We start from the raw sequence: 56,872 nt of genomic DNA, 5'->3' as shown, positions 1-56,872 counted from the left end.
TCGAAATACTTGACGTTGGCTGGATTGCCGACCTTGTTGCTATAATCCTTGATCGCATGGGCCAGGAACGGGCCGACGTCTCTCAAGAGCAGATTTCCTGATGCATCAAACTCGTCGGGGCATTCATCGAGCCAATGCTGGCCTGCCCCTTCGGCGATCACCACGACGGCATGCTCGCGGGCCTTGAGTCGTCGATCGAGGGCGGCCAGGAGTCCGTGCTCGCCGTGGAGCTGCATCGGCACCTCTGGAATGAGGGCGAAATTCGCCTCGCCGCTGGCCAGGGTGGCCGCTGCGGTGATAAAGCCCGCATGGCGTCCCATGAGTTTTACCAGTCCCACGCCATTGAGAACGGACTTGGCTTCGACATGGGCGCGGTCGATGACTTTTTCTGCTTCGGAAACGGCCGTCGCGAAGCCAAAAGTGCGGTAACAATACTTGATGTCGTTGTCGATGGTCTTAGGAATGCCAATCACAGAGATCGGCAGTTTGCGTCGAGCTATTTCCGAAGCAATCTGGTGAGCACCCCGTTGAGTGCCGTCTCCCCCAACACAAAATAAGATGTTTACACCACGATCAACAAGAAAATCAACGCTCTCTTTGTGTTCTTGAGGTCCCCGAGAAGTACCAAGGATCGTGCCCCCTTTGTGATGAATTTCGTCCACTAACTCTTTGGTGAGTTCGAACGGCGGACGACCGACATTCGGATTCAAGCCATGGTATCCATAGCGAATGCCTAGGACATTGCGGATTCCGTAGTTCATCAGTAGTTCCAATACGAGACTGCGGATCACGTTGTTTAGCCCCGGACAGAGCCCCCCGCAGGTAACAATGGCAGCGGTGGTATCTTGCGGAGTGAAGAAAATCTCGCGGCGGGCACCTGCCAGCTCAAAGCAAAGGTCGCTCGGTTTTTCACCAAGCATTATCCGTGGATTGTAGAGGGCACGCAAATCGTCGTCGACGAAATCGCCAATGTTGTCTCCCGGCGTGGTGGAGAGAGGCAAGGGTGAGACAAGCCGTGCTTCACCAAGGCGGGTGACTACCAATTGCTCTTGCGTAGGTTTGGGATAGGTTGGCATGGGAGTATTCTTGCGGAGTTAGTTTTTTTAATCTTAGCCGTGGGCGACAGGCCTATGGATTCACATCAGTTATCCCTGTGCCTGGCACCCTGGGCTACTAAGTTTTCAGCCACCCTTGTTCACGATACCATGTGGCTGTGTCGGCGAAGCGCTGTTCCAATGGGGCGGCTGGTTTGTAACCTACATCTCGGCGAAGTTTCTCATCGCTGCATTCCCATCCGCTGGCTACTGCTTCGCGGACCTTGTCCCAATTGAAGATACCCGGCTTGCGCCGGATCTGACCAATACCTTCCATGGCACCTCCCACTATCCAAAACATAGCTTTGGGAAGTGGCAGAACGAAGACGCGTTTGCCTAGTCCCGCGGCGGCGAGTCGACCAAAATCACCGTAGCTGATTGTACGACCTGAGCTGATGTAGTACACACCCGCTGAATGGTCGGTGCCCGGCTGCACCCGCGCACCATTTTCTGCAAGTTGCACCAGTGCGGTAGATAAATCGGCTACATGCACGATCGACATGGGCATCGACCGTAGGCCGGGCACTGCGTGGAGCCGAGTCATACAGATGCCTTGAAATAGCTTGAAGCTGTTGTGATCTCCTGGGCCGAAGACTACTGGAGGTCGGATGATTGTGAGCGGGACACGATTTGCTAGCTTGCATGCTTCATTCTCCGCCGCGAGTTTGCTCTCGCCATAGGCGGAGACAGGGTTGTCAGGATCCGTCTCCTGTCGGGGACTTCCAGGTTGGCTCGGACCTCCAGCGGCAAGCGAACTGACCATCACCACGATTGGTGAATTTGGCTCCTTGGCACAGGCCTCCATTACGGTTCGAGTCCCTACGACATTGTCTTCGAAGAACTGTTGTCGGTTGAGTGCTGAGACACGACCTGCAACATGAAACACAGTATCCACGCCAGCAACGGCTTCGGAGAGCTTATCGAGTACTTGGAGCGATCCGGTTACAATTTCGGCATCCAACTCCGCCAGATGAGCGGCCCGCGTTGGATCGCGCACCAGGGTTCGTACCGACCACCCGAGTCTGCGCAGTGCGACCACCAGATTCGAGCCTACAAATCCAGTTGCTCCAGTGACTAGTGCTTTGTGCATCCCATGCCCGCTGCAAGGAGGTTTTTGACCAAGACGTAAAGCTACGTCAAGATAACAGAATTTGCGGTCCTTTGGATGGCCGTCAAGGGGGAGATCGAGGCATCTACGCACAATTCTTTCCTTGACCTGCAGACAGTAGCCGGATTACAGTGGCAGATCTCCCTGACATCTATTGTATCACTCTCACCTCACGCGCGCGAATCGTACGGACATGGCTCACCTGGAAGTGATACCTGTTTCTAACCGGCACGAACGGAAGCTGTTCTTCAATCTTCCGTGGGATCTTTACCGTGATGATCCCAATTGGGTTCCCCCGTTGCGGATGGTGCAGAAGGAACTTCTAAATTATCGATACCATCCCTTCTATGATACGGCAGAGATCCAGACCTTCGTCGCCTTGCGAGACGGCAAGCCTTGCGGACGGATCGCGGCTTTTGTGAATCATGCCCATAATCGTTGGTATGACGAGCAGCGAGGATTCTTTGGATTCTTTGAAACGGTTGAGGAGGAAGAAGTCGCTGGAAGGTTGTTCGACACTGCGCGGGCCTGGCATGCAGAACGCGGCATCGAAGCCATTCGTGGGCCGATGAATCCTTCGTTGAATTATGAATGTGGGCTCTTGATCGACGGCTTCGACGAGGGTCCCTGGTATATGATGACCTACAACAAGCCGTACTATGGCAAGTTTGTCGAAAACTATGGATTCCGCAAGGCACAGGATTCCTATGCCTTTTGGGGGCATGTCGACATGCTCGAAGAGGTTTCCAAACGACTATATTCTCTGAGCCATATCTTGCTCGACCGCTTTGAACTCAAGTGCCGTCGGATGGATACGCGGCGATTTGACAAGGACGTGAACACATTCTTGGAGATCTACAATCAATCTCTCATCTCCACCTGGGGCTTTGTTCCTATGTCGAAGGGCGAAGTTAAGAAGCAAGCCGCCGGGATGAAACAGATGATCGTCCCAGAGCTCACCACGATTGCCGAGATTGATGGCAAACCAGTTGGCACCATGTTTGGCCTGTTGGACTACAACCCGCGAATCAAAGAGATCGACGGCAAGCTGTTTCCCTTTGGATTTTTGAAACTTCTACGTAAACGCAAAGAACTGACTCGTGTGCGACTGATCAGCACGAACGTCCTTCCCGAGTACCAGAGTTGGGGCATCGGAATTGCGCTAGTCGCCCGACTAGTTCCTGATGCACTGGCCTGGGGTATCAAAGAAGCCGAGTTTTCCTGGGTGCTTGAGAGCAATGATCTCTCGTTCAAAACGCTCAAGAAGGGTGGGGCCAAGATTACCAAGCAATACCGCTTCTACGACTATGGCCCGAAAGATACCACGCGCAACGCGAAGTTCATGGAGTAGGAATAATTTGTTGGCCGCACCGCGCCTGCCGAGTCCTGCTCGGCGGAGCGAGTTCGATGTCGTACCCGGAGTTCGCGCTCTTCTCCGCTGGCGCTACGAATCGCGGCTAACGGGATTGCTTTGGCGGCAAAAGATCCTCGGCGGCGGTGGTGAGGGTTATCACTCCCGTGCGGAGGGTTGGTTCGATATCGGGGTAGTATTTTGACGAGTGCAGTGAGGGAACACCTTCTTTGGAATCGTATTCATCGAGCCGCTCTTGGCTGACCGAGCCGATGCTCATCATTTGGATCGGCACCCCGGCGCGGCCGTAACGGCCAAAATCCTCGCCACCCATCGAGGGCTGCTTGACTTCGAGATTCTCTTCACCAAGGGCGTTGCTAAGTACTGGTCGGAGCCGGTCAGACAGTTCGGGGTCGTTGTAGAGTGACGGTGTTCCTTCGGACTGCTCAACGATTGGATCTGGGGCACCCGCGCTCGCTGCGGCAGCGAATGCTTTGCGGCGGATGGCCTCGGCCAGATGAGCACGGGCCTCATCGGAATAACTGCGCACCGTCAATTGCAGCTTGCACTCGTCGCCGATAATGTTGTGTTTGGTGCCGCCGTGAATTGAACCCACGGTGATGACCGCCGGGTCGGTGGGATTTAATTCACGGCTGACAATGGTTTGCAAATCGAGGATCAACTTGGCAGCAATCACAACAGGATCGATAGTTTGATCGGGTTGGGCGCCATGGCCGCCGCGACCTCGAATGGTGATATCGACGCTGTCGACATTGGCTTGCGTGTAGCCGCTGCCGATACCCAGCTTGCCCGCAGGTCGCTCTGAGGAGACGTGCAAGGCGAGAGCGTAATCTGGACGGGAAAACTTCGTGAGCAGTCCATCGGCAATCATCGCCTTGGCCCCCGCACCTCGTTCCTCGGCGGGCTGGAAAATGGCGACCAAAGTCCCTTGCCATGCAGAGCGGTGGCTGGCGAGGTAATCCAGTGTGGCGAGCATCATCGTCATGTGCATGTCGTGTCCACATGCATGCATCACGCCGACGGTCACTCCGCGCTCATCCTTCGTGCGAACTTCTGATGCATAGGGCAAGCCAGTCTCTTCGACCACGGGCAGGGCATCCATGTCGGCCCGCAAGAGGAGCGTGGGGCCGTCGCCATTCTTTAGCACACCGACGACTCCATGTCCGCCAACATGTTCGGTTACCTCAAATCCCATTTCGCGGGTGGCAGCCGCCATCTTGGCAGCGGTTCTTTCTTCCTCGAACGAGAGTTCCGGTGAGGCATGAAGCTCTTTGTACACAGTGACGTACTTTTCAAGATTCTTTTCCAGCCACGTATTGACCGATTGAGTTGACTCTCCAGCCACGTTCGAGCAATGCTGTCCAAAGAAGAACATCATGGTGAGAACCACGGGAAGAAACTTGTTGTTCATGTGTTCAATTCTCTTTCATTCTAAATTCCGCAACCCGAATTCCGCATTCCCCTAGTATCCTGGTTGGGAGGGATTCAAGTTGTGTAGCGCGAGCCCCTCAGGGAGGCCAACTTTTTCTAGCTCGGTGCGCAGCAGCCGCAGCCCTTCCTTGAAGTCACGGACCTCAAATACCAGCAGATGCTCGGTCGCTTCTGCATGCGGATCGACCTGCCGCAGATGGTTGGAATAGATGCCGGCCTTAGTAGTTCGAAGTATCGCCCGCAGGGGATTGATGAACTGTGTGCGGACCTCTTCCGCCGAGAGAGTCGAGCGGAAAGAAACGCCAACTTTGTCCATGACTGCCGAAGTTGCTAGAGGGTCGAGGCTAAAGGTTTGGAAGAAAAAAGGATAGCTGGCAGCTATTTCCTTCGTAACCTACAATGGGCCAGTATATCGGATTTGACTCGTATTTGGCAGTCTGTGTTTTATAAGGAGAATCTTCATGCTCCGTACTTTGTCTCTTTCAATCGTGGCTTTCACTTATCCGTTTTCGATCACTTGGGCTCAGGTAGCCCCAGAGGTTCCGGTCCAGTCGACGCAACTTGAAGAATGTGAACTGGGTAACGCCACACCGGTCCATCGTTTTGGCAAGGTGTATCTTGCTGGTCAGCCGACCGAAGAGGATCTGCCTCAACTCAGGTCCGATGGATTGAAAACGATCATTAATTTGCGTCCAGACAGGGAGTTGTCTTGGGATGAGGGGTCGGCAGTCAAGAAGTCCGGGATGTCATACGTCCATGTTCCATTTCGTGGTGAGGATCAACTTACCAGCAAGGTATTTGACCAAGTGCTGGGTGTGCTGAGTGATAAAGAAAGCGGCCCGACGCTACTGCACTGTGGAGGAGCCGATCGTGTAGGAGCAATCTGGTACGCCCATCGGGTACTCAATGACAAAATCAATCCTGTCGAGGCGGAGCTCGAAGCAAAGAAAGTGGGATCGCGCACCCCGGCGTATCTTGAGAAAGCGAAAGAGTATGTGAAGGCGCAGCAAGCGAAGTAGTCTTGTAGGCAGAACAAGCCGTGCGCAGTTCCGGCAATGCGTAGCTTTCGGTGCCAATATCCCGGAACAGCGCCACCGCCCGATTCGGCCTACAATTGCTGTCCATGTCTTTCCACTCTTAAACGTAATCCTCCCCGTGGGCGGATGGCAGTATGGGCTTCTACTTCGACCGAGCCCTGATTGGCTGCCAATGTCACGTGGAACTTGCGCAGCACGGATGCGACTATGAGTGTCATTTCCAAGAGGGCAAGCTTCTCGCCGATGCAGCGGTGTGGACCCAAACCGAAGGGGTAGTAGGCATGCTGAGGAATCTCTGCGATCCGCTCGGGAGAGAATCGATCAGGGTCAAACTTCAGCGGATCGGCAAACCAGCGCTCGCTACGCTGCGTGACCCAGGGGGCAAGATAGATCCAGCTCTTGCGTGGCACATGGTAGCCCATGAGCTGTGTGGCCACTGTCGCTTGACGTAGCATGATTAACCACGCAGGTGGATAGAGTCGCAATGATTCGTTGATAATGCGACGGATATAGAAAAGTTTGTCGAAGTCCTCGTAGCAAGCCGCGCGATTGCTTAGCACGCGCCGGGTTTCGGCCGTGGCCTTTTCTGCGATTTCTGGATGTTGGGCCAACAGGTACCAGGTCCATGCCAAACCGGATGCAGTCGTGTCGTAGCCGGCGACGAATAGGGTTGTAATTTCGTCACACACCTGTTGGTCGGTCATCTGCCCGCCGTCCCCTTCGGTATCGACAGCAGTGAGTAGCATCGAGAGCATGTCGCCCCGATCTGTGTTGCCACTCTTGCGACGGTTTTCCACCACGCGACGAACCATATCGTGCAACGCTCTCAATGAAGTGCGTTTCTTGCGCTTGGCAGGGAGCGGGAGCCAATCAGGGAGTTGCAGTGGGCTCCCCATCTCCACGACCAGACGCTCTGAGAGGTATTCAACTTGCTCAGCCAATTCACGAGAGTCAGCAGCCATGTCGACTTCAAACATTGTCTCGGCGATTGTTTCGAGCGTAAGGCAGGTCATCTCATCGCATATTTCCAGATCCCCCGAATCGGGCCAGCGCGCGAGCATTTGATTGACTCGTTGCGTGGTTACCTGGGCATAGCCCTCCATACGATCCGCACTAAATCCTTTCTGGACGAGTCGCCGCTGCCGCAGCCAGAAATCGCCTTCAGTGGTGATGATTCCTTTGCCATCGATCTTGCGCACGGCATTGCGGGTTCGCGGTTCCTTGCGAAAAGTGCGACTGCCGGCCACGAGTACTTCATGAATTGCTTTCGGCCCTGCTGCAATGAACGCATGTTGCGGCCCGAACCGCAGATGCACCAGTGGCCCATACTCGCGGACCATCTCGGTGGTGAAGGCGAGCGGATCCCGCGAGAATTGGCGGGCGAGGTTTAACCCCAATATTCCAGCTGGAGGTCCCGGGGCGTTGGGTAATTGGTTCATAGTTGTCACAATTGCTCCCAGCCGGAGGCACACTTGGCTCTGGGTTCATCCCGGACTGCGTGGCAGTCCGGCTAGGGGAGTATTACCTGCAGATAGCGTCCCGTATGACTTGTTTCACACTGGGCCACCTCTTCCGGGGTGCCGACAGCAACTAGTTGGCCACCTCCTTGGCCACCTTCAGGGCCGAGATCGATCACCCAGTCGGCGCATTTGATTACGTCCAAGTTGTGTTCGATTACTATCACGGTGTGTTCCAAGTCGACTAACTTTTGCAGCACGATCAATAAGCGGCGGATGTCGTCGGTGTGGAGGCCAGTGGTAGGTTCGTCGAGGATGTAGAGCGTTTTGCCGGGGGAGGGCTTTCCCAATTCGGCTGCCAGCTTGATCCGCTGAGCTTCGCCGCCAGAGAGGGTCGTCGAGCGCTGGCCGAGGGCCAGATATCCTAGCCCCACTTCAACCAGGCTGGTCAGGATGCGGTGGATGGCAGGATGGTTTTCAAAGAAAACGGCCGCATCGGCAATGCTCATAGCCAAAACATCGGCGATGGACTTCTCTTTGTACCGCACGGCAAGTGTCTGGCGATTGAATTGTCGACCGTGGCAGGTGGGGCAGGTGACAAAGAGATCAGGCAGGAACCGCATCTCGATCCGCTTCACCCCTTGGCCCTGGCACTCTTCGCAGCGGCCCCCTTTGGTGTTGAAGCTGAATCGGCCCAACTTGTAGCCAAGTTGCTTGGCATGCTTGGTGCCAGCAAACACACGGCGAATTTCGTCAAACACACCGGTGTACGTTGCCGGATTCGAGCGCGGAGTGCGACCGATGGGGGATTGGTCGACGTGGATCAATCGTTCTAATTTGCTCGCCCCACGAAGTGCCCGATAAGGTCCCGGTTTGGCAGATGCTCCGTTGAGTTTTCGTGCTAAGGCGTTTGCCAGAGTGTCGACCACCAGGGAACTCTTGCCTGAGCCACTCACACCCGTCACACAGGTGAGAGTTCCCAAGGGAAACTCCACGTCGATGTCCGCGAGATTGTGGACTCTGGCCCCTTCGAGTTGAATTGAGCGAGTCTTGGCAATCTTGCGACGCTCTTTCGGAACATTGATCTGCTTGCGACCGGCCAGATAGTCTCCCGTGAGTGAATCGGTGTCCGCTGCCACTTGATCGGGGGTTCCCTGTGAGACGATGGTTCCGCCTCCTTTGCCGGCGCCAGGTCCAATGTCGATCAACCAGTCTGCGGCGCGCATGACAGCTTCGTCGTGCTCGACAATCAGCACGCTGTTGCCTTGCTGCTGCAATTCTTGGAGCGACTTGATCAGCAAATCGTTGTCCCGCGGATGCAAGCCGATCGAAGGTTCGTCGAGAATGTACAACACGCCGACAAGCCCGGAGCCGATGCCGGTCGCCAGTCGCACGCGCTGCATCTCACCACCGCTCAAGGTATCGGCCGGTCGGTCGAGCGAGAGATACTCGACTCCGACTTGTTTGAGGAACCGCAGCCGCTTGAGAATTTCCGCCACCAGTGGTTCACCAATGGGTTGTTGTTGTGGCGGGAACTGTAGTGCACTGAAATAATCGTGTGCTGCATCAATCGCCAACGCGGTGATTTCGTGAATCGCCAGCCCTGCCAGTCGGCAGGACCGCCCCTCAGGCTGCAGTCGCGCACCTCCACAGTCTTCACAGACCACTTCTGAGCGAAACTGCTCCAGCCGCTGACGGACGCTGTCTCGCTTGGCCTGGGCATAGTCCATTTCCAGGTGAGCCAGGAGCCCAGCCCATTTGGCACCATCTCCATTCAGGAATTGCCGTCGAGTTTCGTCGGGCCACTCTGCCAGTGGAGTTTCATCGTTTACTGTGGCTTTGGCAAGAAACGCGGAGATCAATTCCTGGTGTCGTTTCTTACGGGCACCGGTCACACCACGCCACGGGGCAATAGCACCCCCCGATAGCGACAGGTTCATGTCAGTCAGCACCAGCTCGGGATCAAATCCCTCGCGACTTGCGAGTCCATCGCAAGTGGGGCAAGCACCATAGGGACTATTAAAACTGAACGTGCGCGGCTCGACTTCGGCCAGATTGCGTTTGCAGTCTGGGCAGGCATAAAGTGTGCTGAACACACGTTCTTCCCAGCCCTGGCCATTTTGACCACCATTCCCGTTGGACCCATTTCCGTTGAGCTCTGCCTTTGCCTCAGGGGTCAGATAGGAAATCCGCAGTGCCCCTTCGCCGTGTTTGAGTGCTAGTCGCACCGATTCCGCCAGGCGGTTGTCGAGTCCCTCGCGGATGATTACCCGGTCCACGACCGCGTCAATGTCGTGATGCTTCCCGGACTTCAACTCGGGAAGTTGTTCCAATTCGTAGGTTTGGCCATCAATGCGCACCCGGACGAATCCTTCGCGGCGGATGCGATCGAGTACCTCCGTGTGTTTCCCTTTGCGGCCCCGAACCATGGGGGCGAGAATCATTACCTTGGTCTGCTCGGGCAATACTGCGATTCGTTCGTGGATTTCTGTTGGCGTCTGTTGCGAGATGGCCGTGCCACAGTCGGGACACGCCACCTCGCCGACCCGTGCCATGAGCACGCGCAAGAAGTCATATATCTCGGTCACCGTCGCCACGGTGCTGCGGGGATTGGTGCTAGCGGCCTGTTGATTGATCGCAATTGTTGGCTGCAGTCCCTCGATAACGTCCACGTCAGGCCGTTCGAGCTGGTCGAAGAACTGGCGAGCATAGGTCGAGAGACTTTCCACATACTGCCGCTGCCCCTCAGCAAGCAAAGTATCAAAAGCGAGCGAACTTTTACCCGACCCGCTGAGTCCTGTCATGACCACCAAGCGGTGGTGAGGGATGTCGAGATCGACGTCCGCGAGGTTGTGGGTCCGTGCCCCGCGGATCCGGATCACCTCGTCGGCTCCTAGCGGGAAATCGCTAGTATGGGGGTCAAGGATAGCAGTAATATTTGCCATGCGGATGCGAAGGGTCCAGCGGCTAAGGGCTGCCCCCAGCAAGCGATCGAGCAGGGTGGCAAAACCGTCCAGCCTACCACCGAGGGAGGAAATATCCAATGAGCAATTCCCAATGACCAATCTAGGACTGCAGATTTATGCCAATTGGACATTGAGCCTTGGACATTGGTCCTTCAGCCCGGTCTAGCCGCTTGTCCCGGGGCACCGGGGCGATTATCATCGAAAGTTTCGCACATTTACCGGAGTCGATCACTATGCGTCATGTCTTGAGTGCCCTGGTGCAGAACGTGCCAGGCGTGCTGGCCCACGTAGCCGGCATGTTCTCCTCGCGCGGCTACAACATCGATAGCCTCGCTGTCGGAGAGACCGAAGACCCTCAACTCTCGCGGATGACCTTTGTAGTCGTCGGCGACGACAGCCTGCTAGAGCAAGTGCGCAAGCAGCTAGAGAAAATCGTCACCGTAGTGCGTGTCGACGACATCAGCTCTCAGGAATTCGTCGAACGTGATCTGATGCTATTGAAAGTTCGCGCAGAGGGAGACAAGCGCACCGAGATCGGCGAGCTTTGCCAAATCTTTCGTGGTCGCATCGTAGATGTTGCGCCCGATCAGGTGATGGTGGAGATTTCTGGTCAGGAAAAGAAAATCCAAGCGTTCATCGAGTTGATGCGTCCCTTCGGGATTCTAGAACTTGTACGCAGTGGACGGATCGCCATGGTTCGTGGGCTAAACGAACCACCGAGCGAATCCGGTTCGATTCACATGGTCACCAGCGGGGCAAAGTAGTCGTACTTGCCGCGCTCTCAATTTTTTCCAAGCAAACACACTAGAGAAGAAAAATAGGAATCCTATCCGATGGCCGCTACTATTTATTATGACAAAGATGCCGACCTCAAAGCCTTAGCGGGCAAGACCGTGGCAATCATTGGTTACGGCTCCCAGGGCCACGCCCATGCTCAGAACTTACGCGATAGCGGCGTTAAAGTTGTGGTTGGTCAGCGGCCAGGAGGTCCCAACTACGAACTAGCTGTGAGCCATGGTTTTGAACCCGTCTCCGCCGAAGAAGCGGCCAAGCAGGGTGACGTGGTCAACATTCTGCTTCCCGACGAGGTGCAGGGTGATGTCTACCGCAACTCGATTCGCGACAATCTGTCGCCGGGCAACATCCTCATGTGCTCGCACGGATTCAATGTTCACTTCGGACAGGTGGTTGCCCCTAAGGGGGTCGATCTCTTGCTCGTGGCCCCCAAAGGTCCTGGCCACTTAGTCCGCAGCGAATTCGTGGCAGGTGGTGGCGTTCCCTGCCTGATCGCTCTGGATGACGATGCGAGTGAAGAAACCTTCAAGATCGGTATGGCTTACGCCAAGGGGATCGGCGGCACCCGTGGCGGCGTGATCCGCACCACGTTTGCCGAGGAAACAGAGACTGATCTTTTCGGCGAGCAAGCCGTGCTTTGCGGCGGAGCGGCAGCCCTAGTGAAGGCGGGGTACGAAACGCTCGTTGAAGCGGGCTACCAACCTGAGATGGCCTACTTCGAGTGTATGCACGAATTGAAGCTGATCGTCGACTTGTTTTACCAAGGTGGCTTAAACTACATGCGTTACAGCGTGTCGAACACGGCCGAATTCGGCGACTATACCCGCGGCCCGCGGATCGTCACTGACGAGACGAAGGCCGAAATGAAGAAAATCCTCAGCGAAATCCAAAACGGCGAATTCGCCCGTGAATGGATTCTGGAAAACAAAGCCGGTGCCCCGGCCTTCAAAGCAGTCCGTCGCCGCGAGCGTAATCATCCTGTCGAGCAGGTGGGCAAAGAGTTGCGCAAGATGATGTCGTGGATTGAAGAGAAAGAAGTGTAGCGAGCCGTGCCGTCCTCGGCCACGGTTTCGTGCCGCACAACCCATGAAGCACAACGCCCAGGAATTGCAATCCCTGGGCGTTGGCGTTTGGAAGCTTAAGCGTCTGGAAGATTCGCCAACACGGCATCCCAAGTTGAATTTGTTCGCAGTGCCTCGACAACCACCGGGAGCGGCTCGGCGTAGATTTCTGGCAAATCTCGTTCGCCTTCGATTTGGATCGCAAATGCTAGTTTTTCTTTGGGTGGCGTGAATTGGGCGTCCACATCGGGGCGATTTCCTCGGGCATCTATGCGATACCAACCAAGGTCGGGTAACTCCACCGCATTCAGGCCGTGCAGGCAATAAAGGTGGCCAATGCCATCGAGACTCAATCGCTGGTAACAAAGGCCGGCGGATAATCCGTTGGCTCGGAGGAGGGCCGCCAACAGATGACTCTTCGCGTAACAGTATCCAGTGCCCCCCGCAAGCACTTCCGATGCTGTGCAAGTTACCGGATTCAGCTGATGATCGCTGCTGTGCTTGATTTGGTCACGTACCCACTCGAAACAACGTTGCGCCACGACGACAACGTCGCGATTCTTGTCAGCCAATTCTTCGGCTAGTTGGCGGACTTCTGGCGTTTGCCAATCAATGATCTCCGTTGATCCAAGAAATGGATTCATTGTCATTCCGCAGCTTGGTCTTGTGATGTGAAGCAACAATTCTCTACTTGATGACGAATCTTGAGCGAATCAGGTTCACGGTTTGAGCATCAAGTAGCTATTGTATCCTCGGCTCAACTAAGAGTGATGTCTAGAAAGCTTAGACTTGCCTTTCATGAATAATGAATCTCGATCCAGTACTTGCCGAACTGTGCAGATTGCGAGAAGAATTTGCCTCTCATTTCAAGGGAGGCGTTGCACCTATGATGGCTGATATTCGACGACGTGAACAAGAATCGAGCCGAAGAATGGTTTTCTTGGAACGAAAGTTTGTCTTTCAAGCCGGCCGACTAGAGCACGTGAGACTCACTTAACTTGCATTGCAAATCTACCAACGCCAACGCCAAGGGATTGGCTCTATTGTCAATAAAGCACCCTTGGCGCGTACGTATTACGCTCGGTGTGTGTCTAAAGAATATCGTCAGTCTCGTCATCCTCAGGACTCTCCGGAGCAATTCGAGTTCTGCCTCGGGGTTTATCTTTACGATCAATTTCGCTGGCGATTTTTCTTTCTAGTTTTGAGATCGCTCCATCTAATGCGCGATCGACCGAGTCAGCGCTTGCCGTCACTGAGAATGGTTGACGACCCGACAAACGGGCTTCCATCACGCACCGCTTGTCGTTGGTCCCCGACTTCTCTCCGCTGTTCTGGTCCGTGAGATGGACTTCTACTCTTGTTATTCGCTTCGCGAAGCGATCAAGCGTAGATTCGACAAGTGAATCGACATAGCCTTTAAGCTTCGCGTTGCCTTCAATATGGCTGTCGGTGTTGAGTTTGATTTGCATGTACCCTCCCCGTGAATAAGTCGTCTAAAGTAGCGCCTAATCGCCCAATGAGCTATCATTGGTTACTACGGTTAAGCAGTCGCCATGGTTCTGAAGATTAGCCAAACCTACGTTTAAGATGCGAGTAGAAGCATTTGGTCGCAATTCTAGAGGACGCGAGACTCTTGTTCCAGTCTTATTGGTCAGGCCCGAGGGAAGCCCCCCGGTGCAGGTTCCCAGGTTGTACTTCTGTTTGTTATAACAAGGTCTTCAGCAGCCGACTTCATTGCTGATTTCCCTGCCTCCAACCTCCCACCTCGCCATGCTTCCCATTCCTCCTGACACCGCAGCCCTGTTGTTCGACTGCGACGGTACCCTTGCCGACACGATGACACTCCACTACGAGGCCTGGCACGAAACACTGCTGCCGCATGGGGTGGACTGCCCGCGGTCGCTTATCGACGACAATGCCGGGGTTCCCACCACGACAATTGTAAGCGAGGTGAATCGCCTCTACGACAAGTTACTCGACGCCCAGCTCATCACGGACGAAAAGGAGGCGCGCTTCCACGAGCGAATTCATCTGGCAAAGCCCGTGGAAGAAGTGCTTGCTACGGCACACGCTTATTATGGCAAGTTGCCGATGGCAGTCGTGTCGGGAGGAACGCGTGACATGGTGCATGCAATTCTTAAGTGCATCGACGCGACAGCCCTGTTTCCTGTGGTCATCACGGCGGATGATCCAGTGGCTCCTAAACCGTCGCCTGACGTGTTTGTCGCCGCCGCAGAGAGACTCGGTGTGCCGAGTGAGAAGTGCCATGTGTTTGAGGACGGCGATCCGGGGATCGTCGCAGCTCGGGCGGCTGGGATGACGTTTACTGATGTGCGTGTGGTGCTCGCCATGAGATAGCCTTGATTCGACGAATTGCAGGGGCCCCGGCGACGCGTTGCGTCGCGGCTAGGTTGGCAGCTCACTCCGGCGGAACACGTAGTTCCGTCGCTTCTTGGATGCCTGTGGCGATCTCGGGCAGGATTCCCTTGCGGCGATAGATTGGCCGAATCTCCTCGCGTAGTTTTGGCAGCAAACGTAGAAACCAGAGGCCGCCCAGGACGCACCCCACGCCTCCCATCATCAGCGTCAGGGGGGCACCCCACCGCTCGGCGATGGAACCGGCTAGCAAACTGCCGAATGGGGCTGTCCCCATGAAGGCCATCACGTAGTAGCTCATGACCCGGCCGCGCTTGTCTTCATCAACGATCGTTTGCAAGAGCGTGTTACTGACTGCCAATTGCAAGATGAATCCAAGTCCCGTGATGACCAACAGCGGCACAGAGAACCAGAGCGAACGGCTCACTGCAAACAGAAAGAGTCCCGTGCCAAACATGATGACGGCCATCGGTATGTATTTTCCCAGTCCCAACACGGAACGACGTGCCGCCAAGAGCAGGGCACCAATCAGCGCTCCCACGCCGGTTGCCGCCATCATCAACCCTAAAGTGTTCGGCCCACCTCCCAGCACCTTGTCGGCCATCACGGGCATCAACACAACGTACGGCATGCCGACCAGGCTCACCAGCGCAACGAGTAGCAGGGTGCTGCGAATGACGCGGGATTGAGAGACATACGCCCAACCCTCGCTGAGATCTTGGAGGACATTTTTTTTCTCGGCCTGCTTCGCTTCGCGTGGAAGTAGTTTGATTACATAGAGTGAGGCCAGCACCGCGATGTAGCTCACAGCATCGAACATGAAGCACCAGCCCTCGCCCACAGCGGCGATCAGCACGCCGCCGATCGACGGCCCAATGAGTCGGGCGGCATTGACCATCGAGGAGTTAAGGGCAATGGCGTTGGAAAGATCCTCTCTGTCTTCGAGCAACTCTACCAGCAACGATTGTCGAGTCGGCATGTCGAAGGCGTTGATCAAACCTTGGCAGACGCTTAACGCAATCACCTGCCAGATGGTGATCAGATCGGTGAGTGTTAGCAGGGCCATGGCAAGCGCCTGGAACATAGCCAGAACTTGCGTGAAGAATAGCAAGTGGTGACGATTTGTGCGATCGATAAAGACCCCGGCGAACGGAGCTATTAGAAAGGAGGGGAATTGACCGGCGAACCCCACGATTCCCAACATGAGGGCGGAACCGGTGAGTCGATAGACGAGCCATCCTGTGGCGATCCTCATCATCCAGGTGCCGATCAGCGAGATGCTCTGGCCGTAGAAGAAGAGGCGGAAATTGCGGTGCCTGAGCGCCCGTCCCATGTGTGAAAGCTTGGAGGCTATCCGAGAAACAATCGTCGCTTCTGCATCCGTGGAAGTCGAGTGTGAACTCATGGAATGCGGTGAAGTTTCTTGCTTTGACTAACCAACTCAACCGGACCGCAATGCGGTCCGGGAATTCTGGGAATCCCGGAGGCAAGTGTGCCTCCGGCTAAGGGGTTTTGTCTTCCTCTTGGTTCAATCGCTCTTCGAGGCGGTCGAGCCGCGTGGAAATTTGCTGCAGATAGCTGATGATAATCGCATGGGTGTACTGCGCATCAATCCCCACCGGCGAGTCAGCCAAGCTGATGTGCTCAATGACCGCGGCCAAATCAGACTTGGACTGGGTTAGGGGATCGGTGGGCATGGCGTTCAATCTTGCTCAATAGTCAGAGTCTTTGAGCGGTTCGCTCATGAATATCATCTGCATATTGTCTGCTGGAACGTCCAACGCCTGCGCTTTGGCTCCATTCGGAGTCATCAGCTGCTGATAGACGCGATACTCGATATCTTGGCTAATTCCTTTAGCAGCACCACCAGCGAAGGCGACATTGAAAACTTCGGGATGGGCACTTGCAGGTCGCGCATAACCTGGACCTTCCTCTCCATAATACTGGGGGGTTAATGGGTCACGATTAAAACGGGCTTGGGTCGTCGGATTAAATGGCTCGCTACTGTCGTAGACCCAAACCATTCCGAATCGCTGTTCATCGTTAGCATCGCTACCATTAAGAGGGTGCATGTAACCCAGCCATGTGTTCTTTCGAGAGTATCCCAAAGCATCCTCATCCTTATGAATGTTCTCTGATAGCAACAGTGTCGTTCCCGCCCCATCCTTGATATCCGCTCCGTAGCGTACTGTCGGACCCTTGCGGCCTGGACGTAAGTCGTGCATGAGGCCATTTTCTTTTACGTCACTCGGATAGGGTCTTGGCTCGATATCGACATTTGGAGAAACATCAAAATAACCGGTATTGCCAATGTAAGTTAGACGGGCTAACTCACGATCGGTACCGGCATCGCTAGGACAAAGGAAGATTTCCAGCCGAGGTGGAGCATTGTAGTTAAAGCCCGCTCCGCCGTTGTTTGTAATAAGCTGTTCCCAAAGCCCTTGTTGATCGAGTCGAGGAAGAATCTTGGCTGCCCAAGATATCGCAATATCGTTCCCCTTATCTCTTTGCGAAACAGTATCGATATAGAGATCATTGGAATTACTAGGATCAAGCTTCTGCAATTGCGCCCATCCCGGAAACACTCCCTTACCGTCGGTCGCATAGCTCACCAATCCAGTCCCGAGCTCCTTGAGGTTATTCAAACACTGCCCCTGTCGAGCACGTTCTCTCGCCGCGTTGACTGCTGGGAGCAGGAGGCCGACCAAGGTGCCAATGATGGCGATGACGATCAGAAGTTCCACTAACGTGAAACCGCGACGGACTGGAGTGGTTGTTTTCATGACAAGGCTCTCCTCGAGAAGCGAGTATTCGTGTTCCGGTTTGACAAGGCAGCGATGCCCCGTGAGCGCGCTGGCCTGCACTGCAAATTATCGCCCATATTGGGTGAAAATGCCAGTGTTGGTGGGGAGAGAGTGCCAAAGATTGGCAAAAACTAAGTTAAAATGAGCCTCTTTTCCCTAGCCGTCGGCGGGAGCCGATGGTTTTCTGAGGGGTCAACCGTCGGCCTGGCGCCGACGGCTATTGAGTCAAGAACATCCGACATCCGAACCAAAATAAGCTTTCAGGGTGTTTCTTGTCCAAAGCGAGCTCGGCATTTAGATTAGAAGGGTAGCAGATCCCTCGTTTTTTTCTGTTCCCTCGGCGAGACACTCATGGGCATTAGTTCTTTCTTTAAGTCGATCCTCGATGGGGGAAAGGTCGACATTAGCCGACGCTATGAGATCTTGCGAGACGCAGTCTCGGGGACGATGTCCGATTTTCACATGGCCCGCGACCGCGAGACTGATCAGATCGTCGGCCTCAAGATCCTCGATAAGGTGAAAAACGATCAACTCGAAATGCGATTTCGTGGGCTCGACAAGCCCTCGGAGGGGGAGATCGCCACCTCGTTCGACCATCCCCGCATCGTCAGGACGCTAGGGTATGGATTGACCACCAAGGGCCAACAGTTTCTTGTGATGGAATTCCTCGACGGGCCGGGTCTCAACTCGCTGATCATTGGCCGTAGCAAACTGCTCGATGGCAATCGGTTGACCCTCATGCGGCAGGCAGCCGAGGCGCTGCAGGTGGTTCACGATGCAGGGTATATTCACCGGGACATTTGTCCGCGAAACTTTGTCTGCTCTAAAGATGCTACTTCGCTCAAATTGATCGACTTTGGACTCACCGTGCCGGCTAAAAAAGAATTTCAGCAACCGGGAATTCGCACGGGTACGCCCAACTACATGGCCCCCGAAGTGGTGCGACGCAAAACGACGGACCAGCGCCTCGACATTTTTGCCTTCGGCGTGTCCATGTACGAGATGTTTGCTTTTGAACTTCCCTGGCAGAAAAGCACGGGCGATGGGCTGGCGGCGATGGCTCATGGGCAATCGACGCCAATCCCGTTGGAAAAGCATTTTCCTGGTATTCACCCGGACATTGCAAAGGCGATCGGCCAGTGTCTGGAGGCAGACCCCCAGAAGCGTATGCCATCGATGAAGAACTTCCTCTCAAGCATTTCCAACGTCAAGAATGCTTGGATCGAACAACCGACGAAATAAGAAGAACGGCAGATTAAACGCAGGGAACGCTGAGCCGAATGGCGAATGACTCCAACTGTAGCTGGATTCGCAAGAATTCAGAGGAAGAAATGACAAGCTGGGAAATCTCCGAATTCTTGCGAATCCGGCTACCATTTGGATAAACTGTTAAAACTCATCAAACATTTTTCATACGGAGACACCATGGCAGGGCGGATAATTTTGGCGGCACTTTTCTCGGCGATTGCTATGTTCTTTTGGGGGTTTGTGTATTGGAGTGTCTCGGGAGTGACCTACCAGCTGATGGAGCCACTGCCTGAATCGGCGCAGGCGGATATTGCGGCCGTGTTGCGAAGAGACAAGGTGCCCTCGGGGATGTACGTTTATCCGATGCCACCCAAGACGCCCGATGAAGAGGTGGCGAAGGATTTCGAGGAGCTGCATCTGGCTGGTCCACGATTTCAGATAGCCCATCGGCTTGAGGGGGGAGAGGTGATGGCCCCTAGAACGATGATTTTGGGTTTTGTACATATGTTCGTGGTTGCCCTCGTGGCGGCCTTTCTGACAGCCATGGCCCTGCCAGTCTTGGACAGTTTTGGCAAACGGTTTGTTTTCGTCGCCCTCGTGGCACTGCTAGGTGTCCTGTGGAGCAATCCGGGCGACGTAATTTGGTGGCATCATTCGCCCGTCTATTGCCTGGGTCAGATGGTCTATGGCGGGGTAGGGGGCTTGGTGATGGCAGCATTTATCGCTGGCATCGTGCGGCCTCAACCATCAATTGCCAATGCCCAATGACCAGTAATTCGCTGTGAAATCCAAGCATTGGCCATTGGGGCTTGGCCATTGGGTATTTTGAGTCTATATTGGTCGATTCGCCAATGTTTGCCTGCCTCCGCTTAGCGATGAGGTTGTTCTGGAGTTTTACGATGACGATCGATAAGAGTTTAAAAATCCGTCGGGGGGCGACCTCCAATCGCAGTGTGCTCACCCGCGTGGAGCGTCTGGAAAAGTTGAAGGAAACCGAGCGCTGGTCGGAAGGGGATTCCCCTCTGGGCTTGGCCAAGGTCCGGGTGCGCAAGCTTCAGATGAAGAAGAAAAAGAAGAAGGAAAAAGAAGACGACGCGGAAGCTGCCCCAGCTGCCAAGAAGTAGACGCACGTAGGGTGGGCATCGCCCACCTACATTCCTTTTCCATCCCTGATCGACCTTCGCCGAATTTGTGTGGTGGGCAATGCCCACCCTACGGCAGTTCCCTTAAGACTTGATGATGTCCCGCACGGTATGCCCGCCGGGGATCATTGGCAAGACGTGTTCTTGGTAGGGAACTTCGACGTCGAGCACGTAGGGTCCGTCGTAGGCGATCATTTCTTTCAAAGCCGCTTCGTAGTCGGATTTCTCTTTCACAAAGGCTGCGCCGCAACCGTAGCCCTTAGCGATTTGGACGAAATTTGGATAGCGATCCTTGGGGCCTAAGCCATCTCCTTTGCCGGTAGCTTCTGGGCTGTCGATGGGACCAAGGAAGGTGTGTGCCCGATTGCCCTGCATGAAGCGATCTTCCCACTGCATCACCATGCCCAAGTGCTGGTTGTTCAGGAGGAGGACCTTCACGGGAAGTTTTTCGCAGAAACAAGTGGCAAGCTCCTGGATGTTCATCTGGAAACTGCCATCGCCGTCGATGTCGAACACAAGCCGCCCAGGGTTCGCCGTTTGGGCACCCATCGCCGCGGGGAGACCGAAACCCATTGTTCCGAGGCCACTACTGGAGAGCCAGCGGCGGGGCTTGTCGAACTTGAAGAACTGAGCGGCCCACATTTGGTGCTGACCCACGCCAACAGCAATGATCGGGTCCAACTCGCGAGTAACTTCCCAGAGTTTTTGAATCGCCCACTGCTGTAAAATACCGGGGAATTTCGTGTCAAAGTGGAATGGGTCTTCTTTTTTCCACTTGCGACACTGCGAGACCCAGTCAGAAATATCCTCGGGGGCCTCGACGATTTTGTTGAGTTCAGTGAGAGCAAATTTCACATCGCTACAGACAGGGATATGCGCGGGCTTGTTCTTATTGAGTTCCGAGGCATCGATATCGACATGGATGATCTTGCCGTGCTTGCAGAACTCTTCCACTTTGCCGGTCACGCGGTCATCAAACCGAACGCCCAAAGCGATGAGCAAATCGGCTTCGTCCACCGCATAGTTGGCATACACGCTGCCATGCATGCCAAGCATGTCGAGCGATAAATCGTCGGTGGCAGGATAAACGCCCAGTCCCATCACGGTGGTTGTGATCGGGATGCCCGTCTTCTTGACCAAAGTGCGGAGTTCTTCGCTGGCGTCGGAGAGAACAATACCACCCCCCGCGTAGATGATGGGGCGCTTGGCCAGTTTGATTGCCGCCGCCATCTGGCGAATCTGCTCGGGACGAGCGTGCGGTGAATCAAAGGAGTAGCCTGGCAGGATCATGTCAGCGTCGTAATCGGGAACGCAACTGTCCAGCTGAACATTCTTGGGAACATCAACCAACACGGGTCCGGGCCGACCCGTGGTGGCGATCAAGAAGGCTTCCTTCATCACGCGGGCAACGTCGTTGACGTCAGTCACCAGATAGTGGTGCTTGGTGATTCCACGGCAAACTTCAACAATCGGCGTTTCTTGAAATGCGTCCGTGCCGATTGACTTGGTTGGAACCTGGCCGGTGATCGCAATCAGCGGGATGCTATCGAGCTTGGCATCGGCGATGGCTGTAACAAGGTTCGTGGCGCCAGGCCCACTGGTTGCCATGCAGACTCCCACCTTGCCAGTGCTGCGTGCGATACCCTGGGCAGCGAAGCCACCTCCCTGTTCGTGGCGGGGCAAGATCGTGCGGAGTTTGTCGCTAAACCGGGTCAGTGCCTGATGCAATGGCATGCTGGCTCCTCCGGGATAAGCATAGATGGTCTCCACTCCCAGATTCACCAGCGACTGGATCAGGATGTCTGCTCCGCTAACGAGATCGTTCTTGGAAGTGGATTTTTTCTGTTTTTCAATCGTGGCCACGCCAACACCTCAGTTTGGACAGGAAGGGTTACATTTCGCTGCGGGGGTCCAAATAGCCCGCGCTACTGGGAACCCTATATCATAAAACGACTTGGGATCCGAAACAAGGTTTTCAGACCCTTACTTGCTAGCCGCTGGCGGTTGGACCTCGAAAAAAACCGCAGGCTTCCGCCAGCGGCTATGAAAAAGGCCTATTTTCATTTTTTCTGGCTAGGGCAATAGAGACCCAGTAGGGCCAGCCAGGTTCACACGCCGACCGGATGATCAGCCGCCCACGCGGCGGGGGATGGTGAACGAGTAGAGCGTCACGACAGCTCCTGAGGCGAGCAGGCTCCAGGGTGCCCAATCGGGGGGCACGATTTCGTCTCGGTCGATGAGGCGTCTTTGGCCTTGGGGAGGTTTTTTCAGTACGGCTTTTTCCACCGCGAGGGTCTCAACGCCCAAGAGGCAGGTGTAGGCGCCAAAGGCTAAGAAGAGCGATCGCCACATTGCAAGTGCTCCTATGCAGAGATGGGGGAGGGGGGAGTCGTGCCTGGAATTGCATTAAGAAACATCGTCGCAATCGGGGCAGGCCTCTATGCTGAGCCCAAACCACCCAACGGTGACGGTTATAGGGGTCCTGTAGTCGTATGCTACCAGGGAAACTTGATTACGGTGCGTTTGATTGGAGCTTCTGCTAGACTCGAAGCATGTCTACCGCAGGAAAATCACCATTTCGCCTTCGCTATCGCACGATGGTGCTGCTGTTGGCGTTATTAGTTATCTTTTGGAGCGGTTTTTCCTATTGGTCAGAATACAGTGAGAATGCCGCCCGAGTGGCTCGAGAACGGCTCGCCCCTCCGCTGGGCGTGAGATGCCAAGTGGTATTCAGTGGTGCGGACTTGGGTATCGAAAACATGTCGCCGGCTTTCGGCACGGTGAACGGGGTTGAGAACTTTGTCCTAGGAACGATCATCGACCAAAGCGAACGCTGGATTGTGCTCGCACCCCAGTCGGAAGGTGAAAAGGCGACTGAGAGAATCTGGATTCCTCGTGAGCGCGTCATGCTGATTCGGGTGGAGTAGCCCACTATCTCCCGTGCGTGCTATTCAGAGTTCCCCCTTCCTGCCTCTTCCGCCGCCGGATACAATTTCCCCCACATTACGATGGAAACTGTCGTCGAGGCTGGGGTGGCGGCTGAGCTGCATCCACTGGCCGACCAACTTGAGCAACATCGAGGTTTCGCCGAAGTCCTTGAAAGCCTGTCCGCGGGGCATAGCGGTACGCTTGGCGGAGTCTGGGGGTCGTCGTGCGCGCTCGTGGCCGCGGCGATTGAGCGGCATGCTCCGCAACAGCTGGTCGTAGTTCTGCCGCACACGCGTGACCTCGACTGCTTCTGTGACGATCTCGGCCTGTTTACCTCTGCACGGGTCGATCAGCTACCGGCATGGGAGACCGATGCCGGCGAGCGGGTGCTCAACGACGACATTTACGGACAGCGACTACGGGTACTGAAGTCACTCATTTCGCCAAAAGACAACAACCGCGATCCAACGGATCGCCGGTCTTCCCGGTCCCAGCCCCAAATTGTCGTCACAGCCATCCAGAGTCTTATGCAGCCGGTGCCGAGTGCCGCATCGATTGCCAGTGCGACCCGACGAATCGCCGTGGGGGACACTCTCGACATGGCAGAGCTCACCCACTGGCTAGCGGCCGAAGGGTGTTCAAGTACGACGGCCGTGGAAATGCCGGGGGAGTTCTCGCTGCGGGGGGGGATTCTCGATCTGTTTCCTCCGGACGCAGAGCATCCGATCCGCCTGGAACTGTTTGGCGATGAGGTGGAATCGCTTCGCACGTTTGATGTAGAAACACAGCGCAGTCTCAAATCACTCGACTCGGTCGATGTGACGGTCCTGCAGCCGACCAACGCCAATCGCACTCATTTCACGGCGTATCTACCCTCCAAGAGTTGGTTCTTGTTAGTCGAACCGAGCGAACTGCAGGAGGAAGGCCGTTTCTATCATGAACGGCTCGAGCGACCGGAAGACTTTTTCTCGGTCTCGCTCTCCCTCAGCGAGATCAACAAGTTTCCCTCCGTCACGGCCTCGGGGGTTCCCGCCGGTTCCTATGAGACGACCGCCCACTTGCAGTTCGAATCCATCGAACGTTTCAGCGGAGACGTGCATCGGGTACGTGAAGAACTTGATGCCGTCGCCGCCGAGCATCGTGTGATCGTGGTGACCGAAACCGATGCTGAGGTCGAACGACTTACTGAGTTGTTTTCCGAAACACGACTGATGCGCGAAGGGAAATTACGGTTTGTCCACGGTCACTTGGCCCAGGGATTTCGCTTTGTTGCCGACCAAGTGGTGCTCATTAGTGCGAGCGAGCTATTTCACCGCGAAGAAATCGCACGGCCTGTTCAGCGTCAAACTGGACGGGCAATCGACAGCTTCCTGCAACTCCGCGAAGGGGATCTGGTCGTGCATCTTTCGCACGGCATTGGCCGCTATCGGGGGCTCAAACTGCTGGAAAAAGAGTCAGGTGCCGAGGAGCATCTGGAGGTCGAGTTCCACGGCGGCACGCGGATCTATGTCCCCACGAGCCGCATCGAATTGGTGCAGAAGTATGTGGGTGGCCGACAGGCCAAACCGAAGCTGGCCACGATTGGAGGTCGTTCGTGGATTCGGCAAAAACAGGCCGCCGAGAAGGCGGTTACCGATTTCGCGAGCGAAATGTTGGAGCTGGAAGCGGCCCGCAGTGGTCGCCCGGGGATTGTCTTTCCGGCGGACACGGTCTGGCAAAAGGAATTCGACGCGGCATTCCCTTACCAGGAAACTCCCGACCAACTGACTGCCATAGACGCGATCAAGGGAGACATGCAGATTGCCAAGCCGATGGATCGCCTGCTGTGCGGAGACGTCGGCTTCGGCAAGACCGAGATGGCAATGCGGGCCGCCTTCAAGGCGATCGACGCTGGCTACCAAGTAGCTGTGCTGGTGCCGACGACTGTGCTGGCCGAGCAGCATTGCCGCACGTTTCGACAGCGGATGGCGGAATATCCGTTTGAGATCGCATCCCTCTCGCGCTTCTGCACTGCGAAACAAGCGAGGGAAATTCTTGCCGGCGCTGCCAATGGGAGCATCGATTTGTTGATCGGTACCCATCGATTGGTATCTCCCGACGTGCAGTTTCAAAACCTGGGGCTGGTGATCATCGACGAAGAACAACGTTTCGGCGTGACGGTCAAGGAACGTCTCAAAGCCCTGCGGGCGAGCGTCGATGTGCTCACGATGACCGCCACACCCATTCCGCGCACGCTGCACATGTCGCTGTTGGGGGCACGGAGTATCTCGAATCTGGAAACGGCTCCCAAGGATCGGCTAGCCGTAGAGACGCGGATTGCCCGCTTCGACGAGGGGCTCATTCGCCACGCAATCTTGCGGGAACTGAATCGTGGCGGGCAGGTCTTCTTCGTCCACAACCGAGTTCACGACATCCAGAATCTCGCCAGAAAGCTGCAAGACATCGTCCCCGAGGCGACGATCGGTATCGGTCACGGTCAGATGACAGAGCATGAGCTTGAGGATGCGATGCTTGGTTTTGTAGGTGGCAAATACGACATCCTGCTCGCCACGACGATCATCGAGAGCGGGCTGGACATACCCAATTCCAACACGATTTTTATCGACGATGCCGACCGCTATGGACTGGCCGACCTGCATCAGCTTCGGGGTCGTGTGGGTCGCTATAAGCATCGGGCATATTGTTATTTGCTCGTGGATGAGAATCGCCACCTCTCGCCCGAGGCGGCCCGACGCCTGCGGGCAATCGAAGAATTCAGCCAGATGGGCGCCGGTTTCGCCCTGGCGATGCGCGATCTAGAGATTCGCGGAGCGGGCAACCTGCTGGGGACCCAGCAGAGTGGTCACATCGCTACCGTGGGCTACGAGCTCTATTGTGCCCTGTTGGAAAAGGCGGTCCGTCAGCTCAAGCAGCTTCCGCCGCGTGATTCGGTCGACGTGGTTGTCGATCTGCCGATCGCGGCGTTTTTCCCTCGGCAGTATGTGCCGGACATGCGGACCAAAATCGATCTGTATCGCCGCTTGAGCCGTGTGACCCAACTTGCGGAGGTCGAGGAGTTTCGGGCGGAGCTTGCCGACCGTTTTGGGGCATTGCCTGCTCCGGTGGAGCAGCTAGTCCAGCTAGCACGGATCAGGATTTGGGCCCACCAATGGCAGGTGAATTCCATCCATCTCGAGAGCCCTTATCTGGTGCTCGGTTACCGGGATCAGCGTCAACTGGAGCTCCTGGTCGCCCGTAGTGGAGGTGAGCTGCGCCGGGCCGACGACCAGAGTGCCTATCTTCCCCTGGGTGATCAGATTGATGATCCTTTGCAGATCATGGCAACCCTCGAATCGCTCTTGCAGCGCAGCGAATCTACCCACTAGAATCCCGCCGCTCTTCTCCGGGTGGATTGTGCTCTTTTTGGTGATAGCCTTGGCCTGATGGAGGGGGTATGAGTTCTGAGAAACCATCGCCTCCCGGCGACGGCTATTAATTTGCCCATTGTAAGAGCGAAGCCACTAACTGCACCGCGTAGGATTTCTGCATGAGATATCGCCCCCTCTGTCGACTTGCTCTTTTCGGTGCGCTAGTGGGTGCCGTGGCGGAGTGTGCAGTTGGGCAATCAACGTTTGGTCCTCCGCCGGTACCCAATGCTTCTCCGAGCGCGGTACGGGGTATCTACGATCCGAGCCAAACCAACAATTCACCTGCGAATGTAACTGCTCCCCCCCAGATTCAATCGCAGCCGACCGTCAGAAGCGGCACCGAAGCTGATTTGGCATCTGCCAAGCCGCTCGAAGGGGGGCAGATTGTTGCACGGATCGATGGTCAGATTGTGTTGGCCAGTGATGTGTTGTGGATTGTGAATTTGATTCTTGAGGCCAACGCGCAGCAGATTCCTCCGAATCAGAGGGAAGAAGCCGCACGGGCCATCCTGCGTCAGCAAGTGATGGGGCTGATCGACACGAAAGTGTTGTACGCTGATTTCAGACGCAAAGTGCCGACAGAAAACATGCCCAAGATCGAAGAAAACCTGAACGAGCCGTTCGAGGAGATGGAGATTCCCCGCTTATCCAAAATGCTCGAAGTGTCGGATCGACGCGAGCTTGAAGAAGTATTGCACAACCGTGGCACCTCGCTCGGGGACCTGCGTCGCCAATTCTACGAGCGCACCATAGCCGGAGAGTGGTTGCGGCAAATGGCACCCAAGCCCAAGACGGTGACGCACGAAGAGATGCTCGCCTACTATCAGTCGCATGAAGCGGAGTACGACTTTCCTTCTCAGGCAACTTGGGAAGAGTTGATGATTCGCTTCGATCAGGTTGGCAATGATCGTGCCGTGGCCTGGCGGACGATCACGGAAATGGGCAACGCAGTTTGGCAGCAAGTCATGCAGAACCCCCAAGTTCGTGGGCCTGTGATGGAAGAGATTGCCAAGGCAAAATCACATGGGTTTACGGCGTCCCAAGGTGGGGCACATGATTGGACGACTAAAGGGGCGCTCCGTAGTACCGAAATCGACGAGGCTCTTTTCTCCTTGGAAGTGGGGCAATTGAGTGACGTGATTGAAAGTGAGCTAGGATTTCACATTGTGCGGGTCCTGGAGCGAAAAGAGGCGGGTCGCACACCTTTTACTGAGGCTCAAGCCGACATCCGTGAAACACTCGAAGCCGAATCGAAAAAAGATCTTGTGGGCGTCGAGATGGAAAAACTGCGGAACAAGAGCCGGATTTGGACAATCTTCGACGGAGAATTCCGCGGCTCAGAAATCGCTTCCTTAAAGGGCGGAACCGCGCGGCGCTAAATCTCTTGGGACGCTTCTTGTTCCCTGAAAACGCCCGTCTGGTAGGCAACCGATTGATTGAATGGACTTTCACCGGTAAACTCGCACTTGCGGTTGGCTTGGTCTGGGAAGTCCTCCTTCGAGGCCTTGGATCGGTGTCCCCGCGGCGGAAATCTTACGTTCGCGTCTTTGGGAGTCAGCCTGTGAGTGATGCAGTGTTAAAGGAATCCTCGATGTCTGAGGTCGCTAAACTAACTATCGGCGAGTCCAGCTTGGATCTACCCGTGGTGGTAGGTACCGAGCAAGAGTCCGCTGTGGATATTAGTCAACTCCGCGCCTCGACCGGCGTGATTACGCTCGACGAAGGCTTCGTGAATACGGGTTCTACCAAGAGCGCCGTCACGTTTCTTGATGGTGAGAAGGGCATCCTGCGCTACCGAGGGTATCCAGTCGAGCAACTTGCCAAGGATTGTGATTTCATTGAAGTTGCCTATCTGTTGATTTATGGTGAGCTCCCCTCGGAAGAACAGCTGACGAATTTTCGCAAGAAGTTGCGGCGGCATACGATGCTGCACGAAGACATGCGGCTGTTCTACGATGGCTTTCCCCGCGACGCTCATCCGATGGCGATTCTCAGCAGCGTTGTTGGCGCACTTTCCACGTTCTACCAGGATTCGCTCGACCCCCACGACAAAGCGCAAGTCGATGAATCTATTCTGCGCCTGTTGGCCAAGCTGCCGACCATTGCGGCGTTTGCCTACAAAAAATCCATTGGCCAGCCGTTCGTCTATCCTCGCAACGACCTGACCTACTGCGAGAATTTCTTACAGATGATGTTTTCGGTTCCAACCGAGCCGTATGAAATCGACCCTGATTTCGTGGAAGCCTTGAACCTCTTGTTGATCGTACACGCCGATCACGAACAGAACTGCAGCACCTCAACGGTGCGGATGGTGGGTTCTTCGAATGCGAACATGTTTGCCTCGATATCGGCCGGAATCAGTGCCCTATGGGGACCTTTGCACGGTGGAGCCAATGAGGCTTGTGTCGCCATGCTTGAGCAGATTCGCAAAGATGGCGGCAATGTGAAGAAGTACGTCGACATGGCCAAAGACAAGTCGAGTAGCTTCCGCCTCATGGGTTTTGGGCATCGGGTCTACAAGAACTTCGATCCTCGCGCAACGATTATTCGCGCCTCATGCGAGAAGCTGCTCGCTAAGCGGAATATCGACGATCCGATCTTCGACATCGCCCAGCAGTTGCAAGAGGTGGCGCTCAACGATGAATACTTCATTGAGCGCAAGCTCTATCCCAACGTCGATTTCTACTCGGGCGTCATTTATCGCGCCATCGGCATTCCGGTGCAGATGTTCACGGTGCTGTTTGCCATTGGGCGATTGCCAGGCTGGCTCGCCCATTGGCGGGAGATGCACGAAAGTCCCTCGAAGAGAATTTGCCGTCCCCGACAGATTTACATAGGCCACACCGAACGTGAGTTTGTCCCGCTAGAGAAGCGTTGAAACCGCGTTTCTGTTGCAGCCTTCGCCGGAAGGCGGGGGTTAGCGGCTATTTCAACTCCGCCACGAATCGCTTCAGCTCCGCGTCCAACTGCGTGAAGTCACTGCCAAAGTAACGAGCGAAATCGGCCATGCGCGATCGTGCTGAGTACTTACTGAACGCTTTACGGGCTCCGACTCGTTGTAGGTAGTCGCAGTATTCTTTGGGTCGCGTTTCGCATAAGAAAAACGACAACGCCCAGGCCTCGCAGTAAGCCGACACCGCGGACGTGCGGAACAGCGTATCGGATGAAATCAGCTTCGGCAGCATGTCGGCCGGGCGACTGTCCAGAAAATAGCGAAAGTCGTCGAGGCGGCCATAATTGATACGGTCCCGCTGGGTGTGTGTCGCTCGGGGATCCCACAGTCCGCGTGCCTCAAACATCATTGCCAGTCCCTCGACCAACCAGCGTGGCTGCTCGGCAAATCGGCGATGCACGCCTACGTTGGAGGCCGTTTGATGAGTTGCCTCGTGGATGATCGTGTCGATGCTGGCGGTCCAGTCTTGATCGGATTCCATCCCAGCATCGAAGAGGAAGATGCGATTCGATGAGAGGTCGTAGTGCCCCAATGTCCCAGGCTGGAGTTCCGTGCCCCCCTTGGCGGCATGGGCGTAGTATTCTTGCTTGTTGCGAAACACGACCGCTACCAGGGGTACCTGGGGATCAGCAAGATCAAAACCCCGCACAGCCATGTAATGGGTAAACGAGCGGTAAAACGATTCCATGCGGTCTGCCCACACGCTCCAGACCCCTTTGGGATGCGCCACCACAAAGTGCTGTGAATGGCTCACGTCAAACGAGGAGTCGAACTCCTCTCGCAGCCTGGCCCGCATTTCCATGATCGAGTAGCCGCGAAACATGGTGCCCGTCTTTTTCGAATTCTCGGCGTACTTCGGCGGGAAGGTGTACAACCCTCCGTCGCGGCCCATGATCAGCATCTCGTCTTTGGTCCAGGTGAGCGGTTGCCCCTCGATTTCTTGATTTCCCACATGGGTGAGCATCATGAAGGGAGCTGGCCCTTGAGCGTCGAGCGGTTGCGCTAAATCGCTGGCGAGTAGGCACAGGGCGGCCCCAAGACATTGGTAGACGCATTTCATAGCAAGAAGACCCTTTGCTGAGCGAGAAAAGAGGACTGCAAAAAGTCTAGCTCACACCTTTTTGTGGTGATGCGGGACAGCCCGATTATTCGTTACAATAGAACTACGCTGCACCACTCACTGGCCCCTCTCTGCAAGATTGCCCGATGCGAAAACCATCTCATCAGATTGAATCCGCCAATCCGCTCACATTGATCATTGCAATCGTGGCTTTGTTGGTCCCCACATTTCTCTCCGCAGGCGAGTCTTCAGAAGAGGTCGACGAATATCGTCCCATCGGCGAACCGACCAAACTCACGCTCATCACCGCAGGCACGGATCTCGATGCAGTGTTTGCCGATATCCAACAGCAAACCGGTAACAAGCTCGTCGATTTTCGCGAGCGATTCAATCAAGACATCTCTCAATCGCTCTGGAACTTCAGCCTCAGTGACCGCGAATTTTGGCCCGTCTTAGATAAATTCCTCGATGCAGCCAATTTGGGATTGTACGCAGCATCGGGGGAAGAAGCCCTGGCAGTGGTCAATCGGACTCCCGGATCTGCGCAACGATTTGGTCGCGCTTGTTATGCGGGCCCCTTTCGGATCGAAGCGGCGACTATTACTGCGCGGCGGGCCCTGCGATCTCTCGGAGAAAGTTCAGCGCAGCTCGAAATGGAAATCGCGTGGGAGCCTCGGTTGAACCCGATATCTCTCTCATTGGCCACGGACACCCTTTCCATCCTCGGCGATGATCAAACACCGCTCGATGTAGTCCAGCGCCGGCCGATGCTCGGAGCGGAAGTAATGCCCGGCACCCATTCCGCCGAAATGGTCGTACCGCTCCAGCTTCCTCCCCGGCAAATTCGCGCGATTGATACCATGAAGGGCCAGATCATTGCCTTGGTTCCGGCCGGAAAGACGGAGTTTCGATTCACCGATCTCACGGACGCCGAGGATGTCAAACAGATTTGGGGGGGAGTGAAGGTGGAGCTCGTTGATGTCAAACGAAATCAATCGCTCTGGGAGGTCCGCATGCGGCTGGAAGTCCTAGGCAACGTGCAGGCACTGGATAAACAGCGAAGTTGGGCTTTTCAGAATCTCACTTTCCTGGAAAACCCCGAGGGAGAGGTAATTGACCACGCAGGTTTCGAAACCACCAATCAATCAGAAGGTTCCCTGAGCCTGGCCTATTTCTTCGACCTCCCCGTGGAGAATCTCAAAGGCTACACCTGGGTCTACCGCACCCCCGCCGACATCACCGAAGTGCCGGTAGACTTCGAACTGAGCGACATCCCATTACCCTAGCGCTGCGCAATTCTTGTTAGCCGCGATGCGGAGCGCAGCGCAGCAGAGCGCGTCCTCGGTGGTCAAGGCAAAACGCGCTCTGCTGCGCCAGGGCTCCGCATCGCGGCTAACGAACGTAGGGAGTTACAAAATCCCAGTTTTGTCGGGGTAGCCCCTCCTTCTCGGGATTGAGCTGTACGTATTGGATCGCACGCTCCACCTCTTCTACGGTATCGAGAAACACATCCCACTCGCCCCGGGCGAAGCATTTGGGCGGGGTGGTCTCGCGCTGAAACGGATGCAAGCCCGATTTTGTGAGCTGTCGAGTAGCGGCGCTCTTGAGTTGGACCACCAACCGATGGGCATCGAGTCGATGTTCTATGAACACCAGATGCGCATGGTCCGGTAAGATCGCACAGGCCAAGATCACTAATCCGGAACGAGTCGAGTATTCAGCGAAGCCCTCGGCAACGGCGAGAATCTGTTGTTCATTGAAGCGGACGGGGGATCGCTTCAATACCCTTTTCGTAGCGAGCCGTTGCTCTTGATCGTGCGGTACGGCTGCAACCGAACAGGCCTCGGTCGTTTTCGTAGCTTTGCCACCGTAGCGGAACAAATCCCAGGAGCCAACGAAATCGGACCAACTTCCACGCGGATCGTTGGGTAGCCAGAACCCGTAAACACCAAACACAACATGATGAGCGATCATGACAATTCCCTCCCAGATAAGTTTCGTTAGCCGCGATGCGGAGCGCAGCAGAGCGCGTTTTGCCGTGACCACCGGGGACGCGCTCTGCTGCGCTGGCGCTCCGCATCGCGGCTAACAGATTAGGGAAATAGTGTACTGATGTCAACTATATCCACGCCTTCGGTGCTCATCTCGTCGATCCAGGGGCGGATGCTTAGGGGGTCGCTGGGGTCCATTTCGAGCATGTGCTGGACGACTTCTACTGCCAGCGGGGTCTTTTGCAGATTGTGTAAACACCAGGCCAGGCCGCGGCCGCAATCGTAGAAGATGCGGTTGGCGGGGTGCAAGGCGGCGACGGGGGTTGGCTTGCCCGAGCGGCGCCAGGCTTGCAGACCCAATTGATAGCCGGCGCCGAAATGGCCGCGGCCCAGGTCAACATCGTTGTTCACTTCGACGGCCAATTTGCCGAGCAAGAAATGGGCGGCGAGCATCTCGCTGCACATGCCCAGCAACCAGCGAAGTTCGTCCACGGCGACGTCAGTTTCCCCCGCCTCGATGATCTCGCGGACTTCCTCCAGGTCCTCTGCACATTCCCGAACTTCAGCCGGGTGAGAAAAAATCCAGGCATTGCCACTCTGCGATCGCACCAGTGAAAGCTTGTCTTTAGGAGGCCGGCGGCGCTGGGGGTGTTTGGCCACGTGATTGCTACCCTACTTGGCGTCGGCCAGCAATTTGCCGAGGTTGTAGATCTCGTCGGCGTCGAGAATACGCGTATTCGACTCAAAGAGTTGGCGAATCGCTGCTCGGTGGATTTTCATTTTCAAACCGCCAACTGCCAGGGCACCGTAGCAGATGCGGCCATCGTGATCGACTGCTTTGTCGGTCGGAGCGATGCCCGTGATTCCCGAAGGAGGAACGGCATTGAGATCGATGGCCATCTGCAGTGTCTTGGCAGCTTGAAAGTCAGGCGTGTCGAGCATGTTGATTCCCGCTGCCCCTGAGGAGATCAACAAATGCACGCCGTCCAAGAGGTCGGACATCTCGCTATCGGTCGTGCTGCGGGGGGCAACCCGGGCTCCGGGCACCGCGGCGGTGATCCGATGGCAGACAGCCTCGGCGTGGGTCTTGCGCCGCGAAGCCACGCGGACGTCCACCCCTTCGCGGGCTAGCATTCTCACAACCCTTTGCCCCACGGAACCGGTGCCTCCCAATACAAGAGCGTTGATCTCGGGGCCTAAGGGCAAATGGCGACCGGCACAAACCACAGCGGCAGCGGCGGTCGTGTTGGAGCCGTTGCTGTCGAGCATTACCGACACCCGCACCTTGCCGAAGAAGGCATGCTTGGCGGCTTGCAGGAGTTGCTCGCCGGCGACCACGTCGGAACCACCGATCACCGCTGCCGCGTGGTGGAGCTGATCGCTGGGGCGGGTGAACATGAGCCCGTGGATAAGGTTCTTCACATCGGCAGGCGTTACGCCTCCATGGCGCAGCAACCGATCCGCCCCGGCATCCAGCGCGACGACACTGTCGAACACGCTGGGCTGGGGGTCGGTGTCCAGACAAAGCAGGATTTTTGCTAGTGCCATACGAACATCCAAAAAGGGGACATGCTACTTTTTCGGCGAAGGCTTCCTAAGGGGACAAGCTAATTCTCTGAAAAAGTAGCATGTCCCCTTTTTTATCACTATGCTTCTCTAAAACCCGCGGAACGGATGGGCAGCGTCGTCTTTGCCGGCCAGCATTTCGTCCACGCTCGGCTTGTTTTCCATCGCATTCTTGACGGCCATCTTGGTGGCGTCGTAGTTGTACTCGTAGATCTTCTTGTCGTCGGCCGCTTCCGGGTGAATGAACACGCCGCAGACACAAACGAGATCTTCGGCATCCCCCTTCTTGATCACGCCATCGGCAACGCTGTCGGCAACTGCCTTTGCGACCGCAGCTTGGGCAGGGCCAAACATCTGTACGGCTTGACGCATTCCCTTGATCGTCACCTTGGTGATCATCACGGTGGCTGGCTTGACGGCCAGGTTGGGGGTCAGCACGGCCAGCAGGTTGCTGTGACCTTCGCTCTGACGCGCGAGGGCATTGGCAAACGCCGTACCTACGGGGCCATCCTTCGAGCCGATCATGAGATCGATATGGGCAATCTCGTTACCATCGCCGGACAAAGCCTCACCAATAAACATCGACATGAAAATTCTCCTAAAATAATATTGAACGGGGAAAGTTTACCAGGAAAAAACATTGTCGAGTGGTAGCGGCCTCCCTTGAATGGGGAAAAACCGCGGGTACAGCACGGCGAAGTGAATTCGCACTTCGCGCGGGTGACACCAGTCCGCTCAGTTGTTGCTCAGAGCGTCAACATACCATTGAGCAGTAATGGGGTTCAACTGGCCCCTGGGGAGGGAATGACCAAGGAGCAATGTCCAAGGAGAAAGAGATTTGTGCCTATTATGGGTCATTGGACATTTCCATATTTTGCATCACCACACGAAGTTTGCCCCACTTCGCGGGTTTTTCCGGTTCTGAGGCGTGCTTCTCGCTATTTTGACCCCGAAGAATGCTGGACAAGTGGCCCGAATCTTGCGACAATTTAGATGCTAGTCGGCCGATGCGGGAACAGAGAGCATTTTTAGCATCACGTCGGTAGCCGTTGCTTGCGACGGTGCGGGATCATTGACCGCGATGGATGGCTAGCTGGGCAAAACTCTTCCACACGAATCCCATTAACTGGGTTTGGAGAATTAAGAGATGAGGCATTCCATTAATCGCCGTTTTCATTCTGGTTTTACATTGGTCGAACTCCTGGTGGTGATCGCCATCATCGGCACGCTCGTGGGGCTATTGTTGCCCGCCGTGCAATCGGCGCGTGAAGCGGCGCGTAGCAATACATGCAAGAACAACATCAAGCAGCTCTCGACAGCGATGCAGACCCGGGATACTTCACTGCAAACATTTCCTGGATACATAAATGCTATGGGGATCAAGATTCCTGGAGCAGGTGGGATCAATCAGAGTGAGAACATGGCTCGTGCCAGTTGGCTTGTGACTTTGTTTCCATATCTTGAGCAGAATCAGTTATTTGAGGGGTATAGCGGGGGCGTAGTCCCAACTTTCTTGCCGCAATTGGAGATGCTTGTCTGCCCTAGTAACCCTCCTGCAATTCAGAACGAACCGAACCTCTCATACGTAGGCAATTCGGGATATCTTTATGCCTGGGATTTTGCCCAGGAGAACCCAGCGGACGGGGTCTTCACGGATCATACCCGGAACTTTGAAGCACCACAGGCGTCTTGGAGCAACAGCACTACTGAAGATGCGCGAGATACCGCTGGTTCTCCGCTCGTTTCAATGTCGATGGCCTATATCCAGAGCAAGGGTGATGGAACGAGTAAGACATTGTTGTTCTCAGAGAGCTTGTCTTCGCTTTATTACTCCTATCCATCGCCTAATGCTAATCCCGCTTCAAGCGCGAGTGGAGACTACAATCAAACCCCAGATCGGAACTTTCATTTTGGTTTCTGCTGGGTGCAACCTGCTGACGTAAATACAGATAACACTTTGAGGATCAACGGGAGCAAGGAGATACCAGATTACGTCACATTTTCCGATATGAATACTGAAGTGGGGACTATGGCGCAAGCACCTGCATCAGGGGCTGTTCCGGAACCACGTCCTGGAATTGCTTCAAGCTTCCATCCAGGTGGTGTGAATTGTGCTTTCGTTGGATCGCAAGTGACATTTATCAGCGATCAGATCGATCCTTTCGTTTTTGCACAATTGATGACTTCGAATCATAAGAAGTCGGGTCTTACTGGAGATGCAACGAGTCCCGAGCCATCTGACGGTGCCTTCTGATTCGTCTCCGAACTCCATAAAATACTAATGGGGTGCCTCACGGCATCCCGTTTTCATTAGGGCGTGAGAATTTAGCGCACACAATCTCCTTAATAGCCTTCGCCGGAAGGCGATGGTTAGTCGCTGCAAGAGAGTAAGCCGCGCCTGCCGGCGGGGGCTACGAAGGTGAAGCGGCTTGCGTCAGCCGGTTTTCTTTTTGCGCACTTGCGAAAAGTGTTCCCGCGGGAGAATCATTGTCGTGGTGCGGAAGCCGAACTTGTCGCCCACTTTGACTGCTTCCCCTTCGGCAACCTGCTGATTGCCGACAAAGAGTTGCAGCACTTCATCGCACGGTTTCTCGAACTTGATGATCGTGCCGGGAGCCATCTCCACGACGTCCATCAGATTCTCTTTCTTGCTAGCTAATATCACACGCACCGGCACCGAGATCTTGAGTAGGCTACGCGTGTAGCTAGGAAGATCCGCAAAGCTCGGCGCCGCTGGCGACGAAGCGCCAGTCGCCTCAGGAGCAGCTTCGTCAGCAGGTTTTGAGTTGGGATCACTCATAGGAAAAGGATCGCAGCAAGCTGTGCAGGGGCCCTCTGCGAGCGCATCACCGGCGCAGGCAGTTACCCCGTATTTATCGACCAAACGGCCGTTAATCTTTGCCCAGACTGTCTCGCTAGCGAGCCGGGTCGTCCTCGACCCCGACCAGAATTGCCTGTTTCACTCGTTTGCCATCGCCTATAATGAGCCATTAGCGGTTAGCTATTAGCTGTTAGCCAGAAAAAGGCACGAATCGCAGTTTTCCGGCCAATAGCTAACTGCTAATAGCTAAAGGCCTTCCCCCACCGCTAGCACTTCGGATTATCCCATGACTGCCACGCTCGACACGCCGAAATTCGAATTGAAGCCTTACAAGTCGCTCTCGAACGAAGAGCTGCAATCACGCATCCAGAAGGTGCGAGACGAGATGGGGTCGAAGCTGCTGATCCTCGGCCACCACTATCAGCAGGACGAAGTGGTCGCTCAAGCTGATCTGCTGGGTGACAGCTATCAACTGAGCCAGATGGCTGCTAACTCCAGCGATTGCCGCGTGATCGCTTTCTGTGGCGTGCATTTCATGGCTGAGACGGCCGACATCCTGGCCAATCGCCCCGAGAAGCTTGAGGAGCGCGCTGGCCAGCGCGTTCAAGTGATTCTGCCCGACATGGCCGCCGGTTGCTCGATGGCCGACATGGCCGCGATTGACCAGATCGAAGACGCCTGGGATCAACTAGGCGAAGTGCTCGACACCGAAGACATCACGCCGGTCACGTACATCAACTCGGCCGCGAGCCTGAAGGCCTTTGTGGGCCGGCACGGTGGGATCGTCTGTACGTCGTCCAATGCCCAGGCAGCGATTGAGTGGGCGTTTGCCCGCAGGTCGCGCGTAATGTTTTTCCCCGATCAACATCTGGGCCGAAACACGGCCATGGGGATGGGCATCACTCTCGACAAGATGCCCGTCTGGGATCCGTTCGCCGAAGAACTTGGTGGCAACACGGCCGAGGCTCTCGAGCAGAGCAAGGTGATTCTCTGGAAGGGGCACTGCAGCGTGCATCAAGTATTTCGCCCCGAGCACGTGGATCTGTTTCGCAAGCAGCACCCGGGGATCAAGATTCTGGTGCATCCCGAATGTCCACGCGAGGTGTTTGAGTTGGCCGACGAGTATGGCTCGACCGGCAAGATCATCCGCACCGTCGAGGCAGCCCCCCCCGGCACCAAGTGGGCCATCGGCACGGAGCTGCACTTGGTGAACCGCCTCAAGCAGGAGCACCCCGAGCAAGAGGTTCATTTCCTGTCGCCGGTGGTGTGCATGTGTGCAACGATGTATCGCATTGACCTGGCGCACCTCTGTTGGAGCCTGGAAAACATGCTGGCGGGAACCCCGGTGAACATCATCGATGTTGATGAAGAGACGGCGCGCTGGTCACTCGTGGCACTGGAGCGGATGTTGGAGGTGAATTGAAGGACCCCGGCGATGCGTTGCATCGCGGCTATATGTAAGTAGCCGTGATGCAACGCATCGCTGGCGCGTTAGAGATAAACTCCGCCCCCCTCACGCCACTTTAAGCCACTGTGCCGTGGTAGATAAACATCCATGAGATGATCGAAGTGCTGACGATCAGCCACGCGTTTGCGGCTGGGCTGCTTGGAAAACCACTCGCTACGCTCGAATTCTTGATTGAGCTTCCTTGATAGGCTGCCGCGTAACTGACGGCACACAATCTTCCAGGTGCGATTGGTTTGCCAGCTTACGAGGATATGCAAATGAGTTGATTCGGTTGCGACAGCATGCCCTCGAACTGGTTGATGTTCAAAGGCTTCAAGGGCTGCGTTGATCAGAATCTGTTGAATCTCGTGATCGAAGCATATGGCAGCGGAGCACATGTTGTCGCGGTAACAGGTTGCCATGTGCGTGTCTGGAGCCAGAATGCCTTCCTTGCGGCGAACGTAACCGCGTGGGTTGTCGGGCATCCAAGTACCGTGGCCATGATAGGTGAAGAGATAGCAGGGCATGAGGGTTCCCCCAGCGATGCGTTGCATCGCGGCTAATAATAAGTGTTTATATGTACACTATCAGTGAATATAGCAGCTGCGCAGTTTAAAGCAAGCAGAAAAAGAATAGCCGCGATGCAACGCATCGCCGGTCTTATAGGTCTTACGCCGCGTCATGCTCGCGGCAGTACGCGACCATCTCTTCGATGCTCATGCCCGACTTGTCGATCTTGACGATGCCGCCTTCGGCTTTGGGAGCGGATTCAGATTTCGCCGGCGGTGCCTCTTCCACGGGCGCTGGTTCAGGTTCGGCTTCAGCTGGAGCAGCTTCCGCTTTGGGGGCGGCTCCGCCGCGGGCGGCGGCGAGCATGTCGGCGACCGACATTTTGCTACGGTCGGCTGCGCCGGTGGGTTTGGATTCCGCTTTGGGTTTTGGTTTCGCGGCTGTCTGAGTGGCCTCGCCAGCGGCGGGTTTCGCTGCTCCACCGCCCTTTAATTTTGCCAAGATGTCGGCAGTGGAGGGTTTGCCTGGCGGCTTCTCCGCCGGCTTCTTGGCTGCTGCTGGTTTCGCAGCGGGGGCTTTTTTCGGCTCGGGCTTTTTCTCTTGGGGAATTGGTTTGTCGACGATCTTGAGATAGTCCAGGTCAATGTCGAACCAGCCAATGTTCAAGTGGTAATCCAAGAACTCAACCAGGGCACGGCCGCTCATGTTGACGGTTTTGACCTGGCCCACAACGTCTGCGAAACGGGAGAGCTCCGGTTCCCGGGCATCGACGACCACGTACTTGTCTGTGTATTCCTGTTTGATCTTCTCAATGTTCGGAAAGACCATTTGCCTGATACCCTTGGAGGAAAGAAAAATTGAACTGCAAATTGTCGCTCAAAACAGGTCCTCTGACAAGTATTCCTTGCGGTCGGGCTCTCGTTATTCAATAATTATCGAGATTTCGCTATTCCCTCTCAACTTGGAGAATCTTCGATGAATTACTGTCTACTTGGCCCAGCTCTGATGGTTTGGGCAGTCGGTACGGCTGTTCTGCCTCTCTCAGCTCAGAGTGTTGAGTATCTCCCGGGTATCGACTGGCCCAAGCCCCCTGTGGTGACGCCAGGGGCAACCGATGCGGATCCCCCCTCGGACGCGACCGTATTGTTCGATGGCAAGGATCTCTCGGCGTGGGAGGGAGCCGTCGACAGTTGGCGGGTGGAGGATGGTGTAGCAATCGTTGGTAGTGGTCCGATTCGAACCAAGGAGAAATTTGGCGATTGTCAATTGCATGTCGAGTGGTCCGCTCCCACTCCTGCCAAAGGGCAAGGGCAGGATCGTGGCAACAGTGGCGTGTATCTGATGGGAAAATATGAACTGCAAGTTCTCGATTCCTACGAGAGTGAAACCTATCGCGATGGGCAGGCCGGCGCGATCTATAAACAATCTCCGCCGATGGTCAATGCGATGCGTCCTCCCGGTGAGTGGAATGTGTATGACATCATCTGGACCGCACCTGTGTTCACCGAGGAAGGTGCCTTGGAATCTCCCGCGTACATCACGGTGCTGCAAAATGGCGTGTTGATTCACAATCATTTTGAACTAGCCGGGGGCACGTATTGGGACGAACCTGCGACTTACAAGCCCCACGAAGCGCAGTTGCCGATCATGCTTCAGGAACACAATCACCCAGTGAAGTTTCGCAACATCTGGGTTCGCGACTACGAACAGGTCAAAGGGACCCAAGAGAAAATGCCATCCTTTGTTGACCACAAATCAGGAAAGAAGTGGAACGCGGACGAACTGCCACCGGAGAGCAACTGACGTATGAATTTGCCGCCTAGCCGTACCAACACCTTGGTCCGGGAACTCCCGGAGGCAAGTGTGCCTCCGGCTAAGCGGAGGAATTAAGGATTCACCCTATAGTTCCATTGGAGAGTCGTCGGAAACTCCCGTGGGAGTTCGGCGGTAGGCGAGATGCGGATTTGCTGCGTTGATTCGCAACTGCGGAGATTGGAGTCGGAGCTGAGCATTTCCTTTGGCCCGGGGTGGAGCGTTTCATAAGTGCTTCCCAGCCAAGATGGCTCCGCTTTGAAGCGACAGGCGACTTCGAACACCAAGCTGCCGTCGAGGGCGGCTTGGATGCTCAGCGACCAATGGCAGGCGGACGTCGCACCGGTTAGGAAGAGAACTTGATCTTGTTGATGGAGGTCGAACAAGCAAGGGCTTGCTGGGAAGAGTTCATCTTCCGTGCCTTCGAGCGAGGAGTAGTAGGGGACCGCCGTGTCGTCGGCGACGCGGTAGACCGTATGGATGTAGCGGTCGTTTCGCCAGCGAAACTCGATACGCAAGCCTTGGCGCTGCTCATCGAGCGAGTCGAGTGCAACCATCGGCGGGGTGCTGGCCACTAATCGTCGTCTCCCTCTTCCACCGGATGGCCCGCACGCCAGCGAAGTACCGAGTCCAGAAAACCCTGGATATCGCCATCGAGCACCGTGTGAAAGTTACCCATTTGGAATTTCGTGCGAGCATCTTTCACCCGTTGGTCGGGGTGCAAGAAGTAGTTGCGAATCTGGGAGCCGAAACCGCTTTTGGCCTGCTGTTGGTATTTGATTGCATCCTCGGCCTCGCGTTTTTCTTCCTCAACGCGGGCCATGCGGGCTCGCAGCATCTTCCAGGCGGTTGCGCGATTCTTGTGCTGGCTGCGTTCGTTCTGGCATTGAACCACGATGTTGGTGGGGATGTGCGTCAAGCGGATCGCGCTGGAAGTCTTGTTCACATGTTGCCCGCCAGCACCACTGGCTCGGAAGGTGTCCTCGCGGACGTCGTCTTCGTCGATCTCAATGTCCACCGAATCAGAGATCTCCGGCGAAACATCCACGGCGGCGAAGCTGGTTTGGCGCTTCCCTTCGCTATTGAACGGGCTGATTCGGACCAGGCGGTGCATGCCGGTTTCGCCGCGGAGGTAGCCATAGGCCATCGGTCCGCGGATGGTGATCGTGGCGTTGTTGATGCCGGCTTCCTCGTTGTCCTGGCGGTCGACGAGTTCGATGCTGTAGCCGTTTTTCTGGGCCCACTGCATGTACATCCGCAGGAGCATCTCCGCCCAGTCGTTGGCATCGGTGCCGCCATCGCGGGCGTTGATCGTGAGGATCGCCCCGGCGGCGTCGTGGGTGCCGTTGAGCAGTGCCTGGAGTTTGAGTGTCTCAATGACCGCTTCGAGTCGCTCGACTTCGGCGGGAACTTCGGCAGCGAAGGATTCGTCTTCCTCGGCCATTTCCAACATGGCCGTGAGGTCGTCACTTGAGGTGAGCGCTTCGGAGAGTGGCTTTACAATCGCGTCGAGCGACTTGCGTTCGGAGACGGTCTGCTGGGCCGCTTCCTGAGAGTCCCAAAAACCGGGGGCCGCCATCTCGGCGTCGATGGCCTCGATGCGGGCTTCTTTGGTAGCACAGTCAAAGAGAGTCCCGCAACTGGAGAATCGCCGTGCGGATCGCTTCGGCGCGATCATGCCATTCTTTTTCCAGTGCCATCGGTGGGGACTCCAGTGAAAGGGGGGAATTGCGAAAGGGGAAGCGTGGCATTATACGCGTCGGAAAGGGGGGCTGCTAGGTGGGGAAATGGCCAATGACCAATAACCAATTTCCAATGATGGCGGAAGTTGCTGTTCCAATTGGTCATTAGTCATTTCTTTCTGGTGGTAGCCCATGGTTTGCGTCTCCCGTAAACTGGAACTCTATGGCACGAGTCGTACTGGCAATGTCTGGCGGAGTGGATTCCAGCGTCGCGGCCCATCTGCTCACCGCAGAGGGACACGAGGTGATCGGGGTCTTCATGCGCCATGGGCAACAGTCGCCAGTGGCATGTTCGACTGGGGGCGGAGACGCCCCGGCTCGCTCGGGACTGCCAATTATTAATCGGCTTGATCATAAGCAGGGTTGTTGCACTGCCGCCGACGCCGAGGATGCCCGTCGCGTGGCCGATCGATTGAACATCCCGTTCTACGCACTGAATCTCGAAGCGGAGTTCAGCCGGATCATCGACTACTTTGTCGACGAGTACACGACTGGCCGCACTCCCAATCCGTGTGTGCAGTGCAACAACTGGATAAAGTTCGGCAAGCTGTTCGACTATGCCGACAGTGTCGGGGCTGAGTTCGTAGCGACAGGGCACTACGCTCGACTCGAGCCAACACTTTCCGGTTTGCCGGCGCTGTTGCGTGGGGTGGACAGTGGCAAGGATCAATCGTATGTGTTGTTTGGCATCGAGCGGGAATATCTCAAGCGGATGCTGCTGCCGGTTGGTGAGTTTGAAAAACCTGCGATCCGTCGGATCGCGGCTGAATTGGGGTTCAACGTTGCAGAGAAGAAGGACAGTCAGGAGATCTGCTTCGTCACGCAAGGTCGGTATGACCAATTTGTGCGTGATCGCCGTGAGGCGGTGGATACTTCTGGTGAGTTTGTCACGACCACGGGTGAAGTGATCGGCACGCACCCCGGCATTGAAGGGTTCACCGTCGGACAGCGCAAGGGACTGGGCGTCGCGTTCGGCGAGCCGAAGTTTGTGGTGCGGATCGAGCCAGAGACTCGGCGAGTAGTTTTGGGAGATCGCGAGGAATTGGCCCGAGAATCGTTTGACGCGGCGGGAACCAACTGGCTGGTCGAAGCCGAAGATATTCCGCGACGATGCCAGGTTCAGATTCGGTATAACACGGCACCCGTCTGGGCCGATGTGCAACTATTGCCAGGGCGGCGGCTGGCGGTGAAGTTCGTCGAACCTCAATGCGGCGTCGCGCCGGGGCAGGCAGTGGTTTGCTACGATGGCGAGCGCACACTGGGGGGCGGGTGGATCGAGTCTTAGCTCATGGTTTTCAACCCTGTGCGGCGATGAAATCCATTCCTGAGAGCGCTACTACCAAACCTGCCAAAATCGCACACACTGCACAACGCAAGGGCGTGCTCCACTTCTTGCCTGCAAAGAACCATCCCCCTGCTACTGCGAATGCGATTAGCAATAGTCCCGCGTACATCAGCTTCAACTCTGCGAAGAAGTGCGCTAGCACCAAGGCTCCGCCGAAGGCCATAAGAATCGGCCCCGCAGCGGCGTCGGGGCCTCGCTCGAGATTCCAGAAACTCGAAGCAATGGCGCATCCCGTGAGGGTCGCCGTGAGGATCCCCATGAGTTGGCCGTAAGTGAGCGAACCAGAAAGAGCCAGTGTCACCGCTGCGGCAAAGGCGACCAATGCTGTTAGTGTCGCACGCAACCGAGGGGCGTGATCCCGCGCCGCAATGAATAGCCCCCATATACTGACCAGCACAGCCGCGATGCCACCCAACCACCACAGGGCTTCAACCGTGGACCAGGCTGCTGTGTTGAAGGGGTTGGGAACTGCGGTTGGCTTCGGGAGATAGACGCTTCCTGCGAGGAGGCGCCAGGGAAGAAACACGCAGAGTGCAATTCGCAGGATCCATGCGATGATCCGAGCTTGCTTGCCATAGACTGCCACGGCATCGGGGAAGACTCCCAAAATAACCAGCAGCGTAAGAAAATCCTTGGATTCCTGAATCCGCAGCGACTTAGAAATCGCGGAGAGTACGCCAATTCCTCGCGCATCGAGTGCCCACATCCCAAGGAGGAAGCTGAGCACGACTGCAGTGCGCCAACTGCTGGCAGCATTGTGTGTGAACTTCCATACACCCGACAGGGTGGCTAGCGCCAACACTCCTGGCAGTAGCCCTCCGAGCAGGAAGTCGCTGAGAGTGATCATAGCAATCCATGCCGGGAACTTGGCTGTTTCAAGATTATTGCTTCACTCCTTCGAAGCTGATCGTCACTGCCACTTCATCTCCAATTCCTGGAATCATGTTCGTCATGCCGAACTCAGTGCGCATGATGTGCTTTTCACACAAGAAACCTGTGACTGTTTTGCCATCCATTCCGGGGCCTTCCTTCAGCAGACGCAGCGACAGAGGAATCGAGCGCGTAACACCATGCATGGTCATATCGCCGGTGACTTCGTAGACGGTTTCTCCAGCTTCATTCTCTGTTGTTTCTACCTTTGTGCTTTGAAAAGTGATGGCAGGAAATTGTTTCACATTAAAGAAATCGGGCCCACGAAGATGCTCATCTCGCTTGGCATTGCCGGTGTCGATGCTATCTGCATTGATCGAGAGCTGGAACTGGCTTGCAGCAGGATTTTCCTTATCGAGCGTATAAGTGCCAACTACCTCATTGAATCGGCCATAGGTGTAACTGAACCCTAGATGGCTCACTCCGAAGATGAGCGAAGTATGTGCAGGATCCATTTTGAAGCTGTCGGCAGAATAGGTCAGTGGCAGATTGGCAAAGACCAGACCCAGGAGGGTCACCGTGTGAAGAATGGTTTTTTTCATAGCAGGGGGACTCCTTATAGAAGCATGGGGGAACTGGCCCATTATTCCCGCAGGATTGGTGTCAGGCAACCTGTTTGGCTTCTTACTGCCAGGGATGTTGCAAAAAACGCTTCTTTTTAGCACGGCAATACGCTATCATGAGCATGGTTTTGTTTTCTGTTCACTCCTTCCCTAGCGAAGCGATCCAAATGAATCCTCAACAAATGCTTATCACGGCCGGCATTGCCGTCCTGGCACTCATCGGCATTGTTTTTGTCTTTGCCACGATCAAGTATTTCAAGATCTGGCTCCAAGCCTACATGTCTAATGCCAAAGTGAGTCTCTGGAGTCTCATCGGCATGGGTCTGCGGCAGGTCAACACCCGCGTGATTGTTGATGGCAAAATCATGGCAATGCAAGCTGGCGTAGGTACTGACCCGACCACGGGCATCACTACGCGTCGGCTGGAAGCTCATTACCTTGCAGGGGGCGATGTGCCACGCGTGATTAGTGCAATCATCGCGGCACAGAGGGCCGACATTGATCTTGATTTCGATCGTGCAGCAGCCATTGATTTGGCAGGACGAGACGTCCTCGACGCCGTGCGAACCAGTGTCCACCCCAAGGTGATTGATTGTCCCGACCCAGAAAAATCTCCGAAGCAAACCTTGAGCGCCGTGGCTAAGAATGGCGTCGAGCTGAGGATTCGTGCTTTGGTTACCGTAAGAACAAATCTCTCTCAGCTTATTGGCGGTGCAACGGAAGAGACAATCATCGCCCGAGTGGGTGAAGGAATTATTACTTCTATCGGTTCTGCAACAGATCACCTGGAAGTGATGGAAAATCCTGACAGGATTTCGAAGGCGGTTCTCAAACGGGGACTTGATGCCCACACAGCATTTGAAATTGTGTCGATCGACATCGCTGACATCGATGTGGGGGAAAACATTGGTGCTCGCCTGCAAGCCGATCAAGCAGAAGCCGATACTCGCAAGGCCCAAGCCTTGGCCGAACAGCGTCGTGCAGATGCCATTGCTCGCGAGCAGGAAATGAAAGCGCGAGTGGCCGAGAACCGGGCCGCTGTCGTTCTTGCTCAGGCGGAAGTGCCCATGGCGATGGCTGAGGCCTTCCGGGAGGGGAATCTAGAACGCTGGAAAAAGAATGGCACCGAGTAAGAGAAAAAAGGGCGATTCTTTGCTACTTCTCTAAGCTCTCAGGTTTGTATTCTCCCTGCTGCAGGGCGTAGTCGAACCATAGTTGAATATGCTCTTCTTCGGCGCGATTCAATTGTTTCCACGTACCATCCTTGTATTCCAGATCGAACTCTTCTTTGAGTTCAATCTCTTGAGGCGGAATGCTGGGGTCAATAGTCGTTGCCGGATCTTGGTCTATCTGAGCAATCTCGTCGTCAATCGTCGTAGTGCCTGTAATCGGTTCTTCACCCGGCAAGGCAAAGGGGTCACGTTCGGCCTGTTCTTCAGCTTTTTGTTTCTTTGCCTTTTCTTGCGCTTCTCTGCGGTTCTTACTGGGAGAAACGGGCTTGCCGTGAACATAGATAGTTTTTGTTGTGACGGTGACACGCGCCGTGTAGTTGCTGTGTTCTGCGTTGGGGGGGAACAGTTCGTAGTCCATATCCCGAGTCACACGAATTCCCAAACTGCTGGGGGGATGAAACATCTCAATCGCGTGGTTCAGGCGATCCATGGCCCAATCGAAATCTGCCTCGGCTGGATTTGAAAAGCGCTCAGCAGGCGGCCTTGGCATTTCCTCTTTGCATCCCACAAAGATGGACACGATCAAAAGCAGAATAACCCCTTGCGCAACACAGGGATAAGTAGACGAATCTCGCATCGCCGTCCTAGAATGGGGGAGTAAAGAATTCAAGATCGGCGACCGGAAATTAGCCGGTACTCCTGTAGGGCCTTGTTTAGAATCCGCCGAAGGGATCCTCGTCCTCAGTGCTGTCCTCTGCAGGAGACTCGTCAGTCATTTCACCTTCTCCTTCGGCACCCTCATCGGCAGTATCTTCAGACGAAGTGTCTTCGCTTGGCTGCGAGTCATCGGCTGGAGGTGCATCCTCGGGCGGCTGCTCTGTAGCTGTGTCACCTTCCTCTGCTTCGCCAAAGGGGTCATCACCGACGACAGGATCTTCGACAAAGGCTCCCACATCGCCAGCTTCTTCTGCAGCTTCCATATCAGCAGCTGCTTCTGCATCTTCATCATGAGCAACCTCTTCATCGAGAGTTGCCTCATCTGGTGTGGGCTCGCCAAAAGGTGTGTCAGTGGCTGAATCGCCTGTGGCCCCAAAGGGGTCATCTGACATTTCTTCTTCGGCACTCTCAGAGGCTCCAAAGGGGTCATCTCCGGCAGGATCAGCAGCAGATTCAGTAGCTTCCGGGCTCGGTGAAGGATCTACCGCGGAACCAAAAGGATCCTCATCGGCCGGCTCGGCAGGAGCAGCTTCTGCCTCGGGTTCGCTGCCAAATAAATCCTCCGCTGGTGCGGGGTCCTCTGTCGCTGGGGCTGGTTCTGTAGTGGCTGGAGCAGGATCACTGAACAGATCGTCTTCGGCTGGTGCGGCCGGTTCGGGTGCAGGAGCTTCGCTGTCAGCTGGTTCATCAACTGGGCTAAAGAGATCGTCGCTCTCAGGTTCGGCGGCGGGGGCAGGTTTTGGTTCAGACTTTACGGGAGCACCAAACGGATCTTCCTCATCGATTACCGCCGATTTAGGGGCGGCACTACCGAAAGGGTCTTCTTCGGGTGTCACGGCGGGTGCCGAGGGCGCTGGAACAGATTTGGGTTCAGGTGTAGGGGGGGCGGGGGTCCTAGGCGCGGGTGTTACTTTACTGGGCTGGGTGCTGGGCTTTGCAGGTCGCTTGATGGATGGCTGAACAAGGTCTTCCATGAGAACCGGGTCATCTTGGTGCAAGACGTCCGACTCGCGATTGCGAAGATGTTCGTAGCGTAGTTGATTTTGTCCACGTCGCTCCTGGTACTTTTCCAAACGACCTTCTCGGCGAAACCTCTCTAAGGTTTGTCGATTGGGACCTTGGATGCGTTGCAGCGCTGTTCCAATAGCATACCGTTGACCCGGGTCACGCGCCTCTAACGCCGCACCCATGCGAAAGTCAGACTCAGCTTCGTATTCTCTTCCCTGATGGAGGTAGGCCAAGCCTCGGAAATAATACACCCGGGGATCCCGTGTCCCCGCCATGATCACTTCAGAAAACAGTTGTTCGGCGCGGGTCACATCACAACCAAAAAAGGCATGGACGCCACGGCCGTAGACGGCAGTTAGTTCAGAGGCTCCCTGGGCGAAGAGCGAGTCGACATTCCCCGAGAGGAAACCTACGAAACTGAAACAGGCAATAGTCAACAGACATTTGCTTGCAAGGACTGGAAAGCGAAATTGCAGATTCATTTGGTGTCTCTCCCAAGAAGTTTAGTCAATGAGCTTTTGGATTAAATAGTCACCAACTCCAGGCAAGCTAGGGATGCTATTGAAAGCATACAACTTGCAGTCACTTCCTGCGCTTCAAGAGCGGTATGGTACATTTCACCATATTAGGCACGATTATTGAAGAGAACAAGAATCTATCGAGTATTGTGCACGGAATAAGAGAGAATCCAGCGACCGGACAATCGTAACCATCCTAACAATTAGAGGTTCGCATTCTGGGTCTGCAAGCCCTCGATTTCACCCTTGATTCGGTCGAATTCTGCTTGCTCCAAAATAGGTAATTGTTCCTTCGTGATGCCCAGTTCCAGCGCTTGATCCCATGCCTTCTGTGCAACCTGATCATTTCCTGCGAGCAAATTCGCTAGGGCCTTGTGGTAATACTTGATCGGGTCACTGCTTAGTGCTGTGGCGAGTTCCATATCCTCGACGGCACCATCGTAATTTTTGCCGGCTATTCGTACGACAGCTCGGGTATCGAGGATATCTTCTGAGGGCCCGTAGACTTCCAATGCTTGATCGATCAGAGATTGTGCTTCATCCACACGTTGGTTGGTTAGTCCGAGAATAAACCCCAAGTTGTTCCTTGCTGCAGCCCTCAACAAAGTGGGAAGGTCGTCCCGCTTCAGCGTTTTCTCATAGGCCGCGATACTTTCATCATACTTTCCTTGAACTTCGAGCGCTTCGGCTTGGAGTATGAGCCGCTGGGCGGAATCTGGATCATCGCGCAAAGCAGAAGCCAACATGCTGTCGACATCGGCATCGAATTGATCGCCGAGCTCATCACGGCGCTGTCGCAGCATCGCAATCGCAATTTGCACTGTCTGATTCATATTCGAAGGAAAGAGCTGTTTTAGCATATCCATAGCTTGCCCGGGGTCTCCGTGCATCGCAAGGAACTGAGCGAGTTCCAATGCGGCACCCGCTGTTCCTACTCGCTGAGCATACAATGGGTAAAGTTTAGCAGCGATCTCGATCTGGTCGTTCTCAGCTGCCATGCGGGCAACTGCTAGGATGTTGTTGAGTTCTTGTTCATCAAGTGCACCCGTAAGTCTGGGTAGCATGCCCTGGAGGAGTCGCTGCAGTTTCGCTTGTTCCCCGCTCTTGGCAGCCAACTTGATGCTTAGCGGCATAATGTTTTGATTCTTCGGATTGACTTCCTTGAGCTTGTCGAGTCGATTATCTGCCAACGTGAACTCGTCGTTATCAATCAAGAGATCGACAAATGTGGCAGAAACTTGCTCGTTGTCGCCATAATCGGCGAGTGTATCGAGCATCAGCTGGCGACCCCGCTCCCAGTCTCCTGCTTTCCCCAGTAACCGTGCGAGAGCCACGATGCCATCTTGACCTATCGTGCCCTGGCGCTCCATCTCGGTGAGGAGTTCTATTGCCTTGAGCTGAGCCTCTGGCTCGCCTCGCGACGCCAAAATCTCGGCCAGAAGAGCCTTATCTTTCTGAGAGAGATTACTTAGATCACCTGTCGGATTGAGCAACTGACGTGCTTCGAGCGATTCTTGATAGTCACCAGAATTGGCAAGCAGTCGCGCTGCCCGCTCGCGCGCCCAAGCAACATAATGGTTGTCTTTTTCGGCCTTGCCTTCGTTGGCAAGTCGCAGAATGGCATTGAGGTAAGGATATCCCTTCTTGACAGAGAATTTCCCCGCTTTTGCCGCATTTAAGCTGAATTCCGCCATCCGTTGTAGGATGGGCAACTCTTCCATGCTAGTAGAGTAGTTTGCCAAGTAGAGTTTCTCTGCACCGGACCAATCACCCATCAACTCCAGTTTCTTGGCGATCAGCAATGGAAGGATATCGGCATCGACCGCTAGTTGGGCCTGGCGCAGTGTATCTTCGATTTTTGCATTTTCCTTCTGTAACGCGTAGACGCCGAGAAGTTGCATCCAGACATCCGCATTGGAAGGGATCAATTCAGTTGCTCTGGTCAGCGCTTCAGCAGCCTCGTCTAAGTGTTCGCTAGATTGAGCAATACGAGCGAACCACACCTGGGTAGAAGCATTGTCAGGCTCTGCTTCCGCTAATTTCTTGGCGGCATCGAAAGCCAGCTCCGGTTCACCTGTCTGCAGAAAAACCTCGGCTTCAGTGCGTCCTAGCACCGGCATACGAATGGCAGCGGGAATCATTTCCACTTTCTTGCGGGCTTCTGCAAAGTCTCCCCGTTGACCGAGTAATCTCACCTGCAAAGCGAGCGCGTTGTTGTTTGGCGGGCCATATTTCAAAGCGTCATTCAAGTGTTGCAGGGCCAAATCATTATCTTCTTCTAAAACCAATAGCAACTGGCCGTAGAGGATATGCAGTTCATGCCATTCGGGACGTCGTTTCAGGGCACGATCCAGTTTTTTTCGGGCTGCAAGAAGATCTTCTCGCGTGGCTTCTTCCATAGTGAACTCGAGGAGGATTCGACGAACCTGAGAACGAACGTAATCGCCGTCGTCCTCGTTCTTTACCAAATCGAGGATCAGATCTTCAGCAGCGAGCATTCCAGGAATGTCCCGTCGTTGGAGTGCCACATCGAACATGTGCTGTCTTATTGGCAAGTTTTCAGGCGTAATTTCAAGAGCTCGATTCCAATGCTTGTTTGCTTTTTCATAGTCCTTGAGCAACTCGAACTGGTACGCGATGCTTGACTCGATCTGTACTTGTTCGACCGGGGACCATTGGTCAATACCGCTAGAAAGTTCCTCTAGTTCCTGAGTTACGTTAGGGCCATTGAGAGCTCTGAGGATTGAGGCTCTAACGGAACGCGCTTGAGGTGAATCGCCAAATCGCTCTTGCAATTTGTCCAGTAGGTTTAGGGCAGGCTTGGGTCCCGCTTCCGGATCCTCTAAAAGCAAAGAGATTGCTGCGTAACGCACTCGAATATCGTCGGGGTCCAATAGTGCAGCTTGCCGAATCTTCTCCTTGGCTTCTTCATACTTGCCACGTTTCATCAAGATCTGCGCTCGTAGCAACTCGATTCCTGACTCACTGATTTTGTTTTCATTGGCTATGCTTGTGAGCATGGACTCGATTTCGGTCCAATCCTGCATTTCAGCAGGCTTAGCAGCCATTTCATTGATTGCTCTATCCAAATTGAGCCCTTCAGAATTCGCTTGCGGATTGAGTTTGTTCTCCACGACTGCCAGACTCCTCTTGGCCGCCTCATAAGTGGGGAACTTATCGACCACTTCGGTATAGATCTGTCTGGCGAGGTCGAGTTTCCCTTGCTTTTCGTAACTTGCGGCCAGCATGCCCCCCGCCATTGCTTGTTGATTAGGGAAGTCGATCAACTTTGACCGTACTTTCTCAAGCTGCCGGGCAGCTTCACTCCATTGCTCTTTCTGCCACAGGATTCGTGCCTTTGTGAAATCGATGAATGGGTTTAAACCAGGATTCTGCATACGCTCAAGCTTTTCTAGCACTTGATTGACTGCGTCATAGTCCTGCTGTTGCAACAAGACGTCTAGCTTCAATTGTGAAAAACCGAGTAATTGCCTATCGCCAAGAGTTGATATGCCTTGGTCTAGAATCGCCAGTGCCTCCTCAAGCTTTTCTTGCTGAACGTGCGTCCTGTAAAGGAGCTCATAGAGAATCGCATTGTCAGGGTTTTCTTCCAATGCAGTAGCAAAGATCTTCTCTGCAGTCTCGTAATCCTTCTCCTGAAGAGCGACCGCACCCTTTTGCCGGGCAACATCTACACTTTTAGGCTCGAGTTCGTAGGCTTTTTCAAGAGCTACTAAGGCCTCTTCCTCCTCTCCCAAAGTTCGCAGGAAGATGGAGCGTTTGAGGTGGGCATCCGCGGATTCCGGATTCTCGGCGACCATCTCGTCTATCACGCGGCGAGCAAATTCCTTGTCTTCATCCCGCTCCAGTACCAAGGCTGCAAGCATAGCGTAGACTTCAGGCCTTTCTTTCGCAGTGGCATTTGCAGAATCGAAAGTGTCTGTCGTTTTGTCGTAGCCAACAAGCGTCAGACATTTATCCATTGCAACTTTGCTCCCCTTAACTTTGTATAAGGCCTGCACTTGCATGGACTCTAATTCTGGATCCCCAGGTTTCTCATTAAGCAATTCATTGAGATGGTTCAGCGCATCTTGAGGACGATGGCCGATAATCATCTCGGTGAGTTCCTTGCGGAGATGGGGATCACCCGTGCGGGTGACCGTTTCGTTGAGAATTGCGAAAGCCTTGGCGAGGGTCTCACGAGGGGCTTCGTTTTCTTTAATAATGCCAAGTCCGATGTTCGCAAGTTCGATGCGGGGCTCATCTTCGTCCTTTCGCAATTGAACATAGTTCATCAGCATATCGAAGGCTTCTTCTGTTTCCCCTTTTTCTTGAGCGGCGCGCGCACTTTCGAGATACCAGGAAGCATTGCGATTGACTTGCCACCTTTGCAAGAAAAACAGGGCGACCAACAGGACGAGGCCACCTCCAAAGAGGGTCATCAACAGACGATAATTTACGCGATATCTTTGCATGTTGGTCTTCGATCAAACCTTTGTGTTTTGACTATGAGAATTCCAGCCCAGCCTTATATATCCCAGTACGAGGGTCAAGAGAATTCGGTTGGGATATTCCAGCAAGTGGCCCGCAGGCTCCTAAGATCCTAGGTCCGAACGTGCTTATTCTCGTTCTAAGAGAGAGATTCAGCTTTCATCCTATACCCGGGATTTTACCTGTCAACGATCACGAAATGGCCTCCCAACCCCCAAGCCCTACAGTCCCCATGTTCCCTACACTCCTGTTCAGGTTATGCAGCCAATTCCGGCGAAATCGCACCCTTTGGAAGCGACATCGGCTTTGTGGCTGCAGAGTGGTTTTTTAAGAGACGTTCTGGAATTATAGTACACGCTCCTACTGATTCCTAAGTTTAGCACTCGGATGCAGAAGCATGAGAGTGGGCACACAGAGTCATCCAACTATGTCCCAAACACTCCAACCTCAAGACCGAATATTCGTTACCGGCCACCGGGGTTTGGTAGGATCGCATGTCGTTTCACGATTACATGCTGCTGGGTTAGGCAATGTCCTCAGCGCAAGTCGCGAGCAACTCGACTTGCGAGATGGTCGCGCAGTCGAGAGTTGGTTTGCCGAGGCGAAGCCCGACTATGTTATTCATACGGCGGGTAAGGTAGGAGGGATCGGTGCCAACATCGCCGAGCCGGTGGATTTTTGTTACGACAACCTTCTCATCCAAGCAACCGTCTTGCGTGCCGCCTGGCAGAGTAATGTGAAAAAGCTCCTGTACCTGGCAAGCTCATGCGTCTATCCCCGTGACTGCCCGCAACCGATGCGCGAGGAGTTCTTGCTCACGGGGCCACTCGAAACTACGAATGAAGGCTACGCGCTAGCCAAGATCGCGGGACTTAAGTCGTGCCAATACTACCGTCGCCAATATGGGTGTAATTTCATCGCTGCTTTGCCGACGAATCTTTATGGGCCGGGCGACAAATTCGATCCCCAGAGTTCGCATGTGATTCCTTCGTTGATTCTCAAGTTTCACCAAGCTCGGCTTGCCGGCGAACAGGAAGTCAGCATCTGGGGTTCTGGCACTCCTCGGCGGGAGTTTCTGCACGTGGCAGATTTGGCTGATGCCTGTTCGTTCTTGCTTGAGAATTACGATGACGAAGAACCGATCAATGTTGGCACGGGAACCGATGTTTCGATCGCGGAGTTGGCTGCCATCATTCGCGACATTGTCTATCCCGAGGCTCAATTGGTTTTTGATAGTACCAAGCCCGATGGCACACCGCGCAAATTACTCGACGTGACTCACATGCAACGATTGGGCTGGAAGCCACAGCACGAGTTGAAAGCCGGTATTGCAGAAACCTATGCCTGGTACTTGCAGCATGGCAATACTTCGAAAAATGGTTAGAATTTAAAGCACAAAGATATGTGTTTGACTAACAAGTGTCCTTAATATCCGTCGCCGGAAGGCGATGGATATAAAGGCGTGAACCATCGCCTTCCGGCGACGGCTATTAGAAAACAAGCGACCTGTTTTCCATGACCAAATCCCCTCCGCGTAACAACCTGCGAGCACTAATCACTGGCATCACTGGCCAGGATGGTTCGTATCTGGCTGAGCTGCTGCTTAGCAAGGGCTATGAAGTGTGGGGCATGGTCCGTCGCAGTTCCTCGTTTAATACGCACCGCATCGACCATATCTATCAAGACCCGCATGAAGCGGACGTGCGATTGCGATTGTGCTACGGAGATCTAAACGACGCATCGAGCATCAACCACATCCTCCGCACGGTGGAGCCCAACGAGATTTACAATCTGGGCGCTCAGTCCCATGTGAAGGTCTCGTTTGAAATCCCCGAGTACACGACCGAAGTGACCGGGATCGGTGTGATCCGCCTGCTGGAAGCCATGCGAGAGGAGGGAATTCGGGCCAAGTTCTATCAGGCGTCGTCTTCGGAGCAATTTGGTAAGGTTTGCGAATCCCCGCAATCGGAGAGTACCCCTTTCGACCCACAGAGTCCGTATGCGGTTGCCAAGGTGATGGCCTTCCATGCGACGCGCAATTATCGGCAGTCCTACGACATGTTTGCCGTGAATGGAATCATGTTCAACCATGAATCTCCGCGTCGCGGTGAGACCTTTGTCACGCGCAAGATAAGCCGGGCCGCGGCAAGAATTGCCAGTGGCTTGCAGGCTTGTTTGTTCCTAGGCAACCTGGCCGCAACGCGTGACTGGGGTTTTGCGGGGGATTACGTCAAAGCGATGTGGCTCATGCTCCAACAGGACAAACCTCAGGACTATGTTATTGCGACAGGTGAATCCCACAGCGTGCGAGAATTCTGCGAACTCTGTTTTGCCGAAGCCGATCTGCCGTTAACGTGGGAGGGCGAAGGTTTGAATGAAACGGGACTCGGTCCCGATGGCCGCGTACTTGTGCGAGTGGATCCTCGCTATTTCCGACCAGCTGAAGTCGACCACTTGGTGGGAGATGCTAGCAAGGCTCGCCGAGAATTGGGCTGGGAACCGACGGTGAGCTTCGCAGAACTTGCCAAAATGATGGTCGCCGCCGACATGCAACTCGCCCGTGGCGAATTGTAGAAAACTTATCGATCGCGCCGCGGATCTACGTAAGGCTGGTCGCTCTGTTGATTCACGAACCAACGCCGCCAAGCGGTCGGATTGAAGCCATGGTCCTGTGATCCAGATAGTTTCACCAGTGACCGGCGGACTTCGACATTTTGCATGTCCTGTTGGATGATTTTAGGCCCGCCGCCGGCGCTGAAGGCCGAACCGCCGCTGCCGTCGAAGGACGCACTCATATTCCCCTGCTGAGCGTTTGGATTGCGGAACTTGTGGGTGGTCACCAGAGAGTCAATCAAAGGACTGATCGCATCGGAATTGCCTATTAACCCAAGTGCCTCAGCAGCAATGTTCACGGTCTCGTTGTCCTTGCTCTTGAGTGCTTTCACGTAGGGGGTGATATCGATCGTACGTCTGGCGCGCAATAAATAGTCGAGACATTGCAGGCGAGTCTCGCGGTACGGTTCGTCGATCGAAAGATCGATCAGTCTTGCGACAGCGGCTGGGTGATCGATCTGGGCCAGAATCTCCATCCACAAGTCGCGGACGACTGGATCGCGCTCACTCTTGAGAAGCTTCACCACCGAAGTTGCCGCCGCCGGATCGGTCACCGCACGCAAGTTTTGCAGTGCTTCGTCAGCCCGCCCTGCGCGCCGATTGTCGAGCCAGTCGCGCCATAGTCGCAGTTGTTTGAACCATTCGTCCGAACTGGTTTCGCGCATCTTGGCGCGTTCGCGCAGGGCAATGTCTTGGGCCGTGCGGTAGGTGCCGTCGTAGAATTGCATGCCGCGCTCGGCCATGATTTCGTCGCGAGTGAGCCACTTGCCGTTATGACGTTGATAGCCAAGGCTGGAGCGCGCTTGGGGATCTTCGGGATCCAGTTCCAAGATTCTCTGCAAGTGGTGATCGGCCAAATCGGAGAGCGAATGCTGTTTGCACCAATCAGCCAGCGAACGATGGGCGGCAACCGTGTCAGGAAGTGCACGGCTCCGGGCCTCGTAGGCTTGCTGATGCTCACTCTGCTGTTCGACATCTTCGACCTGGTCGTCGGTGAAAGTTATTGTGGCACCGCTAGAGGTTTTCACTACGTACTTACCGTCTTCACTGCGATCAACAAGCTGCCCGACGACCTTCCCCCCCTCGGCCAAATGGAACACATCCGCGCGAACACTGGTCGCAGCGATGAGAGTCAGGCCAATAGTAATGGATAGCCATTTCATGGAAGCGTTGCAGACGGGTGTCATTCCTCACTTGGGCGGGTATGCTTTATTATAGTTTGAAAAGTGGAGGTATAGTAGCCGTGGGCGCCAGGCCCATGGCTATCAAAGTAGCAAGTTCTCCTTTCTTGGCGGTCCCTATGAGCGAAGAATATTGTAGCCCCTCGGCCACAGAACACCGTCAATCCGCACCTTCGGCAGTCCGCTGTGCCGTGGTGACAGTGAGC

General features: G+C 55.0%; 50 protein-coding genes (2 of these 50 cut by a window edge). 21 read left to right on the top strand and 29 right to left on the bottom strand.

Annotation, left to right across the window (positions count from 1 at the left end):
• Positions 1–1,076, bottom strand: the 5' portion of a protein-coding gene (locus Pr1d_RS24940) for an ATP-dependent 6-phosphofructokinase (RefSeq protein WP_148076065.1). 253 nt of this gene lie to the left of the window's left edge; 1,076 of the gene's 1,329 nt are visible here — the first part of the coding sequence; the start codon lies at positions 1,074–1,076; the stop codon falls past the left edge of the window.
• Between the two features lie 97 nt (positions 1,077–1,173).
• On the bottom strand, positions 1,174–2,184 hold the full coding sequence (locus Pr1d_RS24935; RefSeq protein ID WP_148076064.1) for an NAD-dependent epimerase/dehydratase family protein: 1,011 nt from the start codon (positions 2,182–2,184) through the stop codon (positions 1,174–1,176).
• Positions 2,185–2,395: 211 nt separating this feature from the next.
• Between Pr1d_RS24935 and Pr1d_RS24930 the strand changes: the two genes are divergently transcribed.
• Entirely contained in the window at positions 2,396–3,553 is a 1,158-nt protein-coding gene (locus Pr1d_RS24930; protein ID WP_148076063.1) for a GNAT family N-acetyltransferase, read from the top strand.
• A gap of 106 nt (positions 3,554–3,659) precedes the next feature.
• Here Pr1d_RS24930 and Pr1d_RS24925 read toward each other — a convergent pair whose 3' ends face one another.
• Positions 3,660–4,985, bottom strand: coding sequence for a M20 metallopeptidase family protein (locus tag Pr1d_RS24925; protein ID WP_148076062.1), 1,326 nt, complete (start codon positions 4,983–4,985; stop codon positions 3,660–3,662).
• Positions 4,986–5,036: 51 nt separating this feature from the next.
• On the bottom strand, positions 5,037–5,321 hold the full coding sequence (locus Pr1d_RS24920; RefSeq protein ID WP_148076061.1) for a hypothetical protein: 285 nt from the start codon (positions 5,319–5,321) through the stop codon (positions 5,037–5,039).
• Positions 5,322–5,466: 145 nt separating this feature from the next.
• Between Pr1d_RS24920 and Pr1d_RS24915 the strand changes: the two genes are divergently transcribed.
• A complete protein-coding gene (locus tag Pr1d_RS24915; RefSeq protein ID WP_148076060.1) occupies positions 5,467–6,024 on the top strand; it encodes a protein tyrosine phosphatase family protein in 558 nt (185 codons plus the stop codon).
• 89 nt (positions 6,025–6,113) lie between these two features.
• On the opposite strand, the gene Pr1d_RS24910 is transcribed toward Pr1d_RS24915, so the two are convergent.
• Both Pr1d_RS24910 and uvrA read right to left on the bottom strand, forming a co-directional pair.
• A complete protein-coding gene (locus Pr1d_RS24910) occupies positions 6,114–7,481 on the bottom strand; it encodes a cytochrome P450 (protein ID WP_148076059.1) in 1,368 nt (455 codons plus the stop codon).
• A 71-nt stretch (positions 7,482–7,552) separates the two neighbouring features.
• Positions 7,553–10,543, bottom strand: a complete 2,991-nt coding sequence (gene uvrA, locus Pr1d_RS24905; protein ID WP_238476591.1) for an excinuclease ABC subunit UvrA — start codon at positions 10,541–10,543, stop codon at positions 7,553–7,555.
• Between the two features lie 155 nt (positions 10,544–10,698).
• Here uvrA and ilvN point away from each other — a divergent pair, with 155 nt between their 5' ends.
• Together ilvN and ilvC are read left to right on the top strand one after the other, a co-directional pair.
• Complete coding sequence (gene ilvN, locus Pr1d_RS24900; RefSeq protein WP_148076058.1) at positions 10,699–11,229, top strand: acetolactate synthase small subunit; 531 nt, start codon at positions 10,699–10,701, stop codon at positions 11,227–11,229.
• 69 nt (positions 11,230–11,298) lie between these two features.
• Positions 11,299–12,303, top strand: coding sequence for a ketol-acid reductoisomerase (gene ilvC / locus Pr1d_RS24895; protein WP_148076057.1), 1,005 nt, complete (start codon positions 11,299–11,301; stop codon positions 12,301–12,303).
• A gap of 95 nt (positions 12,304–12,398) precedes the next feature.
• On the opposite strand, the gene Pr1d_RS24890 is transcribed toward ilvC, so the two are convergent.
• Both Pr1d_RS24890 and Pr1d_RS24885 read right to left on the bottom strand, forming a co-directional pair.
• Positions 12,399–12,965 (bottom strand): transglutaminase-like domain-containing protein, encoded by a 567-nt coding sequence (locus Pr1d_RS24890; RefSeq protein ID WP_148076056.1) that lies wholly within the window; start codon positions 12,963–12,965, stop codon positions 12,399–12,401.
• Between the two features lie 447 nt (positions 12,966–13,412).
• On the bottom strand, positions 13,413–13,790 hold the full coding sequence (locus Pr1d_RS24885; protein WP_148076055.1) for an HPF/RaiA family ribosome-associated protein: 378 nt from the start codon (positions 13,788–13,790) through the stop codon (positions 13,413–13,415).
• Between the two features lie 301 nt (positions 13,791–14,091).
• Between Pr1d_RS24885 and Pr1d_RS24880 the strand changes: the two genes are divergently transcribed.
• Positions 14,092–14,679, top strand: a complete 588-nt coding sequence (locus Pr1d_RS24880) for an HAD family hydrolase (protein ID WP_210417834.1) — start codon at positions 14,092–14,094, stop codon at positions 14,677–14,679.
• Between the two features lie 61 nt (positions 14,680–14,740).
• On the opposite strand, the gene Pr1d_RS24875 is transcribed toward Pr1d_RS24880, so the two are convergent.
• From Pr1d_RS24875 to Pr1d_RS24865, 3 genes are all read right to left on the bottom strand, one after another.
• Positions 14,741–16,102 carry an MFS transporter gene (locus tag Pr1d_RS24875; protein WP_168205475.1) on the bottom strand — a complete coding sequence of 454 codons (1,362 nt, stop codon included), beginning with the start codon at positions 16,100–16,102 and terminating at the stop codon, positions 14,741–14,743.
• A 97-nt stretch (positions 16,103–16,199) separates the two neighbouring features.
• Positions 16,200–16,394: a hypothetical protein gene (locus Pr1d_RS24870; RefSeq protein WP_148076053.1), complete on the bottom strand. Its 195-nt coding sequence runs from the start codon at positions 16,392–16,394 to the stop codon at positions 16,200–16,202.
• Between the two features lie 15 nt (positions 16,395–16,409).
• Positions 16,410–17,480, bottom strand: a complete 1,071-nt coding sequence (locus tag Pr1d_RS24865) for a DUF1559 family PulG-like putative transporter (RefSeq protein WP_148076530.1) — start codon at positions 17,478–17,480, stop codon at positions 16,410–16,412.
• A 372-nt stretch (positions 17,481–17,852) separates the two neighbouring features.
• On the opposite strand from Pr1d_RS24865, the gene Pr1d_RS24860 reads away from it, so the two are divergent.
• The 3 genes from Pr1d_RS24860 to Pr1d_RS24850 all read left to right on the top strand — a co-directional run bounded on the left by Pr1d_RS24860 (position 17,853) and on the right by Pr1d_RS24850 (position 19,873).
• Complete coding sequence (locus Pr1d_RS24860) at positions 17,853–18,743, top strand: serine/threonine protein kinase (RefSeq protein WP_148076052.1); 891 nt, start codon at positions 17,853–17,855, stop codon at positions 18,741–18,743.
• A gap of 183 nt (positions 18,744–18,926) precedes the next feature.
• Positions 18,927–19,517, top strand: a complete 591-nt coding sequence (locus Pr1d_RS24855; protein ID WP_148076051.1) for a hypothetical protein — start codon at positions 18,927–18,929, stop codon at positions 19,515–19,517.
• Positions 19,518–19,648: 131 nt separating this feature from the next.
• Complete coding sequence (locus Pr1d_RS24850; RefSeq protein WP_148076050.1) at positions 19,649–19,873, top strand: small basic protein; 225 nt, start codon at positions 19,649–19,651, stop codon at positions 19,871–19,873.
• Between the two features lie 102 nt (positions 19,874–19,975).
• Here the strand turns inward: Pr1d_RS24850 and ilvB are convergent, their stop codons facing one another.
• Both ilvB and Pr1d_RS24840 read right to left on the bottom strand, forming a co-directional pair.
• Positions 19,976–21,754, bottom strand: a complete 1,779-nt coding sequence (gene ilvB, locus Pr1d_RS24845; protein ID WP_238476590.1) for a biosynthetic-type acetolactate synthase large subunit — start codon at positions 21,752–21,754, stop codon at positions 19,976–19,978.
• A 264-nt stretch (positions 21,755–22,018) separates the two neighbouring features.
• On the bottom strand, positions 22,019–22,243 hold the full coding sequence (locus tag Pr1d_RS24840; protein ID WP_148076049.1) for a hypothetical protein: 225 nt from the start codon (positions 22,241–22,243) through the stop codon (positions 22,019–22,021).
• 200 nt (positions 22,244–22,443) lie between these two features.
• Between Pr1d_RS24840 and Pr1d_RS24835 the strand changes: the two genes are divergently transcribed.
• The 4 genes from Pr1d_RS24835 (at position 22,444) to Pr1d_RS24820 (ending at position 29,104) form a co-directional block, all read left to right on the top strand.
• The gene (locus tag Pr1d_RS24835; protein ID WP_148076048.1) at positions 22,444–22,818 is read left to right on the top strand and encodes a hypothetical protein; all 375 of its coding nucleotides are present in this window, start codon (positions 22,444–22,446) and stop codon (positions 22,816–22,818) included.
• 81 nt (positions 22,819–22,899) lie between these two features.
• Positions 22,900–26,184: a transcription-repair coupling factor gene (mfd, locus tag Pr1d_RS24830; RefSeq protein WP_148076047.1), complete on the top strand. Its 3,285-nt coding sequence runs from the start codon at positions 22,900–22,902 to the stop codon at positions 26,182–26,184.
• A gap of 161 nt (positions 26,185–26,345) precedes the next feature.
• Entirely contained in the window at positions 26,346–27,605 is a 1,260-nt protein-coding gene (locus tag Pr1d_RS24825; protein ID WP_148076046.1) for a peptidylprolyl isomerase, read from the top strand.
• A 212-nt stretch (positions 27,606–27,817) separates the two neighbouring features.
• On the top strand, positions 27,818–29,104 hold the full coding sequence (locus Pr1d_RS24820) for a citrate synthase (protein ID WP_148076045.1): 1,287 nt from the start codon (positions 27,818–27,820) through the stop codon (positions 29,102–29,104).
• A 46-nt stretch (positions 29,105–29,150) separates the two neighbouring features.
• Here Pr1d_RS24820 and Pr1d_RS24815 read toward each other — a convergent pair whose 3' ends face one another.
• Positions 29,151–30,239: a DUF1570 domain-containing protein gene (locus tag Pr1d_RS24815; protein ID WP_148076044.1), complete on the bottom strand. Its 1,089-nt coding sequence runs from the start codon at positions 30,237–30,239 to the stop codon at positions 29,151–29,153.
• 146 nt (positions 30,240–30,385) lie between these two features.
• Between Pr1d_RS24815 and Pr1d_RS24810 the strand changes: the two genes are divergently transcribed.
• Complete coding sequence (locus Pr1d_RS24810; RefSeq protein WP_148076043.1) at positions 30,386–31,525, top strand: hypothetical protein; 1,140 nt, start codon at positions 30,386–30,388, stop codon at positions 31,523–31,525.
• 106 nt (positions 31,526–31,631) lie between these two features.
• Here Pr1d_RS24810 and Pr1d_RS24805 read toward each other — a convergent pair whose 3' ends face one another.
• The 4 genes from Pr1d_RS24805 to fae all read right to left on the bottom strand — a co-directional run bounded on the left by Pr1d_RS24805 (position 31,632) and on the right by fae (position 34,384).
• Positions 31,632–32,213, bottom strand: a complete 582-nt coding sequence (locus Pr1d_RS24805; RefSeq protein WP_148076042.1) for a transposase — start codon at positions 32,211–32,213, stop codon at positions 31,632–31,634.
• Positions 32,214–32,332: 119 nt separating this feature from the next.
• A complete protein-coding gene (locus Pr1d_RS24800; protein WP_148076041.1) occupies positions 32,333–32,890 on the bottom strand; it encodes a hypothetical protein in 558 nt (185 codons plus the stop codon).
• 12 nt (positions 32,891–32,902) lie between these two features.
• On the bottom strand, positions 32,903–33,778 hold the full coding sequence (locus tag Pr1d_RS24795) for a methylene-tetrahydromethanopterin dehydrogenase N-terminal domain-containing protein (RefSeq protein WP_148076040.1): 876 nt from the start codon (positions 33,776–33,778) through the stop codon (positions 32,903–32,905).
• Positions 33,779–33,886: 108 nt separating this feature from the next.
• A complete protein-coding gene (gene fae, locus Pr1d_RS24790) occupies positions 33,887–34,384 on the bottom strand; it encodes a formaldehyde-activating enzyme (RefSeq protein WP_148076039.1) in 498 nt (165 codons plus the stop codon).
• 559 nt (positions 34,385–34,943) lie between these two features.
• Between fae and Pr1d_RS24785 the strand changes: the two genes are divergently transcribed.
• The gene (locus Pr1d_RS24785) at positions 34,944–36,050 is read left to right on the top strand and encodes a DUF1559 family PulG-like putative transporter (RefSeq protein ID WP_148076038.1); all 1,107 of its coding nucleotides are present in this window, start codon (positions 34,944–34,946) and stop codon (positions 36,048–36,050) included.
• Positions 36,051–36,230: 180 nt separating this feature from the next.
• Here the strand turns inward: Pr1d_RS24785 and Pr1d_RS24780 are convergent, their stop codons facing one another.
• Positions 36,231–36,596 carry a FliM/FliN family flagellar motor C-terminal domain-containing protein gene (locus tag Pr1d_RS24780; RefSeq protein WP_148076037.1) on the bottom strand — a complete coding sequence of 122 codons (366 nt, stop codon included), beginning with the start codon at positions 36,594–36,596 and terminating at the stop codon, positions 36,231–36,233.
• A 307-nt stretch (positions 36,597–36,903) separates the two neighbouring features.
• Between Pr1d_RS24780 and nadA the strand changes: the two genes are divergently transcribed.
• A complete protein-coding gene (gene nadA / locus Pr1d_RS24775; protein ID WP_148076036.1) occupies positions 36,904–38,040 on the top strand; it encodes a quinolinate synthase NadA in 1,137 nt (378 codons plus the stop codon).
• 68 nt (positions 38,041–38,108) lie between these two features.
• Here the strand turns inward: nadA and Pr1d_RS24770 are convergent, their stop codons facing one another.
• Both Pr1d_RS24770 and Pr1d_RS24765 read right to left on the bottom strand, forming a co-directional pair.
• Positions 38,109–38,591, bottom strand: coding sequence for a transposase (locus Pr1d_RS24770; RefSeq protein ID WP_168205474.1), 483 nt, complete (start codon positions 38,589–38,591; stop codon positions 38,109–38,111).
• 142 nt (positions 38,592–38,733) lie between these two features.
• Positions 38,734–39,402, bottom strand: a complete 669-nt coding sequence (locus Pr1d_RS24765; RefSeq protein WP_148076034.1) for a hypothetical protein — start codon at positions 39,400–39,402, stop codon at positions 38,734–38,736.
• Positions 39,403–39,549: 147 nt separating this feature from the next.
• Here Pr1d_RS24765 and Pr1d_RS24760 point away from each other — a divergent pair, with 147 nt between their 5' ends.
• Complete coding sequence (locus Pr1d_RS24760) at positions 39,550–40,377, top strand: 3-keto-disaccharide hydrolase (protein WP_148076033.1); 828 nt, start codon at positions 39,550–39,552, stop codon at positions 40,375–40,377.
• An 83-nt stretch (positions 40,378–40,460) separates the two neighbouring features.
• Here the strand turns inward: Pr1d_RS24760 and Pr1d_RS24755 are convergent, their stop codons facing one another.
• Together Pr1d_RS24755 and prfB are read right to left on the bottom strand one after the other, a co-directional pair.
• Positions 40,461–40,961 (bottom strand): hypothetical protein, encoded by a 501-nt coding sequence (locus Pr1d_RS24755; RefSeq protein ID WP_148076032.1) that lies wholly within the window; start codon positions 40,959–40,961, stop codon positions 40,461–40,463.
• A protein-coding gene (gene prfB / locus Pr1d_RS24750) for a peptide chain release factor 2 (protein ID WP_390622097.1) occupies positions 40,961–42,080 on the bottom strand; the annotation gives its coding sequence in 2 pieces (ribosomal slippage) (positions 40,961–42,010 and positions 42,012–42,080; 1,119 coding nt in all). Before prfB ends, Pr1d_RS24755 begins: the two co-directional genes overlap by 1 nt.
• Before the next feature lie 211 nt (positions 42,081–42,291).
• Here prfB and mnmA point away from each other — a divergent pair.
• On the top strand, positions 42,292–43,413 hold the full coding sequence (gene mnmA, locus Pr1d_RS24745) for a tRNA 2-thiouridine(34) synthase MnmA (protein WP_148076030.1): 1,122 nt from the start codon (positions 42,292–42,294) through the stop codon (positions 43,411–43,413).
• A gap of 10 nt (positions 43,414–43,423) precedes the next feature.
• On the opposite strand, the gene Pr1d_RS24740 is transcribed toward mnmA, so the two are convergent.
• Together Pr1d_RS24740 and Pr1d_RS24735 are read right to left on the bottom strand one after the other, a co-directional pair.
• On the bottom strand, positions 43,424–44,320 hold the full coding sequence (locus Pr1d_RS24740) for a hypothetical protein (protein WP_148076029.1): 897 nt from the start codon (positions 44,318–44,320) through the stop codon (positions 43,424–43,426).
• Between the two features lie 34 nt (positions 44,321–44,354).
• Entirely contained in the window at positions 44,355–44,945 is a 591-nt protein-coding gene (locus Pr1d_RS24735; RefSeq protein WP_168205473.1) for a YceI family protein, read from the bottom strand.
• 188 nt (positions 44,946–45,133) lie between these two features.
• Here Pr1d_RS24735 and floA point away from each other — a divergent pair, with 188 nt between their 5' ends.
• On the top strand, positions 45,134–46,099 hold the full coding sequence (gene floA / locus Pr1d_RS24730) for a flotillin-like protein FloA (protein WP_238476589.1): 966 nt from the start codon (positions 45,134–45,136) through the stop codon (positions 46,097–46,099).
• A 22-nt stretch (positions 46,100–46,121) separates the two neighbouring features.
• Here floA and Pr1d_RS24725 read toward each other — a convergent pair whose 3' ends face one another.
• The 3 genes from Pr1d_RS24725 to Pr1d_RS24715 all read right to left on the bottom strand — a co-directional run bounded on the left by Pr1d_RS24725 (position 46,122) and on the right by Pr1d_RS24715 (position 52,856).
• Positions 46,122–46,688 (bottom strand): hypothetical protein, encoded by a 567-nt coding sequence (locus tag Pr1d_RS24725; RefSeq protein ID WP_148076026.1) that lies wholly within the window; start codon positions 46,686–46,688, stop codon positions 46,122–46,124.
• A gap of 163 nt (positions 46,689–46,851) precedes the next feature.
• Positions 46,852–48,345 carry a hypothetical protein gene (locus Pr1d_RS24720; RefSeq protein WP_148076025.1) on the bottom strand — a complete coding sequence of 498 codons (1,494 nt, stop codon included), beginning with the start codon at positions 48,343–48,345 and terminating at the stop codon, positions 46,852–46,854.
• 239 nt (positions 48,346–48,584) lie between these two features.
• Positions 48,585–52,856 (bottom strand): tetratricopeptide repeat protein, encoded by a 4,272-nt coding sequence (locus Pr1d_RS24715; RefSeq protein ID WP_148076024.1) that lies wholly within the window; start codon positions 52,854–52,856, stop codon positions 48,585–48,587.
• Between the two features lie 443 nt (positions 52,857–53,299).
• Here Pr1d_RS24715 and Pr1d_RS24710 point away from each other — a divergent pair, with 443 nt between their 5' ends.
• Both Pr1d_RS24710 and gmd read left to right on the top strand, forming a co-directional pair.
• Positions 53,300–54,256, top strand: coding sequence for a GDP-L-fucose synthase family protein (locus Pr1d_RS24710; RefSeq protein ID WP_148076023.1), 957 nt, complete (start codon positions 53,300–53,302; stop codon positions 54,254–54,256).
• A gap of 131 nt (positions 54,257–54,387) precedes the next feature.
• Positions 54,388–55,446 carry a GDP-mannose 4,6-dehydratase gene (gene gmd / locus Pr1d_RS24705; RefSeq protein ID WP_148076022.1) on the top strand — a complete coding sequence of 353 codons (1,059 nt, stop codon included), beginning with the start codon at positions 54,388–54,390 and terminating at the stop codon, positions 55,444–55,446.
• Between the two features lie 5 nt (positions 55,447–55,451).
• On the opposite strand, the gene Pr1d_RS24700 is transcribed toward gmd, so the two are convergent.
• On the bottom strand, positions 55,452–56,648 hold the full coding sequence (locus Pr1d_RS24700) for a HEAT repeat domain-containing protein (protein WP_148076021.1): 1,197 nt from the start codon (positions 56,646–56,648) through the stop codon (positions 55,452–55,454).
• A gap of 95 nt (positions 56,649–56,743) precedes the next feature.
• Here Pr1d_RS24700 and Pr1d_RS24695 point away from each other — a divergent pair, with 95 nt between their 5' ends.
• Positions 56,744–56,872: the 5' portion of a MogA/MoaB family molybdenum cofactor biosynthesis protein gene (locus Pr1d_RS24695; protein WP_238476588.1), read on the top strand. 438 nt of this gene lie beyond the right edge of the window; only the first 129 of its 567 coding nucleotides appear in the window; the start codon lies at positions 56,744–56,746; its stop codon lies off the right edge, out of view.

This window comes from Bythopirellula goksoeyrii (assembly GCF_008065115.1).
GTDB lineage: Bacteria > Planctomycetota > Planctomycetia > Pirellulales > Lacipirellulaceae > Bythopirellula > Bythopirellula goksoeyrii.
This window is presented reverse-complemented; position numbering and strand designations above follow the sequence as displayed.

Excerpts from the sequence above, each read along its gene's own strand:
- Pr1d_RS24935 (WP_148076064.1), bottom strand. The coding sequence starts at position 2,184 with ATGCACAAAGCACTAGTCACTGGAGCAACTGGATTTGTAGGCTCGAAT.
- Pr1d_RS24930 (WP_148076063.1), top strand. The coding sequence starts at position 2,396 with ATGGCTCACCTGGAAGTGATACCTGTTTCTAACCGGCACGAACGGAAG.
- Pr1d_RS24925 (WP_148076062.1), bottom strand. The coding sequence starts at position 4,985 with ATGAACAACAAGTTTCTTCCCGTGGTTCTCACCATGATGTTCTTCTTT.
- Pr1d_RS24920 (WP_148076061.1), bottom strand. The coding sequence starts at position 5,321 with ATGGACAAAGTTGGCGTTTCTTTCCGCTCGACTCTCTCGGCGGAAGAG.
- Pr1d_RS24915 (WP_148076060.1), top strand. The coding sequence starts at position 5,467 with ATGCTCCGTACTTTGTCTCTTTCAATCGTGGCTTTCACTTATCCGTTT.
- Pr1d_RS24910 (WP_148076059.1), bottom strand. The coding sequence starts at position 7,481 with ATGAACCAATTACCCAACGCCCCGGGACCTCCAGCTGGAATATTGGGG.
- ilvN (WP_148076058.1), top strand. The coding sequence starts at position 10,699 with ATGCGTCATGTCTTGAGTGCCCTGGTGCAGAACGTGCCAGGCGTGCTG.
- ilvC (WP_148076057.1), top strand. The coding sequence starts at position 11,299 with ATGGCCGCTACTATTTATTATGACAAAGATGCCGACCTCAAAGCCTTA.
- Pr1d_RS24890 (WP_148076056.1), bottom strand. The coding sequence starts at position 12,965 with ATGAATCCATTTCTTGGATCAACGGAGATCATTGATTGGCAAACGCCA.
- Pr1d_RS24885 (WP_148076055.1), bottom strand. The coding sequence starts at position 13,790 with ATGCAAATCAAACTCAACACCGACAGCCATATTGAAGGCAACGCGAAG.
- Pr1d_RS24880 (WP_210417834.1), top strand. The coding sequence starts at position 14,092 with ATGCTTCCCATTCCTCCTGACACCGCAGCCCTGTTGTTCGACTGCGAC.
- Pr1d_RS24875 (WP_168205475.1), bottom strand. The coding sequence starts at position 16,102 with ATGAGTTCACACTCGACTTCCACGGATGCAGAAGCGACGATTGTTTCT.
- Pr1d_RS24870 (WP_148076053.1), bottom strand. The coding sequence starts at position 16,394 with ATGCCCACCGATCCCCTAACCCAGTCCAAGTCTGATTTGGCCGCGGTC.
- Pr1d_RS24865 (WP_148076530.1), bottom strand. The coding sequence starts at position 17,480 with ATGAAAACAACCACTCCAGTCCGTCGCGGTTTCACGTTAGTGGAACTT.
- Pr1d_RS24860 (WP_148076052.1), top strand. The coding sequence starts at position 17,853 with ATGGGCATTAGTTCTTTCTTTAAGTCGATCCTCGATGGGGGAAAGGTC.
- Pr1d_RS24855 (WP_148076051.1), top strand. The coding sequence starts at position 18,927 with ATGGCAGGGCGGATAATTTTGGCGGCACTTTTCTCGGCGATTGCTATG.
- Pr1d_RS24850 (WP_148076050.1), top strand. The coding sequence starts at position 19,649 with ATGACGATCGATAAGAGTTTAAAAATCCGTCGGGGGGCGACCTCCAAT.
- Pr1d_RS24840 (WP_148076049.1), bottom strand. The coding sequence starts at position 22,243 with ATGTGGCGATCGCTCTTCTTAGCCTTTGGCGCCTACACCTGCCTCTTG.
- Pr1d_RS24835 (WP_148076048.1), top strand. The coding sequence starts at position 22,444 with ATGTCTACCGCAGGAAAATCACCATTTCGCCTTCGCTATCGCACGATG.
- mfd (WP_148076047.1), top strand. The coding sequence starts at position 22,900 with ATGGAAACTGTCGTCGAGGCTGGGGTGGCGGCTGAGCTGCATCCACTG.
- Pr1d_RS24825 (WP_148076046.1), top strand. The coding sequence starts at position 26,346 with ATGAGATATCGCCCCCTCTGTCGACTTGCTCTTTTCGGTGCGCTAGTG.
- Pr1d_RS24820 (WP_148076045.1), top strand. The coding sequence starts at position 27,818 with ATGTCTGAGGTCGCTAAACTAACTATCGGCGAGTCCAGCTTGGATCTA.
- Pr1d_RS24815 (WP_148076044.1), bottom strand. The coding sequence starts at position 30,239 with ATGAAATGCGTCTACCAATGTCTTGGGGCCGCCCTGTGCCTACTCGCC.
- Pr1d_RS24810 (WP_148076043.1), top strand. The coding sequence starts at position 30,386 with ATGCGAAAACCATCTCATCAGATTGAATCCGCCAATCCGCTCACATTG.
- Pr1d_RS24805 (WP_148076042.1), bottom strand. The coding sequence starts at position 32,213 with ATGATCGCTCATCATGTTGTGTTTGGTGTTTACGGGTTCTGGCTACCC.
- Pr1d_RS24795 (WP_148076040.1), bottom strand. The coding sequence starts at position 33,778 with ATGGCACTAGCAAAAATCCTGCTTTGTCTGGACACCGACCCCCAGCCC.
- fae (WP_148076039.1), bottom strand. The coding sequence starts at position 34,384 with ATGTCGATGTTTATTGGTGAGGCTTTGTCCGGCGATGGTAACGAGATT.
- Pr1d_RS24785 (WP_148076038.1), top strand. The coding sequence starts at position 34,944 with ATGAGGCATTCCATTAATCGCCGTTTTCATTCTGGTTTTACATTGGTC.
- Pr1d_RS24780 (WP_148076037.1), bottom strand. The coding sequence starts at position 36,596 with ATGAGTGATCCCAACTCAAAACCTGCTGACGAAGCTGCTCCTGAGGCG.
- nadA (WP_148076036.1), top strand. The coding sequence starts at position 36,904 with ATGACTGCCACGCTCGACACGCCGAAATTCGAATTGAAGCCTTACAAG.
- Pr1d_RS24770 (WP_168205474.1), bottom strand. The coding sequence starts at position 38,591 with ATGCCCTGCTATCTCTTCACCTATCATGGCCACGGTACTTGGATGCCC.
- Pr1d_RS24765 (WP_148076034.1), bottom strand. The coding sequence starts at position 39,402 with ATGGTCTTTCCGAACATTGAGAAGATCAAACAGGAATACACAGACAAG.
- Pr1d_RS24760 (WP_148076033.1), top strand. The coding sequence starts at position 39,550 with ATGAATTACTGTCTACTTGGCCCAGCTCTGATGGTTTGGGCAGTCGGT.
- mnmA (WP_148076030.1), top strand. The coding sequence starts at position 42,292 with ATGGCACGAGTCGTACTGGCAATGTCTGGCGGAGTGGATTCCAGCGTC.
- Pr1d_RS24740 (WP_148076029.1), bottom strand. The coding sequence starts at position 44,320 with ATGATCACTCTCAGCGACTTCCTGCTCGGAGGGCTACTGCCAGGAGTG.
- Pr1d_RS24735 (WP_168205473.1), bottom strand. The coding sequence starts at position 44,945 with ATGAAAAAAACCATTCTTCACACGGTGACCCTCCTGGGTCTGGTCTTT.
- floA (WP_238476589.1), top strand. The coding sequence starts at position 45,134 with ATGAATCCTCAACAAATGCTTATCACGGCCGGCATTGCCGTCCTGGCA.
- Pr1d_RS24725 (WP_148076026.1), bottom strand. The coding sequence starts at position 46,688 with ATGCCAAGGCCGCCTGCTGAGCGCTTTTCAAATCCAGCCGAGGCAGAT.
- Pr1d_RS24720 (WP_148076025.1), bottom strand. The coding sequence starts at position 48,345 with ATGAATCTGCAATTTCGCTTTCCAGTCCTTGCAAGCAAATGTCTGTTG.
- Pr1d_RS24715 (WP_148076024.1), bottom strand. The coding sequence starts at position 52,856 with ATGCAAAGATATCGCGTAAATTATCGTCTGTTGATGACCCTCTTTGGA.
- Pr1d_RS24710 (WP_148076023.1), top strand. The coding sequence starts at position 53,300 with ATGTCCCAAACACTCCAACCTCAAGACCGAATATTCGTTACCGGCCAC.
- gmd (WP_148076022.1), top strand. The coding sequence starts at position 54,388 with ATGACCAAATCCCCTCCGCGTAACAACCTGCGAGCACTAATCACTGGC.
- Pr1d_RS24700 (WP_148076021.1), bottom strand. The coding sequence starts at position 56,648 with ATGAAATGGCTATCCATTACTATTGGCCTGACTCTCATCGCTGCGACC.